The organism is Terrabacter carboxydivorans (genome assembly GCF_039532035.1).
GTDB classification, from domain to species: domain Bacteria; phylum Actinomycetota; class Actinomycetes; order Actinomycetales; family Dermatophilaceae; genus Terrabacter; species Terrabacter carboxydivorans.
On the sequence record NZ_BAAARE010000005.1, the window covers coordinates 55,426 to 113,096 of the forward strand.

Genomic DNA, 57,671 nt, shown 5'->3' on the forward strand with positions numbered 1-57,671 from the left:
ATGTCGAGCAGCAGGGCGCCGTCGGCGGCTGCTCCGGCAACGACCGCAGCGCGGTCCTGGGGCGGCAGGATGCCGAGCCCCTGGGCCTGCTCGGCCGTGACCGTCGAGGTCGTGACGCCCTCGGGCAGCTGCGTGCTCCAGTCGAGGCGACCCGTCGCCCCGTCGCCGAGCAGGCCGACGACCTTCTTGACGGGCGTGAAGCGCCAGTCCTCCTCGCGGCCGGTGGGCACCGGGAAGTCGGCGACGTCGAACGACGCCGTGCGCTCGGCCCGCGACTGGTCGGGCACGAAGGCCGCGGCGGAGTCGGTGTGGGCGCTCGCGCCGGGCAGGGTGGCGGTCGTGCTGGGGGCGGCGTCGGGCACCGTGGTCTCGCTCTGCTGGGTCTCGGGGTTGTCGGTGGTCGTGTCAGCCAGAAGGCCCATCAGCCGACGGCTCCTTCCATCTGCAGCTCGATGAGGCGGTTGAGCTCGAGGGCGTACTCCATCGGCAGCTCGCGCGCGATCGGCTCGATGAAGCCGCGCACGATCATCGCCATCGCCTCGTCCTCGGCCATGCCGCGCGACATGAGGTAGAAGAGCTGGTCCTCGGACACCTTGGAGACGGTGGCCTCGTGGCCCATCGAGACGTCGTCCTCACGGATGTCGACGTAGGGGTAGGTGTCGGAGCGGCTGATCGTGTCGACGAGCAGCGCGTCGCAGCGCACCGTCGAGGCGGAGTGCGAGGCGCCCTCGAGCACCTGCACGAGACCGCGGTAGCTCGCGCGGCCACCGCCACGGGCGACCGACTTGCTGATGATCGAGCTCTTGGTGTTGGGCGCCGCGTGGACCATCTTGGAGCCGGTGTCCTGGTGCTGGCCCTCGCCGGCGAAGGCGATCGAGAGCGTCTCGCCCTTGGCGTGCTCGCCCATGAGGAAGACGGCGGGGTACTTCATCGTCACCTTGGAGCCGATGTTGCCGTCGACCCACTCCATCGTCGCGCCGGCCTCGCAGGTCGCGCGCTTGGTGACGAGGTTGTAGACGTTGTTGGACCAGTTCTGGATCGTCGTGTAGCGCACCCGGGCGTTCTTCTTGACGATGATCTCGACGACGGCGGAGTGCAGCGAGTCCGACTTGTAGATCGGGGCCGTGCAGCCCTCGACGTAGTGCACGTAGGAGCCCTCGTCGGCGATGATCAGCGTGCGCTCGAACTGGCCCATGTTCTCGGTGTTGATGCGGAAGTAGGCCTGCAGCGGGATGTCGACGTGGACGCCCTTGGGGACGTAGATGAACGACCCGCCCGACCACACGGCGGTGTTGAGCGCGGCGAACTTGTTGTCGCCGGCGGGGATGACCGTCGCGAAGTGCTCGCGGAAGAGGTCCTCGTGCTCCTTCAGCGCCGTGTCGGTGTCGAGGAAGATGACGCCCTGGGCCTCGAGGTCCTCGCGGATCTGGTGGTAGACGACCTCGGACTCGTACTGCGCGGCGACGCCGGAGACGAGGCGCTGCTTCTCGGCCTCGGGGATGCCCAGGCGGTCGTAGGTGTTCTTGATGTCCTCGGGCAGGTCGTCCCAGGTGGCGGCCTGCTTCTCGGTGGACTTCACGAAGTACTTGATGTTCTGGAAGTCGATGCCCGTGAGGTCGGAGCCCCAGGCCGGCATGGGCTTCTTGCCGAAGAGGCTGAGGCTCTTCAGGCGCAGCTTGGTCATCCACTCGGGCTCGTTCTTGCGGGACGAGATGTCGCGCACGACGTCCTCGTTGAGCCCACGACGCGCCGTGGCACCGGCCACGTCGCTGTCGGCCCAGCCGTACTCGTAGGTGCCGATGCCCTTGAGGCCGGGGTTCAGCTCTTCGATGTGGGTGGTCATGAGGAACCTTCCTTGACGTGCGTGAGCGTGTCGGTGGTGCTCGTACGAGGCGGGGCAGCCTCCGGGTCAACACCCGGGGGCGGCATGGTCTTCCGTGGACGGGTGGCGATCCCACCGGTCGGGACGAAGGTGGTGCAGACGTGGTGGCCGCCCGCGAGGGTCGCGAGGCGCTGGACGTGGACCCCGAGCAGGCGCGAGAACGCGTCGGTCTCGGCCTCGCAGAAGGCCGGGAACTCGGAGGCGACGTGCTGGACGGGGCAGTGCCCCTGGCACAGCTGGACGCCGGTCAGGCCGCCGGCTCCGACGGGGCGGGCGGTCGCGGCGAAGCCGTCCTCGCTCAGCGCCTCGACGAGGGCCGCGGTGCGGTCGGCGGGTGCGTCGCCCGCGGCGTCGAGCCGAGCGGCATACCGCTCCTCGAGGGCCGCGACCCGGCCCCGGGCGAAGTCGCCGACGGCGGCCGGCCCCGCGTTGGCCTCGAGGTAGCGGAGCACCTCGACGGCCAGCGAGTCGTAGTCGGCCTCGAGGGCGCTGTGGCCGGCGTCGGAGACGACGTAGGCGCGTGCGGGTCGGCCGCGCCCGCGACGACCGCTCGTGGGCTCGTGGGGCACGACGGCCCCCTGCTCGACGAGGGCGTCGAGGTGGCGGCGGACCGCGGCCGGTGTCAGGTCGAGGTGGCGTCCGAGCTCGGCGGCGGTGATCGGACCGTCGGCCGAGACCATGTGGAGCACCCGCGAGCGCGTGCGCGACTCGAGCGGCGAGACGTGCTGGACGTCCTCGCCGTCCTTCGTCTCACGCGGTGCGTGCTCTCCGATAAACACCACACCATTGTGACGTAAATGGGCGCCGCACTCCAGTTAGGAGAGCCTTAGCCGCAGCGGCCTCCGTCGAGGCCGTCCCCGTCGAGGTCGTCGCCGTCGTCCCCGTCCTCGTCTCCGTCGTCGTCATCGAGGTCTGGCGGCATGATGACGGACGGCAGCCGGGTGCGCGGCGGTGCGACGGCGTCCTCGCCGAACCAGCGCCGGCGCAGTGGGGCGGTGAGCCAGCCCAGTGGCGAGGTCAGCACGTAGCCGTAGGCGAGCGCCATGCCCGTCGCCCCCGGGAACAGCACGAGGCCCAGGACGATGACGATGCCGAGCGGCACCGTGATGCGCAGGTGCCGGGGCGAGAGCAGGTCACGAAAGGACCGGAAGCGGAACGAGGAGGCCATCAGCGCGGCCGGCACCACGCCCGCGGCCACCGGCACGAGCGGTGCCCAGTCGTAGAGCGGGTCGCCGATGGCGAGCACCGTGGAGATGACGACGCCCGCGGCCCCGGGGCTCGCCAGCCCGACGAAGTAGCGCTTGTCGGCGAGCGGGTCGATGGTGACGTTGAAGCGGGCGAGGCGGTAGGCGGCGCAGGCGAGCCAGAACATGGCGCCGGCCCAGGCCCACACGGGGTAGGCGGGCAGGGCCCACGTGTAGACGAGCACGGCCGGCGCGATGCCGAACGAGATGAGGTCGGCGAGCGAGTCGAACTGCAGGCCGAACGGCGTGATCGCCCCGACGGCACGGGCGACCGCCCCGTCGCAGATGTCGAGCACGATCGAGATGGCGACGAGGACCGCCGCCGCGCGGAAGTGTCCCTGGAACGACAGCAGCACCGAGGAGAAGCCGCACAGCATGTTGCCGAGCGTGAAGAGGCTGGGGAGCGTGGCGCGCGCCCGGACCCTCGGGTTGAGCCGGTCGAGCGGGATGACGCGGGCGCCGGTCGCCGACACGAGGCGGATGCGACGACTGACTCTGTCCCGACGGCGGGGGCGCTCGTCGTGGCCCGGTTCGCCGTTCACGACGGGTCCGCTGCCGGGAAGCGACCCAGCACCGTCTCTCCGCCGATGGCGCGCTTGCCCTTGCTGACCTCGAGCTGGACCTCCGGCGGCACGAAGACGTCCATGCGTGACCCGAACTTCATCAGTCCCATCCGGGCGCCCGTCGCGACCTCGTCACCGGGCTCGATGCGGGTCACGATGCGGCGGGCGAGCTGACCGACGAGCTGTCGGTAGACGACCCGGCGCGGACGTCCGTCGACGACCCGCTCGACGATGATCTCGCTGCGCTCGTTCTTCGTGGCGCTCTCGGCGCGGTAGGCCGCGAGGAAGCGTCCGGGCGTGTGGGTGACGTCGATGACGCGGCCGCCGTAGGGCGAGCGGTTCATGTGCACGTCGAGCAGCGAGAGGAAGATGCTGACCTGCTGCCACTCGCCGGGTGGGGCGATCCCTGCCTGCGGCGGACCGACGTGCATGACGATGCCGTCCGCCGGGGCGAGCACGACGTCGGGGTCGGTGACCGGCGTGTGGTCCGGCGTGCGGTCGGGGTCGCGGAAGAACAGGGTCACCCCCGCCGTCAGCAGTCCGAAGGCGGCGGTCGTGCGCGGTCGGCGGGCCAGCGCGGCGACCACCGTCGGCGCGGCGGCCAGGGCGGTGAACGGCTTGGCTGCTGGGTCGATCTTCACGGGTGGGGCTCTCCGTCAGGGTCGGGCGGATGCGTGGGGCGTTGACCCCCGAGCCTAGACTCATGAGTCATGACCTCCGCGGTGACACTGTCCGACCTCCGCCGCACTTTCGGTCAGGTCGCCGCCCTCGACGGGTTGACGTGGAGCGCGCCCGAGGGCCGCATCACGGCGGTGCTCGGACCCAACGGTGCGGGCAAGACGACGGCCATCGAGTGCGCCGTGGGCCTCGGCCGCCCCGACAGCGGTGCGGTGCGCGTGCTGGGGGCCGACCCGTGGCAGGCGGGAGCCGACCACCGGGCGCGCGTCGGGGTCATGCTCCAGTCCGGCGGTCTGCCCAACGGCACCAAGCCGCTGCGCCTGCTCCACCACCTGTCCCGGCTCTACGCCGACCCGGTCGACGTCGACGCGGTGGCCCGCCGCCTCGGTGTCACCGACTTCGCCTCGACGACGGTCCGACGCCTCTCGGGCGGCCAGAAGCAGCGGCTGGCCCTCGCTGCGGCGCTGCTGGGTCGTCCCGAGGTCCTCTTCCTCGACGAGCCCGCCGCGGGGCTGGACCCCCACGGTCGCCTCGACGTCTGGGACCTCGTCGCCGAGCAGCGCGACGCCGGCACCACCGTCGTCGTGACCACCCACTCCTTCGAGGAGGCCGAGCGGCTCGCCGACCACCTCGTCATCATGAACGCCGGACGCACCGTCGCGGAGGGCACGCCCGACTCGGTGACGGGCGGTCGTTCCCTCGAGGACGTCTACTTCAGCCTGACCCGCAAGGGAGCCGCGTGAGCACCCCGACCACGCCCATGACCTCGACGCACGCGGGCGCCGCGTCCCCGCGCCGCCGCGTCCTCGCCCAGACGTCCTTCGAGGTCGGCAGCCTGCTGCGCAACGGCGAGCAGCTGCTCGTCTCCCTCGTCCTGCCCGCGCTGGCGCTCGTCGGCTTGAGCCTGACCAGCTCGCCGTCCCTGGGCCCGGGGACCCGCATCGACGTCGCGACGGCCGGGGTCATCGCGCTCTGCGTCATCTCGGCCGCGTTCACCGCGCAGGCCATCTCGACCGGCTTCGACCGTCGCTACGCGGTGCTGCGCTACCTCGGGGTCACCCCGCTCGGTCGTGGAGGCCTCGTGGCCGCGAAGGTGCTCGCCACGCTCGCCGTCGAGGTCGTGCAGGTCGCCGTCATCGCGGTCCTCGGGCTCGTCCTCGGCTGGCGGCCCGAGGCCTCCGGCATCGCGTATGCCGTGCTCTTCGTCGTCGTGGGCACGTGGGCGTTCGTGGCGCTGGCTCTCCTGCTCGCCGGCACCCTGCGGGCCGAGGCGGTGCTCGCCGTCGCCAACCTCGTCTGGGTGCTGCTCCTCGGGCTCGGTGGCGTCATCGTGCCCCGCACGGAGCTGCCCGCCGGCGTCTCGCACGTCGCCGCCCTGCTGCCCTCGGCGGGCCTCGCCGACGGGCTGCGCTCGGCCCTGGTCGACGGCCGGCTGAACCTGCTGGCCCTCGTCGTCGTCCTCGCGTGGGGACTGGTGGCCACGGTCCTCGCGGCGCGTCTCTTCCGATTCGACGACTGAACGCACGACACTGGCCGGACCGCACGACACCCGAACGGCCTGGAGGCGACGTGTTCGACTACATCTTCGGACTGCCGATGCACGCGCTCGTCATCCACGCGGTCGTCGTGCTCGTGCCGCTGTCGGCCCTGTCAGCGGTCGCCTACGTCCTGCGCCCCGCCTGGCGGCGCGTGCTCCGCTGGCCGACGGCCGCCGGCGCGGTCGTCTCGGGGGTCTCGGCCTTCGTGGCCGCCGAGAGCGGCGAGGCCCTGCAGCGCCGGGTGACCCGGGTGCGGGCCGGCTCGGTCGACCTCGCGATGCTGAACGACCACGTCGAGTGGGGTGACCGGGCCAAGCTGCTGTGCGTGCTGTTCATGGTGCTCACCCTCGTCGCGCTGTGGTTCGCGCGGCCCCCGGAGGAGGAGTCGCCCCGGGGCCACGCCTTCGACGTCCTCGTCGGGACGCTCGTCGTGCTGTCGGCCCTGGCTGCGGTCGTCACGGTGGTGCTCGCGGGCCACGCCGGGTCGGCGGTGGTCTGGAAGGGCCTCGCCTGACAGCCGCGCAGTCCGCCGCGAGCCCCGCCGCCCCGAGCCCGGCCGTGGGCTGAACAGGCGGTGCGGGAGCACCGCGGCGGGCGGCATACCCTTGCTGCGTGTCCTCCACGTCAACCGTGACCGACGTCGACCGCTCGACCGGCACCAGCCGGCTCGCGCGCGCCGCCGGTCGGCTCCCCTCCGTCCCGTCGTCCTGGGTGCGGCCGCTCCTGCTGGCCAACCTCGTCGGCGAGGTCGGCATCGTGGTCACCGGCGGCATCGTCCGACTCACCGGGAGCGGCCTCGGGTGCAGCACCTGGCCGGAGTGCCAGCCGGGCTCGTTCACGCCGGTGCGGACCCCGGCCAGCGGCTACCACGACCTCGTCGAGTTCGGGAACCGCATGCTCACCTACGTGGTCGCCGTCCTCGCGCTCGCGTCCCTGTGGGTCGTGCTGACCCACTGGCCCCGCCGTCGGCGCCTGCATCGCGTCGCCGGCGGCGTGCTGGCCGGCATCCCCGCCCAGGCGGTCCTCGGCGGCATCACCGTCCTCACCGGGCTCAACCCGTGGACCGTCATGTCGCACTTCCTCCTCTCCATGGTGCTCGTCGCACTGTCGGCGGCCCTGGTGCGCGGAGCCCACGACGAGGTCTCCGGGCCCGGCGAGCTCGTCGTGCACCCGCTCGCCCGCACCCTGGCGCTCGCCACCAGCGCGGTCGGCGCCGTCGTGCTGCTCCTCGGGGTCGTCGTCACCGGGTCGGGGCCGCACTCCGGCGACGCGGACCGGCCAGCACGCACCGGCTTCGACCCCCGGTTCGTCTCGTGGATGCACGCCGACGCCGTCATGCTCTTCTGCGGCCTCGTCATCGCGACGCTCGTGGCCGTTCGCATCAGCTCCCAGAGCGACGAGGCCCGCCGCGCCTGGACCATGGTGCTCGTCGTGACCCTCGCGCAGGGCCTCGTCGGCTACGTCCAGTACTTCACCGGGCTGCCGGAGCTCCTCGTGCTCGTGCACATGCTCGGCGCGAGCCTGCTCGTCGTCGCGCTCACCTTCGGCGTCCTCTCGACGCGCCGGCACCCGGTCTGAGCCCACGCTCGGCGCCCGGCGGGGCCCGCCGGGCCCACCCGCTCCCGCCCCGGCCCACCGATGAGGGGTCGGTCGGGACGGCCGTCACCGGATCGCAAGGACTTTCGCGGGTCGGCATCCACGTCGCTGCCTAGGCTGGCAGCGTGCCCACCGTCCTCGTCGTCGACGACGACCCCACCCTGCGCGAGGTCGTGGCCGGCTACCTGTCCCGCGCCGGCCTCGACGTCGTCGAGGCCCAGGACGGGCTCACGGCGCTGGTGCTGGCCCGGGACCGCTCCCCCGACCTCGTCGTGCTCGACCTGACCCTCCCGGGGCTCGACGGGCTCGAGGTGTTCCGGCGGCTGCGCTCGGAGCGCGGCGACCTGCCGGTCGTCATGCTGACGGCCCGCGGGGAGGAGTCCGATCGCGTGCTGGGGCTCGAGCTCGGGGCCGACGACTACGTGACAAAGCCGTTCAGCAGCCGTGAGCTCGTGCTGCGCATCCAGTCGATCCTGCGCCGGGCCGCCCCCATCACGGCGCCCGGCAGCCCGACGTTCGTCGACGCCGACCTCACGGTCGACACGAGGCGCCACCAGGCCTGGATGGGCGGCCGCCCCCTCGCCCTCACCAGCCGCGAGTTCGACCTGCTCGCCCACCTCATGGCGCACCCCGGCACCGCGTTCTCGCGGCGCGAGCTGATGCAACAGGTGTGGGGCTGGGAGTACGGCGACGAGTCCACCGTGACCGTGCACGTGCGCCGCCTGCGAGAGAAGGTCGAGACCGACCCGGCCCGACCCGTCCGGCTCCAGACGGTCTGGGGCGTCGGCTACCGCTGGGACGGCGCCACCGCGACGGCGGCGCCGTGATCGCCGAGGCCGCCCTGCTCGCCGCGGTCGCGGCGGTCGCCGTCGGTGCCGTGGGGGCCCTCGTCGTGCGCGCCCTCGCGGTGCGCTCGCTCGTCGCGGCCGCGGTCGTCGCGCCGGTCGTCGTCATCCTCAGCGTCGCCGTGGGGGTCGTCGTCACGGCGCGCGCCATGTTCATCAGCGACCACGACCAGGCGGTGACCTTGGTCGTGACGGCGACGTCGCTGCCCATCGCCGCCGTCTTCGGCTGGCTCATCGCCCGGCGCGTGCAGGAGCTGATGCGTGCCTCGGCCCAGGAGGCGGCCCAGCGCGACCGCGACCGCCAGGTCGAGCAGAGCCGTCGCGAGCTCGTCGCATGGGTCTCGCACGACCTGCGCACCCCGCTCGCCGGCATCCGTGCCATGGCCGAGGCGCTCGAGGACGGGCACGCCCCGGCCGACGGGTCCTACCCGGCGCGCATCAGGTCCGAGGCGGACCGCATGTCCGACATGGTCGGCGGGCTGCTCGCCCTCTCCCGACTGCAGTCGGGCACCCTGCGCCTCGACCGTGCCCCCGTCGACATCGGCGACCTCGTCTCGGACGCGGTGGCGTCCGCCCGGGTGCTCGCCGACCGGCGTGGGGTGCAGGTGACCGGGTCGGCGCCACCGCGGGCGGTCACGGCGTCCGCCGACGTCGGCGAGCTCTCGCGCGCCCTGTCCAACCTCGTGACCAACGCCCTGACGCACACCCCGGCCGGAGGCACCGTCGACATCTCGCTCACCGCCGGGCGGACGCACTCCGGACGTGACGACGTCGCCGCCGGCACGGGGCGCTCCGAGGTCGACGGGCCCGGCCCTCGGCACGAGAACGGCGAAGACGGCGGGGACGACGAGAGCGACCGGGTCGCCCGGGTCACGGTGGCCGACGCCTGCGGCGGCATCCCCGAGGACGAGCTCGACCGCCTCTTCGAGCCGGGGTGGCGGGGCACGCGCGCACGAACGCCCGCGGCCGGCGTCGGAGCCGGTCTGGGCCTGGCCGTCGCCCGGGGCATCGCCCGCGCCCACGGCGGCGACGTCACGGTCGCCAACACCGGACCGGGCTGCCGGTTCGAGCTCACCCTCCCCCTCCTCGAGGCCGGCCCCGACCACCGTCCCTAGGCTGGGGTGGTGACCGACCAGCCGACGCTCCGGGACGGCGACCTCGTGCTCCGGCCGTGGACGCTCGACGACAGCGACGCCACCAGGGCGCTGCACGACCGCGAGATCGCCCACTGGTTCGACTTCCCCGCGGTCGCGCCGTCCGCCCAGGAGCACCGCGCCTGGATCGAGGACACCCGCACGGAGTGGTCCGCCCGCACCAAGGTCACCTTCCTCGTGCAGTGGCGCGGAGAACCCGCCGGCACCGTCGACGTCCGGGTGCAGGACCCCGGGGTCGGCGTGCTGTCCTGGGCCGTCTACGCGCCCTACCGCGGCCGCGGCCTCGCGTGGCGGGCCGTGCGCCTGCTCGTCGAGTGGGCCTTCGACGCCCTGGGCCTGGAGCGCGTCGAGGCGCACGTCAACCCCGACAACCGCCCGTCCGTGCGCACCGCCCTCAGGGCCGGGCTGCGCCGCGAGGGACGGCTGCGCGGCAACGCGAGCCTCGGCGGGGTGAGGCAGGACACCCTCGTGCTCGGCCGTCGTCGCGACGACGCCCACCCGGACACCCGCGAGGGGTTCACGGCGATGCTGGACTCGACCCTGCCGACCAAGCGCGCGATCGCCCAGGGGGTGCTCCGGGCCGGCTCGGCCGGCGCGAGCCAGGTGCTGCTCTGTGAGCTGGTCTACAAGCGCGAGTGGGACCTGCCCGGAGGCGTCGTCGACCCTCACGAGTCACCGGCCGCCTGCGTCGTCCGCGAGGTCCGGGAGGAGCTCGACCTCGTCGTCACAGCGGGTCCGCTGCTCGCGGTGAACTGGCTGCCGGCCCTGCACGGCTGGGGCGACGCCACGGTCTTCGTCTTCGACCTCGGCACCGTCGACGCGCGGCTCATCGAGCGGGCGCACCTGCAGCAGCGCGAGATCCGCGGCGTCCACTGGACCGGTCCGGACGACTGGGCGGGTCGGGTCGCCCCCTACAACGAGCGGCTCCTGCGGGCGCTGGAGTCCCGACGCGGCGACGGCGCGACGATCTACCTCGAGGACGGCACGCCAGTCACCTGACGCGCCACACGGCATACGTCAGCGGTGGGCCGAGGCGCCCCGCAGGACCGGCGGACGCTACGGCCTGCTCAGGAGAAGAACGGGAGCGGCAGGTGCCAGATGGGGTCGAGCGCGACACCCACGAAGAGCACCGTGAGGTACGTGATCGAGAAGTGGAAGAGGCGCATCGGCTTGAGCACGTCCTCGGCCACACCCGCACGCGCCTTGGCAAGGAGGCGGTGGGCCTCGGTGAGGAACAGCCCACCCGCGACGACCGCGGCCACGGTGTAGACCCAGCCGACGTGCTGCACGGGAACGAGCGCCAGCGACGTGAGCACCATGGCCCACGAGTAGGCGACGATCTGTCGCGCGACGACGACGAAGCGCTCGACGACGGGCAGCATCGGCACGTGGGCCGTGGCGTAGTCGTCCTTGTAGCGCAGCGACAGCGGCCAGTAGTGCGGCGGCGTCCAGAAGAAGATGACGAGGAAGAGGATGAACGCCGACCAGCTCAGCGAGCCGGTCACGGCGGACCATCCGATGAGCACCGGCATGCAGCCCGCGGCCCCGCCCCACACGATGTTCTGGGCCGTGCGGCGCTTGAGGAGCAGCGTGTAGCCGAAGACGTAGAAGAGCAGGGCGCCGAGGGCGAGCCAGGCGCTCAGCCAGTTGACCAGCAGGCCCAGCCAGACCGTCGAGACGACGGCGAGCGCGATCCCGAAGACGAGCGCGCCGTTCGGGCTCACCGTGCCCGTCACGAGGGGACGGCGGCTCGTGCGGTGCATGACCGCGTCGATGTCGCGGTCGATGTAGCAGTTGAGGGTGTTGGCCGCTCCCGCGGAGAGGGTGCCGCCGACGACCGTCGCGACGACGAGCCAGAGGTTCGGCACGCCCTGGTCGGCGAGGAACATCACCGGGATCGTCGTGATGAGGAGCAGCTCGATGATCCGCGGCTTCATCAGCGAGACGTACTGTCCGACGAGGAACTTCACCCCGCTGCCGTCGGGACCGTGCAGCGCCGAGAGGTCGGCGCGGGGGTCCACCGTTGTCACGAAGATCCTCACCGCTGGTACGTCGCTCCGACCCGTGGGGTACGTGAGCATTGCGTCGCAAGTCTAGACCGTCGACGACGACGGCCGGCACCACACCCTGCACCACACCCTGCATCGCACCCGCTCTGCACGGACTACGCCCCGGCACCTCGCCGGGAGCTCCCGGTGGCCCGACGAGGAACCCACCGGCGCGCGGGCCGTACCGAGCGCCGGGCGAGGTGTCGTCCCTCACATCGCGGGGACTAGGCTCGTGGCCGTACGTGATCAACCCCTTGTTGAAGGAGACCCGTTCCGTGCCCACTGCTGCGTCCAGCGCCGCCACCCAGGCGAAGAAGCCCACCCGATCCGGCAGCTCGCCGACGGCGAAGACGAAGGGCCTGCTGGCACAGCGCGACCCGGGTCTGCCACTCCCCCAGGCGAAGAAGGCCGGCTGGAGCGACCTCGACGTCCGCGCGGTCGACACGACCCGCCTGCTCGCCGCCGACGCCGTCCAGAAGGTCGGCAACGGCCACCCCGGCACCGCGATGTCCCTGGCCCCGCTCGCCTACCTGCTCTACCAGAACGTCATGACGCACGACCCGTCCGACCCGGCGTGGCTCGGTCGTGACCGCTTCGTGCTCTCCTGCGGGCACTCGAGCCTGACCCAGTACATCCAGCTCTACCTCAGCGGCTACGGACTCTCGCTCGACGACCTCAAGTCACTGCGCACGTGGGGCTCGCTGACCCCCGGCCACCCCGAGGTCCACCACACCCCCGGCGTCGAGATCACGACCGGTCCGCTCGGCTCCGGTCTCGCCTCCGCCGTCGGCATGGCCATGGCGCAGCGGCGCCAGCGCGGGCTCTTCGACCCCGACGCCAAGCCCGGCACGAGCCCCTTCGACCACCACGTCTACGTCATCGCCTCCGACGGCGACATGCAGGAGGGCGTCTCCCACGAGGCCTGCGCCCTGGCCGGCCACCAGGAGCTCGGCAACCTCACCGTCGTCTACGACGCCAACCAGATCTCGATCGAGGACGACACCGACATCGCCTTCAGCGAGGACGTGGGCGCCCGCTTCGAGGCCTACGGCTGGCACGTCGCCCGAGTCGACTGGCGCCAGGACGCCGACGGCGCCACCTACGTCGAGGACGTCGACGCGCTGCTCGCCGCCATCCGCTCCGGTGACAAGGTCACCGACAAGCCGACCCTCGTCGTGCTCCACACCATCATCGCCTGGCCCGCCCCGACCAAGCAGAACACCGGCAAGTCCCACGGCTCCGCCCTCGGTGACGCCGAGATCGGTGCCACCAAGGAGCTGCTCGGCTTCGACCCGAAGAAGACCTTCACCGTCGAGCCAGCCGTCCTCAAGCACGCCCGCGACGTCGTCAAGCGTGGCAAGGCCGCCCACCGCGAGTGGGACAAGGCATACAAGGCCTGGCGCAAGGCCAACCCCGACCGCGCCGACCTGCTCGACCGCATCCTCGCCGGCAAGGCCCCGGCCGGTCTGGCCAAGGCGCTCCCGACGTTCCCCGCCGACGAGAAGGGCGTCGCGACGCGCGCCGCCTCCGGCAAGGTCCTCACGGCCCTCGCCGACGTCATGCCGGAGCTGTGGGGCGGCTCGGCCGACCTCGCCGAGTCCAACAACACCACCATGGAGGGCCAGCCCTCCTTCATCCCCAAGGGCAAGCAGACGCGCGAGTGGAAGGGCGGCCCGTTCGGCCGGACCCTGCACTTCGGCATCCGCGAGAACGGCATGGGCATGATCCTCAACGGGATCGCGCTCGAGGGCCTGACCCGTCCCTACGGCGGCACCTTCCTCGTCTTCTCCGACTACATGCGCCCCGCCGTCCGACTGGCCGCCATCCAGCAGGCCCCCGTGACCTACGTCTGGACGCACGACTCCATCGGCCTCGGCGAGGACGGCCCGACGCACCAGCCCATCGAGCACCTCGCCGCCCTGCGGGCGATCCCGGGGCTCGACGTCGTCCGTCCCGCGGACGCCAACGAGACGGCCGCCGCCTGGGCGCAGATCCTCACCAACAGCGACGGGCCCGCGGCACTCTGCCTCACGCGCCAGCCGGTCCCCACGTGGGACCGGAAGAAGTACGGCAAGACGAGCGGTGTCGCCAAGGGCGCCTACGTCCTCGTCGAGGAGTCCCGCCCCGGCGACCCCGACGTCGTCCTCGTCGCCACGGGCTCCGAGGTGCAGCTCGCGGTCCAGGCCGCCGAGCGGCTCGAGAAGTCCCGCATCGCAACGCGCGTCGTGTCGATGCCCTGCCGGGAATGGTTCGAGAAGCAGAGCCGTTCCTACCAGGACAAGGTTCTGCCGCCGGCAGTCCGGGCCCGCGTCAGCGTCGAGGCGGGGATCTCGATGGGCTGGCACGACGTCGTGGGCGACGCCGGGCGCATCGTCAGCATCGAGCACTTCGGCGCCTCTGCCGACCAGGCCACCCTGTACCGCGAGTTCGGCATCACGGCCGACGCGGTCGTCAAGGCCGCGAAGGACTCGATCAAGGCCGCCAAGGGCTCCACCAAGAAGGCACCGGGCGTCACCGAGACCAACCCGGCCCGGGCCGCCCAGAGCGCCTCCACCGACGTCATGGGCGCCGACGCGCAGACCGGCAGCGGCAACGCCGCCCACGCAGCCGCCGCCTCCGCCACGAGCAAGGGGAAGTGACCAGCATGACCAACCCGAACACCCAGGCCCTGTCCGACGCCGGAGTCTCCATCTGGCTCGACGACCTCTCCCGCGAGCTCATCGAGACCGGGAAGATCTCGGACCTCATCACCGAGCGCAACGTCGTCGGCCTGACGTCCAACCCGTCGATCTTCCAGGCCGCCCTGTCCAAGGGCGAGCGCTACAACGACGACCTCGCCGCACTGACCAAGGACGGCAAGGACGTCGACGAGGTCGTGCACGAGCTCACGACGTCCGACGTCCGCAACGCCTGCGACCTCTTCCTCCCGCTCTACGAGTCGACCAAGGGCGTCGACGGCCGGGTCTCCATCGAGGTCGACCCGCGACTCGCGCACGACACCGACAAGACGGTCGAGCAGGCCACGTCGCTGTATGCCGTCGTCGACCGCCCGAACGTGCTCATCAAGATCCCCGCCACCAAGGCCGGCCTGCCGGCCATCACGGCGACGATCGCCCAGGGCATCAGCGTCAACGTGACCCTGATCTTCTCGCTCGAGCGCTACCGCGCCGTCATGAACGCCTACCTCGAGGGCCTCGAGAAGGCCCACGCCGACGGGCACGACCTCTCGAAGATCCACTCGGTCGCGTCGTTCTTCGTCTCCCGCGTCGACACCGAGATCGACAAGCGGCTCGACGCCATCGGCACCGACGAGGCCCGCGGCCTCAAGGGCAAGGCCGGCCTGGCCAACGCGCGCCTGGCCTACCAGGCGTTCGAGGAGGTCTTCGCGACGCCTCGCTGGGGCACGCTCGCCGAGGCCGGCGCCAACCTGCAGCGCCCGCTGTGGGCCTCCACCGGCGTCAAGGACCCGGCCTACCCCGACACGATGTACGTCACCGAGCTCGTCGCCGCCGACGTCGTCAACACGATGCCCGGCAAGACGCTCGAGGCGACGGCCGACCACGGCGACATCCACGGGGACACCGTCACCGGCGGCTACGAGCTGGCGAGCAACCTGCTCGACGACCTCGAGCGCGTCGGCGTCTCCTACACCGAGGTCGTCGACCTGCTCGAGACCGAGGGCGTCGACAAGTTCGAGAAGGCATGGGGCGAGCTGCTGGAGGGCGTCACCGCGGAGATGGAGAAGGTGACGGCATGAGCTCGTTGTCCGTCAGCGCATCGGGAGCAGCGGCGGACGCGATCGGGAGGCACGTGCCGACCCTCGTCGACGACGCCGTCGCCAGCCGCCTCTTCGCCAAGGACGCCACCCTGTGGGGTCCCGACGCGGAGTCGGAGTCGCGGATCCGCCTGTCCTGGGTCGGTCTCCCCCGCTCGTCGCGACCCCTCGTCGGTGAGATCGCCGCCCTGCGCGACTCGTTCGCCGAGCAGGGACTCACCCATGTCGTCCTGTGCGGCATGGGCGGTTCCTCGCTCGCGCCAGAGGTCATCTGCGCGACCGCCGGCAAGCCGCTCGTCGTGCTCGACTCGTCGGAGCCCGACTACGTGCGCCGGGCCGTCGAGGACGACCTCGCGCACACCGTCGTCGTCGTCTCGAGCAAGTCCGGCTCCACCGTCGAGACCGACTCGCAGCGCCGCGCCTACGAGAAGGCGTTCTCCGACGCGGGCATCGACCCTGCGTCGCGCATCGTCGTGGTCACCGACCCCGACAGCCCGCTCGACAAGGAGTCCCGCGCCAAGGGCTACCGCGTCGTCAACGCCGACCCCGAGGTGGGCGGACGCTACTCGGCCCTGACCGCCTTCGGGCTGGTGCCGAGCGGTCTGGCCGGAGTCGACGTCGAGGCCCTGCTCGACGAGGCCGAGTCCGTGGCCGACCTGCTCGCCGCCGACGACGACGCCAACCCGGGGCTGCGCCTCGGCGCCGCGATGGGCGGCACCGAGCCGCTGCGCGACAAGCTCGTCCTCGTCGACGACGGCTCCGGCATCGTCGGTTTCGCCGACTGGGCCGAGCAGCTCATCGCCGAGTCCACCGGCAAGAACGGCACCGGCGTGCTGCCCGTCGTCACGGGCGGCGACACGGACCCCGAGGTCGCCTCTCCCGCAGGCGACGTGACCGTGGCCCGTCTCGTGGCGGCCGACAGCGAGTCGGAGCCGGCCACGGACGCCGCCTCCGAGGTCCGCGTCGGAGGCGCCCTGGGTGCCCAGCTGCTGCTGTGGGAGGTCGCGACCGCCGTCGCCGGTCGCCTGCTCGGCATCAACCCCTTCGACCAGCCCGACGTCGAGAGCGCCAAGAAGGCCGCTCGGGCCCTCCTCGACCAGGGCACCGGCGCCACCTCCGAGCCTGCCGCCGTCGACTGCGCCGTCGAGATCCGCGCCCTCGGCGGCTCCGGCGAGTGGCTCGGCGGCGCCACGAGCGTGGCCGCCGCGCTCGACGCCCTCTTCGGTCAGCTCGACCCCGAGCACGGCTACGTCGCCGTCATGGCCTACCTCGACCGGCTGGCGGACGCCGACCTCGCCGAGTGCCGCGTGCCGATCGCCCGCCGCACCGGCCGCCCGACGACGTTCGGCTGGGGTCCGCGCTTCCTGCACTCGACGGGACAGTTCCACAAGGGCGGACCGGGCGTGGGTGTCTACGTCCAGGTGACCACGGCCCCCAAGGAGGACCTCGCCGTCCCCGGCCGCGAGTTCACCTTCGGTGACTTCATCGCCTCCCAGGCCGGCGGCGACGCCGCGGTCCTCGCCGACCACGGTCGTCCCGTGCTCCAGCTCCATCTCACCGACCACGACGCAGGTCTCGCGCAGCTGCGCGAGGTCCTGCTGGCAGGAGGACCTGCATGAGTCCGGCGCGCATCTCGCACGGGCACAACCCCCTCCGCACCGCGGAGGACAAGCGCATCCCGCGCATCGCGGGACCCTGCGGCCTCGTGCTGTTCGGGGTGACGGGCGACCTGGCCCGCAAGAAGCTCATGCCGGCGATCTACGACCTCGCCAACCGCGGTCTGCTGCCGCCGGGCTTCTCGCTCGTCGGCTTCGCCCGACGGGACTGGGCGGCCCAGGACTTCGGTCAGGTCGTCCACGACGCCGTCAAGCAGCACGCGCGCACCCCGTTCAGCGAGGACGTGTGGCGCAACCTCTCCGAGGGCTTCCGCTTCGTGCCCGGCACCTTCGACGACCCCGCCGCCTTCGACCTGCTCGCCAAGACGGTCGAGGAGCTCGACCAGGACCGCGGCACCGGCGGCAACCACGCCTTCTACCTCTCGATCCCGCCCGGCTTCTTCGCCACCGTGTGCGAGCAGCTCGAGCGCTGCGGCCTGACGACGGCCGAGGGCGACAGCTGGCGCCGCGTCATCATCGAGAAGCCCTTCGGCCACGACCTCAAGAGCGCCCAGCAGCTCAACGAGATCGTCGAGGGCGTCTTCCCGGCCGACTCCGTCTTCCGGATCGACCACTACCTCGGCAAGGAGACGGTCCAGAACCTCCTGGCCCTGCGCTTCGCCAACCAGCTCTTCGAACCGGTCTGGAACGCCAACTACGTCGACCACGTGCAGATCACCATGGCCGAGGACATCGGCATCGCGGGACGGGCCGGCTACTACGACGGCATCGGCGCGGCCCGCGACGTCATCCAGAACCACCTGCTCCAGCTGCTCGCGCTGACGGCGATGGAGGAGCCGGTCTCCTTCGACGCCAAGGACCTTCGGGCCGAGAAGGAGAAGGTGCTCTCGGCCGTCCGCCTCCCCGCTGACCTCGACAAGGGCGCTGCGCGCGGACAGTATGCCGGCGGCTGGCAGGGCGCCGAGGAGGTCGTCGGCTACCTCGAGGAGGACGGCGTCGACCCGAAGTCGGTCACCGAGACGTTCGCCGCCGTCACCCTCGAGGTCGACACCCGCCGCTGGGCGGGCGTCCCCTTCTACCTGCGCACCGGCAAGCGGCTCGGCAAGCGGGTCACCGAGATCGCCGTCGTCTTCAAGCGCGCCCCGCACCTCCCGTTCGAGCACACCGCCACCGAGGAGCTCGGCCAGAACGCCATCGTCATCCGCGTCCAGCCCGACGAGGGCATCACGCTGCGGTTCGGCTCCAAGGTGCCCGGCGCCCAGATGGAGGTCCGCGACGTCACGATGGACTTCGGCTACGGCTCGTCGTTCACCGAGGCCTCGCCCGAGGCGTACGAGCGCCTCATCCTCGACGTGCTGCTCGGCGACCCGCCGCTCTTCCCGCGGCACGAGGAGGTCGAGTCCTCCTGGCGCATCCTCGACCCGCTCATGAGGCACTGGGCCAAGTCCGGCAAGCCGGAGCCCTACCCGGCCGGCACGTGGGGTCCGCCCTCGGCCGACCGCATGCTCGAACGCGACGGACGTACGTGGAGGATGCCGTGATCCGGGACCTGACCGACACCACGACCACGGGGATCAGCAAGACCCTGGTCCGCCTGCGCAACGAGGTCGGCGCGCTCGCCCTCGGGCGCGTGCTGACCCTCGTCGTCGTCGTCGAGGACACCGACGCGGGCAACGCCATCGAGGTCGCCAACCAGGCGAGCCGGCAGCACCCGTGCCGCATCATCGTCGTCATCTCCGGCGACCGGCGCGGCAAGAACCGCCTCGACGCCCAGATCCGCCTCGGCGGTGACGCGGGCGCGAGCGAGATCGTCGTCCTGCGGCTCTACGGCGCCCTCGCCAACCACGGCCCCAGCGTGGTCGTGCCGCTGCTGCTGCCCGACTCCCCCATCGTCGCCTGGTGGCCCGGCGAGGCCCCGGCCGACGTCGGCAAGGACCCCATCGGTGCGATGGCCCAGCGCCGCATCACCGACGTGGCCGAGCACCGCAACCCGCGGCTCATGCTCAAGAAGCGAGCGGCGAACTACGCGCCCGGCGACACCGACCTCGCCTGGACGCGGATCACGCGGTGGCGCGGGCTGCTCGCAGCCGCACTCGACCAGCCCCCCTACGAGCCGATCACCGGCGCCGTCGTCAGCGGCGCCCCTGACTCGCCGTCGTCCGACCTGCTGGCCGCTTGGCTCTCGCGCCGCCTGCGCGTGCCGGTGCACCGGGTCTCGACGCCACGAGGGTCGGGCATCGGCTCGGTGCGCCTCGAGCGCAAGAGCGGGCCGATCGACCTCGTGCGGCCGGGCGACGTCGTGGCGACCCTGTCCCAGACCGGCCAGCCGGACCGCCGCATCAGCCTCCCCCGACGTGAGCTGCCGGAGTGCCTCGCCGACGAGCTGCGCCGTCTCGACCCCGACGACGCCTACGAGGATGCCCTGCTGCACGGTCTGGGCGCCCTCCAGCCGGTGCGCCTGACGGCAGCAGCGGCGGCCAAGGCCGGCAAGGCTCCCGACCCCGCCGAGTCCCGGCGCCTGGCCGCGCGACTCGGGCGCGACGAGTCGGCCCAGGAGGCGAGTGCCATGATCTCGGCGCCTCCGGCTCCCGAGCACGCCGAGACCGAGGAGGTGCGCGCAGCCACGGCCCGCAAGCTCGCGGGCAAGCGCACCCCGCGCGAGAAGCAGGCGGCCAAGGATCGCAAGAAGAGCGCCGCGACCGCCTCGGCCGCAGGCAGCACGTCGACGACGTCCAGTGCGTCATCGGCGTCTTCCACGTCATCGGGGTCGTCCTCGTCGTCGAAGAAGGCCGGCACGTCGCGTCGCGCGCCCGCGCGCAAGAGCTCGCCGTCGGCGGCCAAGGCGTCCACGAGCAGGCGCTCAGCGAGCAAGGCGACGGCCGGCAAGACGTCGACAGCGTCCACGGCGTCCACGGCGTCCTCGACGGCCAAGAAGGCTGCGACGACGAAGGTCGCCGCGACGAAGACCGCCGCCAAGAAGACCGCGACGCGCACGACGGCAGGCACCCGCAAGGCCGCGGCCAAGAAGGCCACGACGAGCGGGACGGCGTCGCAGGGCGGCACGGGCAGCGGGACGGCCTCCTCGTGACCGCTGCCCCACGGGTCGTCGTCCACCCGGACAAGCAGGCTCTCGCCGACGCGGCCGCGGCACGGCTGGTGACCGCGCTCGTCGACGCCCAGACCCGCAACCCGGAGGCCCAGGTGGCCCTGACCGGCGGCTCCATGGGCTCGGCCATCATCGCCTCGGTCCTCGCGACCCCGGGCCGTGCAGCCGTCGACTGGTCACGGGTCCGCGTCTGGTGGGGTGACGAGCGCTACCTGCCCGCCGGCGACCCGGACCGCAACGACACCCAGAACGACGCGGCCGGCCTCAGCGAGCTGGGACTGGACCCGGCCAAGGTGCACCGGGTGCCGGGACCGGACGAGTCCGAGAGCGCCGAGGCCAGCGCCGAGACCTACGCGCGGTCCATCCGCGAGCACGGTCAGAAGGCCTGGGACGTGGTGCTCTTCGGCGTCGGGCCCGACGGCCACGTGGCGTCGCTCTTCCCGCACCACCCGGCTCAGCGGCTGTCGGACGCCATCGCCGTCGCCGTGCACGACTCCCCCAAGCCGCCCCCGGACCGCGTGAGCCTCACGTTCGAGTGCTTCGAGCGCAGCCACGAGGTGTGGTTCCTCGTGGCCGGCGGCGACAAGGCCGACGCCGTGGCCGCAGCCCTCGCGCCGGACGCCGACCGCTGGGACGTGCCTGCTGCCGGGCCGAGGGGTGAGGACGCCACGCTGTGGCTCCTCGACGCGGACGCAGCCGCCCGCGTGCGCTGAGCTCGGTCACGCAGGCGCGCCGGACGGCATACGTCCACCGCACGCACGAGACGACGAAGGGCCCGGGAGGATCTCCCGGGCCCTTCGTCGTGGGCTCGCCCGCAGCGGCGGACGACCCGTCAGGTCACTGGATAAGGCCGCGCTCGCGCAGCGTGCTCAGGGCCTCGTCGAGGATCGCGGCGCCGTCGGCGTCGCTGCGACGCTCCTTCACGTAGGCCAGGTGCGTCTTGTAGGGCTCGACCTTCGGCGGTGCCGGAGGGTTCTCCTTGTCCTGGCCGGCCGGGAAACCGCAGCGCGGGCAGTCCCACGTCTCGGGAAGCACCATGCCGGGCTCCTCGGCGAAGCTGGGCCGCGTCTCGTGCCCGTTGGAGCACCAGTAGGAGATGTGCACGCGAGGGGCGGAGTCGCCGCGCTCGGCCTCGCCCATCGGGCCGGCGCCGACCCGGCTCCCACGAATGGCGTTACCGCCTGCCATCTACTCGTCCTCTCAGCTCACGAAGCGGGCCAGCAGGCCCAGACCGATGATGGATGCCGCCCAGACGGAGGCCACGGCCACCGTGAAGCGGTCGAGGTTGCGCTCGGCGACCGACGACCCTCCGAGGGAGGTGGACATGCCGCCGCCGAACATGTCGGACAGGCCGCCACCCTTGCCCTTGTGCAGCAGGATGAACAGCGTCAGGACCATGCTGGACAGCACCAGCAGGACCTGCAGCACGATGCGAACCGCATCCACGTGGTCACTCCAAATCGTCGGGGTCCCGGGGGTCGAGGAGGCCGGTCGGCCCCTCCCCCACATAGTTCCGGGGCTCGGGCAAGGATACCTGCCCGAGTGCCCAACGGCCGAACGGACCTCTCCGGTCCGTCCGGCCGCCGGGGACTGCTCAGGACGTCGCGAGGTGGTCGCGGTAGCGACAGATCGACGCGAACTCGGCGGGGTCGATGGACGCCCCACCGACGAGGGCGCCGTCGACGTCCTCCTGCGCCATGATCGCGGCGACGTTGTTCGCCTTGACGCTGCCGCCGTAGAGCACGCGCACGCCGTCGGCGACGTCGCCGCTGTAGAGCTCGGCGAGCAGGGTGCGAATGGCCGCGCAGACCTCCTGCGCGTCGTCGGGGGTCGCGACCTCGCCGGTGCCGATGGCCCAGATGGGCTCGTAGGCGATGACGATCGACGCGGCCTGCTCCTTGGTGACGCCGTCGAGGTTCTCGCGCAGCTGCGCGACGACGTGCTCGACCTGTCGGCCCTCCTTGCGCACGTCGAGGCCCTCGCCGCAGCACAGGATCGGCGTCAGGCCGTGGGCGTATGCCGCCTTGACCTTAGCGCCCACGACGGCGTCGGTCTCCGCGTGGCCTTCACGGCGCTCGCTGTGCCCGACGGCGACGTAGGTGCAGCCGAGCTTGGCGAGGAAGGAGCCGGAGATGTCACCGGTGTAGGCGCCGGAAGCGTGCGGAGACAGGTCCTGCGCGCCGTACCTGAGGTCGAGCTTGTCGCCCTCGACGAGGGTCTGCACCGAGCGGAGGTCGGTGAACGGCGGGAGCACGGCGACCTCGACGGCCGCGTGGTCGTGCTTGGCGTCGCGCAGGGTCCAGTCGAGCTTCTGCACGAGGTGCGTCGCCTGCAGGTGGTCGAGGTTCATCTTCCAGTTGCCGGCCATGAGCGGGACGCGCCCCACCGGCCTGGTGTCCTTGGCCATCAGGCGTCACCCTCCTCGAGCACGGTCAGACCGGGCAGCTCCTTGCCCTCGAGGTACTCGAGGCTCGCGCCACCACCGGTGGAGATGTGGCCGAACTGCTCGTCCTGGAAGCCGAGCTGGCGGACTGCTGCTGCCGAGTCGCCGCCACCGACGACGGTGAGGGCGCCTCGGGCGGTGATGTCGACGAGCGCCTCGGCGAGGGCCTTCGTGCCGGCGGCGTACGGCTCCATCTCGAACGCACCCATGGGGCCGTTCCAGAAGACGGTGCGGCAGTCGGCCAGCTTGTCGGCGAAGAGCGCGCTCGACTCGGGACCGATGTCGAGGCCCATCCGGTCGGCCGGGATCGCGTCGACGGCGACGACCTCGTGGTCGGCGTCGGCGCTGAACGCGTCGGCCGCGACGACGTCGACGGGCAGGACGATCTCGACGCCCTCCTTCTCGGCCCGCTCCAGGTAGCCCTTGACGGTGTCGATCTGGTCGGACTCGAGCAGGCTCTTGCCGACCTCGTGGCCCTGGGCCGCGAGGAAGGTGAAGACCATGCCGCCGCCGATGAGCAGGCGGTCGGCCGTGCCGAGCAGGTTGCCGATGACGCCGAGCTTGTCGGACACCTTGGCACCGCCGAGCACGACGGCATACGGGCGCTCGGGGTCCTTGGTGAGGCGTCGGAGCACGTCGACCTCGGTCGAGACGAGGTCGCCCGTGGCGTGGGGCAGGAGGCGCGCGACGTCGTAGACGGACGCCTGCTTGCGGTGCACGACGCCGAAGCCGTCGGAGACGAAGACGTCTGCGAGAGAAGCGAGCTCACCGGCGAACCCGGCACGCTCCTCGTCGGTCTTGGCGGTCTCGCCGGCGTTGAAGCGGAGGTTCTCCAGGAGCAGCACCTGGCCGTCCTCGAGGGCCGCGGCCTTGGCCTTGGCGTCGTCACCGACGGTGTCGTCGGCGAAGACGACGTCGGAACCGAGCACCTCGCCGAGGCGCTTCGCGACGGGGGCGAGGGAGTACTTCGCCTCAGGGGCGCCCTTGGGGCGGCCGAGGTGGGCGCAGACGATGACGCGGGCGCCGGCGTCGGCCAGTCCCTTGATCGTCGGCGCCGAGGCGCGGATGCGCCCGTCGTCGGTGATGGTGGTGCCGTCGAGCGGCACGTTGAGGTCGGACCGGACGAGGACGCGCTTGCCGCGCAGGTCCCCGAGGTCGCTGGTGGTCTTCACGCGGGATGCCTCTTCGTCAGTTGGTGGTGCAGCCGGGCATGGAGGCGGCCACCGCCCCGAGGTGCTCGCAGGAGCACCCGGGGGCGGTGGCCGGGAGGCTCAGAGGGACTTGCCGACGAGCGCGACGAGGTCGACGAGGCGGTTGGAGTAGCCCCACTCGTTGTCGTACCAGCCGACGACCTTGACCTGGTTGCCGATGACCTTGGTGAGGCCGGCGTCGAAGATGCACGAGGCCGGGTCGGTCTCGATGTCCTTGGAGACGATCTCGTCCTCGGTGTAGACGAGGAAGCCCTTGAGGGGGCCCTCGGCAGCGGCCTTCACCGCGGCGTTGACCTCCTCGACCGTGGTCTCACGGCCGGCCTCGAACGTCAGGTCGGTCGCCGAGCCCGTGGGCACCGGGACGCGCAGGGCGTAGCCGTCGAGCTTGCCCTTGAGCTCCGGCAGGACGAGGGAGACGGCCTTGGCGGCGCCGGTCGTCGTCGGGACGATGTTGAGGGCGGCGGCGCGCGCACGACGCAGGTCCTTGTGCGGCGCGTCCTGCAGGTTCTGGTCCTGCGTGTAGGCGTGGATCGTCGTCATGAGGCCCTTGACGATGCCGAACTCGTCGTTGAGGGCCTTGGCCATCGGGGCGAGGCAGTTCGTCGTGCACGAGGCGTTGGAGATGACCGTGTGCTTCTCGGCGTCGTAGAGGTCGTGGTTGACGCCCATGACGATGGTGATGTCCTCGTTCTTGGCCGGGGCCGAGATGATGACCTTCTTGGCGCCACCGTCGATGTGCGCCTTGGCCTTCTGCGCGTCGGTGAAGAAGCCCGTGGACTCGACGATGACGTCGGCGCCGACACCGGCCCAGTCGATCGCGGCGGGGTCGCGCTCCTCGAAGACGCGGATGGACTTGCCGTCCACGATGATCGACGTGTCGTCGTAGGAGACCTCACCGGGGAAGCGACCCAGGATCGAGTCGTACTTGAGCAGGTGGGCGAGGGTCTTGTTGTCCATGAGGTCGTTGGTGGCCACGACCTCGATGTCGGCTCCGGACGCCACGATGGCGCGGAAGAAGTTGCGGCCGATGCGGCCAAAGCCGTTGATACCAACGCGAACGGTCACTGCTGTGCACCTCTTCGGTGAGACTGTTTCGGACGGAAAAGCCAGACCTCGGGCCGCCCCGTTGCGACCGTGATCACATCCACCCTAGTGCGTCGCCACGAGCGGCGAGGTGGGAGTCTCAGGGCTTGGTGAGCACGCGCTCAGCACGCTACTGGCCCTCGGGAGCGACGTGCGGGCTGCTCAGCTCTCCAGCATGTCGGCCGTGAGGTTGGCGTCGGTGCCGGCGACGCCGAGCTCCTCGGCCCGCTTGTCGGCCATGGCCAGCAGCCGGCGGATGCGGCCGGCGACGGCGTCCTTGGTCATCGGCGGCTTGGCCAGCTGACCGAGCTCCTCGAGGCTGGCCTGCTTGTGCTCGAGGCGCAGCACCCCGGCCTCGCGCAGGTGGTCAGGGATGTCCTCGCCGAGCAGCTCCATCGCCCTCTCCACGCGAGCCCCGGCGGCGACGGCGGCGCGTGCGGAGCGCCGCAGGTTGGCGTCGTCGAAGTTGGCGAGCCGGTTGGCCGTCGCGCGGACCTCGCGGCGCATCCGGCGCTCCTCCCACGCCATGACGGCGTCGTGCGCGCCGAGGCGGGTCAGCATGGCGCCGATGGCGTCGCCGTCGCGGATGACGACGCGGTCGACGCCGCGGACCTCACGGGCCTTGGACTGGATGCCGAGCCGGCGAGCCGCCCCGACGAGGGCGAGAGCGGCCTCGGGACCAGGACACGTCACCTCGAGCGCCGACGAGCGGCCGGGCTCGGTGAGCGACCCGTGCGCGAGGAAGGCGCCCCGCCAGGCCGCCTCGGAGTCGCACGTCGCCGCGCTGACGACCTTGGGCGGGAGTCCACGGACCGGCCGGCCGCGGGTATCGATGAGCCCGGTCTGGCGGGCCAGGGTCGCGCCGTCCTCGACGACGCGGACGACGTAGCGCGAGCCACGGCGCAGCCCACCGGCGGCCAGGACGAGCATGTCGCTCTTGTGCCCGTAGACCTCGGCGATGTTGCGGCGCAACCGGCGCGCGGCGTTCGCGGTGTCGAGCTCGGCCTCGACGACGATCTGGCCACCGATGATGTGCAGGCCGCCGGCGAAGCGGAGCATCGTGGACACCTCGGCCTTGCGACAGCAGGGCTTGGTCACCTCGAGGCGCGAGAGCTCGTCCTTCACCTTTGCTGTCATGGCCATGGGCGACATCCTGCCACCCTGATCAAGCACCTTCGCGCGGCGGGGCCGGTCGGTTCGGTCGCGCCGGTGTGCTCAGGAGATGACGTCGCGCAGCGCGGCGGCGAGCCGTAGCGGGTCGTGCACGCCCGGCTCACCCCGGGCGGCCACCGGCGCGACGACGAGCTCGGCTCCGAGCTCGGCCGCAGCGGCCCGCAGCGACGCGTCGTCGGGGACGACGCTGGGGTCGGCAAGCACGACGTCGAGACGGGTGTCGGGGGCGTTGGCGGCGAAGGAGGCGAGGTGGTCCTCCGCACGGAAGTCGCGGGTCTCGCCCATGTGCACCTCGAGGTTGAGGTTGAGCAGGCGCTTGGCCGGCGTCGTGACGAGCGCGTCGGCGAGGGCCGGCACGAGCAGGTGCGGCATGACCGAGGTGAACCAGGAGCCGGGTCCGAGCATGACCCAGTCGGCCTCGCGCACGGCCGCGAGGGCCTCCTCGCAGGGCTCCGGGCACGTCGGGACGATGCCGATCGAGGAGACGATGCCCGGCGACGACGCGACGCGGTGCTGCCCACGGACCTCGACCGTCTGCTCGGGATGGGCCGGGTCGTGCCCGCGGATCTCGGCGACGATCTCGAGCGGCTCCGCGGCCATCGGCAGGACCCTGCCGCGCGCCCCGAGGAGCCGGCCGACGAGGTCGAGGCCCTGCACGGTGTCGCCGAGCAGCTCCCAGATGGAGACGATCATGAGGTTGCCGAGGGCATGGCCCTTGAGGTCGCCGGTGCCGTCGAAGCGGTGCTGCAGCACGTCGCGCCAGGTGTGCCCCCAGTCGCTGTCGTCGCACAGGGCCGACAGCGCCATGCGTAGGTCGCCCGGCGGGAGCACGTCGAACTCCTCTCGCAGCCGTCCGCTCGACCCGCCGTCGTCGGCGACCGTCACCACGGCGGTGACGTTGTCGGTGAGCAGGCGCAGGGCCGTGAGGGCGGCCGCGAGCCCGTGCCCTCCCCCGAGGGCGACGATCCGGCGCTGGTGCGCCGAGCCGAGGGCCAGGCGTGCCGGCGTCGAGGCCGGGATCCCGGTCACTCGCGACCCAGGTCTCGGTGGACGACGAAGGTGTCGACGCGGTCGCGCCCGCCGAGCCGCTCGCTCAGGGCCTCGGCGATGGCCACCGACCGGTGCTTGCCGCCGGTGCAGCCGACGGCGACGGTGACGTAGCGACGGCCCTCGCGGACGTAGCCGTCGATCATCGTGTCGAGCAGGCTCCCGGCGCGCTCGAGGAACTCGTCGGCGCCCTCCTGCCGCATGACGAACTCGCTGACGGGAGTGTCGCGCCCGGTCAGCGACCGCAGCTCGGGGACCCAGTACGGGTTGGGCAGGAACCGCATGTCGAAGACGACGTCGGCGTCGAGCGGCAGGCCGTACTTGAAGCCGAAGGACATGACGGCGATGCGCAGCTGCACCTTGCGGTCACCCGCGAAGAGGGAGCTGAGCTTGGCGCTCAGCTGGTGCACGTTGAGGCCGGAGCTGTCGATGACGACGTCGGCGGACGAGCGCAGGTCGAGGAGCAGCTCCCGCTCGCGCTGGATGCCGTCGAGCAGCCTCCCGTCGCCCTGCAGGGGGTGCGGCCGACGCACGCTCTCGAAGCGCCGCACGAGGGCCTCGTCCGTCGCGTCGAGGAAGACGAGGCTCGGGCGCTCGCCGCGCTCACGGGCCGCCCCGATGGCCCCCTCGAGCTGGGCGAACCAGCCCCTCGAGCGCACGTCGACGACGACGGCCACCTGCTGGAGGTGCTCCTCGGGGTGCTGGGCCCGGGCCTCGTCGCGCAGCTCCGCCAGGTGCGTCAGCAGCTGCGGCGGCAGGTTGTCGACGACGAGCCACCCGAGGTCCTCGAGGACGTTGGCGGTCGTGCTGCGTCCGGCCCCGCTCATGCCGGTGACGATGACGATCGGCGCGTCGGCGAGGGGCGTCTGTGGTGTTCGCCTGCTGTCGGCGGTCATTCGAGCACTTCTCCCGTCGTGAGGTTCACGGCTGGCTGCTGCGGTGTCCCCTCAGCCAAGTGGCTGACCACGGCAGAAGCAAGTGACCGGCCGAAGCCGGGTAGGGCCATGATGTCCGTTACGTCCGCTGCCCGAAGGCGTTTCACCGAACCGAAGTGCTTCAGCAGCACCTTCTGCCGGCTCGCGCCGAGACCGGGTATGCCGTCGAGCTGGGAGGTCGTCATGGCCTTGGACCGGCGCTGGCGGTGGAACGTGATGGCGAACCGGTGGGCCTCGTCGCGCAGCCGCTGGAGCAGGTAGAGGCCCTCGCTCGTGCGCGGCAGGATGACGGGGTGGTCGTCCCGCGGGAGCCACACCTCCTCGAGGCGCTTGGCGAGGCCGACGAGGGCGACCTCCTCGATGCCGAGCTCGTCGAGGACCGCCTGGGCGGCGTTCACCTGCGGCAGGCCGCCGTCGACGACGACGAGGCTGGGCGGGTAGGCGAAGCGCCTCGGCCGGCCGGTCTCCGGGTCGATGGGACCCGAGGCCGGTGCGTCGTCGTCGCCGTTCGCGGGCGCCGGCACCTCGCCGCCAGGCCGCGCGCCGTCGCCGACGACTCCGGTGGACAGGTCGAGGTCGCCGGTCCCCTCGGCGTCCTCGAGGTAGCGGCGGAACCGCCGGGTCAGCACCTCGCGCATCGCCGCGGTGTCGTCGACGGTGACGGGCTCGTCGCCCTCCTCGCCGGTCGTGGCGCCCCGGACGATGAAGCGGCGGTACTCGCTCTTGCGGGCCAGGCCGTCCTCGAAGACCACCATCGAGGCGACGACGTTGGTGCCCTGCACGTGGCTGACGTCGTAGCACTCGATGCGCAGCGGAGCGTCGTCGAGACCGAGGTAGTCCTGCAGCTCCTGAAGGGCCTTGCTGCGCAGCGTGAGGTCACCGGCGCGGGCGACCTTGTGGCGGGCGAGTGACTGGTCGGCGTTGCGCCGCACGGTCTCCATGAGGGTGCGCTTGTCACCCCGCTGGGGCACCCGGACGCTGACGGCCGACCCACGCACCGAGGAGAGCCACTCGGTGACGGCCTCGACGTCCACCGGCAGGGTGGGCACGAGGACCTCGCGCGGGACGGTCTCGCGCTCGGCGTCGCCGTAGACCTGGAGCAGCAGGTGCTCGACGAGGGTCGGGACGTCCTCGCTCTCCTTCTCGACGACCCACCCGCGCTGGCCGCGGATGCGACCGCCGCGCACGTGGAAGACCTGGACCGCGGCCTCGAGGTCGTCGTCGGCGAGGGCGAAGACGTCGGCGTCGGTGGCGTCACCGAGCACGACGGTCTGCTTCTCCAGCGCCTTGGTCAGGGCCCCGATGTCGTCGCGCAGGCGCGCGGCCTGCTCGAAGTCGAGCTCGGCAGCGGCCTCCTTCATGCGGGTCTCGAGGCGCTTGGCGAAGCGCGTCGTGTTGCCGGCCATGAAGTCGCAGAAGTCCTCGGCGATGGCCCGGTGCTCGTCGGGGGTGACGCGACCCACGCACGGTGCGGAGCACTTGTCGATGTAGCCGAGCAGGCAGGGGCGCCCGCTCGCGGTGGCGCGCTTGAACACGCCGGCGGAGCAGGTGCGGATGGGGAAGACGCGCAGGAGCAGGTCGAGCGTCTCGCGGATGGCCCAGGCGTGGCCGTAGGGACCGAAGTAGCGGGTGCCCTTGCGTTTGGCCCCGCGCATCACCTGCGCCCGCGGGAACTCCTCGCCCATCGTGACCGCGAGGAACGGGTAGGACTTGTCGTCGCGGTACTTGACGTTGAAGCGCGGGTCGAACTCCTTGATCCAGGAGTACTCCAGCTGGAGGGCCTCGACCTCGGTGCGCACGACCGTCCACTCGACGGAGGCCGCGGTGGTGACCATCGTCGCGGTGCGCGGGTGCAGCGCCGTGATGTCCTGGAAGTAGGACGACAGGCGGGGGCGCAGCGACTTGGCCTTGCCGACGTAGATGACGCGGCCGTGGGAGTCGCGAAAGCGGTAGACCCCCGGGTCGGTCGGGATCTCCCCCGGCTTCGGTCGGTAGGTCGTCGGGTCCGCCACGGTCCCACCCTATGTCGGCCCACCGACGCCGCCGAACCCGGCGGCGGGCGGTCAGCTGACGGTGAAGCTGCTGCCGGTGACAGTGATCTTCTTGGGGGTCAGGCCGGTCGGCGCGGGACCCGAGACGCGGTCGCCGGTGGCGGCGTCGAAGTGGCTCTGGTGGCACGGGCAGATGATCTGGCCGCCCTCGACGGAGTCGACGGTGCAGCCCTGGTGGGGGCAGATCGCGTCGAACGCCTTGAACGTGCCCGCCGTCGGCTGGGTGACGACGGTCTGGCTGTCGGGGAAGACCTTGCCGCCGCCGACGGGGATGTCGGCGGTGGGCGTGCCGCCGCCCGACCCCCCGGCAGCCCCCGACGAGCCCGAGGACGCCGAGGACGCCGAGGACCCTGCGGACCCGGCACCGCCGCCCGAGGTGCTGCTCGGCACTGGCGGGCTGCTGCACGCCGCCAGGGCGCCCGCGCCGACGACGGCCACTCCTGCGACACCGGCGGCCTTGAGCAGTCCGCGCCGGTCGGTGAGCAGGGCGACGCGCTCGTCGAGCGCGGGGGTGCCGGCCGGGACGCGCGCGCTGCTCGTCGGCTGGGTCGGGTCGGGGTGGCTGCCCTGCGTCATGCGTTCCTCTTCCGGGTCGTGGTGGAGGTTCTCGTCTTGCTCACGGTGGTGCTCGACGTGCTCTTCTTGGCAGCAGCCGTGGTGGCGCCCCCGCGGGAGCGACTGGCCGCCTTCGGAGATGCGGCGGTCTTCGTCGTCTTCACTGTGCGGGAGTTCGTTGTGCGGCCCCCGTCAGATTGCTGGGAGCGCGCAGGGCTGGTCGTCTTCTTCTTCGTGGCGCCGGCGCCGACGCTCCCACGGGTCGTCCGGGCCGTGCGCTCGAGGATCGGCTTGAGGAAGCGCCCCGTGTGGCTGGCGGCCACCTCGGCGACGTGCTCGGGCGTGCCCTCGGCGATGACCGTGCCGCCGCCGGAGCCACCCTCGGGCCCCATGTCGATGATCCAGTCGGCGTTCTTGATGACGTCGAGGTTGTGCTCGATGACGATGACGGTGTTGCCCTTGTCGACGAGTCCCTGGAGGACGTCGAGGAGCTTGCGGATGTCCTCGAAGTGCAGGCCGGTCGTCGGCTCGTCGAGGACGTAGATGGTGCGACCGGTGGACCTCTTCTGCAGCTCGCTCGCGAGCTTGACGCGCTGGGCCTCACCGCCGGAGAGGGTGGGCGCGGGCTGACCGAGCCGGACGTAGCCGAGACCGACGTCGTTGAGCGTCTTGAGGTGGCGGGCGATCGCCGGGACCGCCTCGAAGAACGTGGCGGCCTCCTCGATCGGCATGTCGAGCACGTCGGCGATGGTCTTGCCCTTGAAGTGCACCTCGAGCGTCTCGCGGTTGTAGCGGGCGCCGTGGCACACCTCGCACGGGACGTAGACGTCGGGCAGGAAGTTCATCTCGATCTTGATCGTGCCGTCGCCGGAGCACGCGTCGCAGCGGCCACCCTTGACGTTGAAGGAGAACCGGCCCGGCAGGTAGCCGCGGACCTTGGCCTCGGTCGTCTCGGCGAACAGCTTGCGCATGTTGTCGAAGACGCCGGTGTAGGTGGCGGGGTTCGAGCGGGGCGTGCGGCCGATCGGGCTCTGGTCGACGTGGACGACCTTGTCGAGCTGGTCGAGGCCGGTGACGGTCTTGTGGCGACCCGGCACGTGGCGGGCGCCGTTGAGCTTGTTGGCGAGGACGTTGTAGAGGATGTCGTTGACGAGCGTGGACTTGCCCGAGCCGGACACGCCGGTGACCGCGACGAGGTTGCCGAGGGGGAAGTTCACCGAGACGTTCTGCAGGTTGTTCTCGCGCGCACCGCTGACGGTGATCTGGCGACCGTCGTGGCCGCGGCGGACCTCCGGCGACGGGATCTCGCGCCGGCCGGAGAGGTACATGCCGGTCAGCGAGTCGGGGTGCTCGAGCAGGCCCTTGACGGGCCCCGAGTGCACGACGTGGCCGCCGTGCTCGCCGGCGCCGGGGCCGATGTCGACGACCCAGTCGGCCGTCGCGATGGTGTCCTCGTCGTGCTCGACGACGATGAGGGTGTTGCCGAGGTCGCGCAGGCGCGTCAAGGTCTCGATGAGCCGGTGGTTGTCGCGCTGGTGCAGGCCGATCGACGGCTCGTCGAGGACGTAGAGGACGCCGACGAGGCCGGAGCCGATCTGGGTCGCGAGGCGGATGCGCTGGGCCTCGCCGCCCGAGAGCGTGCCGGCCGGCCGGTCGAGCGAGAGGTAGTCCAGACCCACGTCGAGCAGGAAGCCGAGCCGGGCGTCGATCTCCTTGATGACCCGCTCGGCGATCTGCTTCTCGCGGGCCGTGAAGTCGACCGTGTCGAGGAAGCCGGCGGCCTCACGGATGGCGAGGCCACAGACCTCGGAGATGTTCTTGCCACCGAGGAGGACGGCCAGCGACTCGGGCTTGAGGCGGGCGCCCTTGCAGACGGGGCACGGCACCTCGCGCATGAAGCCCTCGTAGCGGTCGCGGCTCCACTCGGAGTCGGTCTCGGAGTGGCGGCGCTTGATGAAGGGCACGACCCCCTCGAACCCGGTCGTGTAGGAGCGGTCGCGGCCGTAGCGGTTCTTGTACTTGACGTGGACCTTGTAGTTCTGGCCGTGCAGGAGCGCCTCCTTGGCGCGGGCCGGCAGCGCCCGGAACGGGGCGTCCATCGAGAACTTCATGTCCTCGGCGAGCGCGCCCATGACGCGCTGGAAGTACTCGGCCGAGCCGGACCCCTGGGCCCACGGCGCGATGGCGCCGTCGGCGAGCGACAGGTCGTCGTCGGGCACGACGAGCTCGGGGTCGACCTCGAGCTCGGTGCCGATGCCCGTGCACTCGGGGCACGCGCCGAAGGGCGAGTTGAACGAGAACGACCGGGGCTGGATCTCGTCCATGCCCAGCGGGTGGTTGTTGGGGCAGGCCATCTTCTCGGAGAAGCGGCGCTCGCGCTCCTTGTCCTTGGCGTCGCGGTCGACGAAGTCGATGATGACGACACCCCCGGCGAGGCCGAGGGCGGTCTCGACGGAGTCGGTGAGCCGGCGCTTGGAGCCGGAGTCGTCGCCCTTGGCCACGAGGCGGTCGACGACGACCTCGATGGTGTGCTTCTTCTGCTTCTCGAGGGTGGGCGGCTCGGTGAGCGAGACGACCTCGCCGTCGACGCGGGCGCGGGAGAAGCCCTTGGTCTGCAGCTCGGCGAAGAGGTCGACGAACTCGCCCTTGCGGCCCTGGACGACGGGCGCCAGCACCTGGAAGCGGGTGCGGTCCTCGAGCGTCAGGAGCTGGTCGACGATCTGCTGCGGGGACTGCCGCGTGACGGCCTCGCCGCAGACGGGGCAGTGCGGTCGGCCGGCGCGCGCGAAGAGCAGGCGGAGGTAGTCGTAGACCTCGGTGATGGTGCCGACCGTCGAGCGCGGGTTGCGGTTGGTCGACTTCTGGTCGATCGAGACCGCGGGCGAGAGGCCCTCGATGAAGTCGACGTCGGGCTTGTCCATCTGGCCGAGGAACTGGCGGGCGTAGGCGGACAGCGACTCGACGTAGCGACGCTGCCCCTCCGCGAAGATCGTGTCGAACGCGAGGCTCGACTTGCCCGACCCCGAGAGTCCGGTGAAGACGATGAGGCTGTCCCGGGGGAGGTCGACGGACACGTCGCGCAGGTTGTGCTCGCGCGCGCCGCGGACGACGAGGGAATGGGCGTTGCCGGTGGGCGTAGCAGTCACGCGCCTCATGCTAGGTCGGGTCACCGACAGTCCCCTCATCGGCGGCCCGACGTTGGACAGTGGCTGCGGGCTCCCGACCCGGCGGGACGGCATACTCACCCCATGAGTGAGCACGTGCCCACGCCGATCGAGGACTATGCCGTGCTCGGCGACCTCGGCACCGCCGCCCTCGTCAGCCTCCGCGGCTCGGTCGACTGGCTGTGCCTGCCCCGCTTCGACTCGCGCGCCTGCTTCTCGGCACTGCTCGGCACGCCAGAGCACGGACGGTGGCTCATCGCCCCCGCCGACCCGGACGCGGTGACGACGCGCCGCTACGTGGGCAACTCGTTCGTCCTCGAGACCACCCACGAGACCTCGACCGGCCGGGTGCGGGTCACCGACGTCATGCCCCTCGGAGACGGGCGCTCCGACCTGCTGCGCCGCATCGAAGGCGTCGAGGGCACCGTGCGGATGGTCCACGAGTGGACCGTGCGCTTCAACTACGGCCGGACGCGCCCGTGGGTGGCGCGCCACACCGACGACCGCGAGGACCACACCGACGAGATCATCACGGCCATCGCCGGGCCCGACATGCTCGTCCTGCGGGGCGCCCGGCTCCCCCACGCCCGGGACGGCCACCACGTCGACGAGTTCGACGTCGTCGCCGGCCAGACCTTCACGTTCTCGACCACGTGGTTCCGCAGCCACGACGAGATCCCGCCGCCGCTGCGGGTGCGCGCGCGGATCCGCGAGACGATCGCGCGCAGCGAGGAGTATGCCGCCCGCAGCGACTACGTCGGCCCCTACGCCGAGGCCGTGACGCGCTCGCTGCTCGTCCTGCGCGGCCTCACCCACCAGGAGACCGGCGGCATCGTGGCGGCGGCGACGACCTCCCTGCCCGAGGAGTTCGGCGGCGAGCGCAACTGGGACTACCGCTTCTGCTGGCTGCGCGACGCCGCGCTGACGCTCGAGGCGCTGCTCGGCTGCGGCTACGTCGAGGAGACGGCGCTCTGGCGCGACTGGCTCCTGCGCGCCGTGGCCGGCGACCCCGAGGACATGCAGATCATGTACCGCGTCGACGGGGGTCGTGACCTTCCCGAGCGCGTCCTCGACCACCTGCCCGGGTATGCCGGGTCGCGCCCCGTCCGCGTCGGCAACGCAGCCGTCGACCAGCGCCAGACCGACGTGCTCGGCGAGGTCCTCATCTCGCTGGACCACGCGCGCTCGAGGGGCCTCGAGGAGACCGCCGACTCGTGGCACCTCCAGCGCGCCCTGGTCAACCACCTCGCGGAGCACTGGGAGGAGGCCGACAACGGCCTCTGGGAGATCCGGGGCCCGCTGCGGCACTTCACCCACTCGCGCGCCATGGTGTGGGCGGCGTTCGACCGCGCCATCCGCGCCGTCGAGCAGCACGGGCTCGACGGTCCGGTCGAGCAGTGGCGCGAGCTGCGCGACCAGGTGCGCGACGAGGTGCTGACCAAGGGCTTCGACACCGAGCGCGGCACCTTCGTCCAGCACTACGACACCACCGAGGTCGACGCGTCGCTGCTGACGCTGTCGTCCATCGGCTTCGTCGACGGCGACGACCCGCGCATGCTCGGCACGATCGCGGCGGTCGAGGCCGACCTGGTCCGCGACGGGCTCGTCATGCGCTACCGCACCGACACCGGTGTCGACGGCCTGGCGGGCGACGAGCACCCGTTCCTCGCGTGCTCCTTCTGGCTCGTGACGGCCTACGCGAAGGCGGGTATGACGACGGAGGCCACCGAGCTGATGGACCGGCTCGTGGGCCTGACCAACGACGTCGGGCTGCTGTCCGAGGAGTACGACCCCGTCGGGAAGCGCATGGTGGGCAACTTCCCCCAGGCCTTCTCGCACCTGACGCTCGTCGGCGCCGCCCTGGCGCTGGCGAAGGCCACCGGAGAGGCGACGCATGCGACACGCTGACGTGACACCGGCCCTCGTGGCGGCCGAGACCGAACGCCTCGTCTCGACGGCGGCGTCCTTCCGCAACGATGCCGTGCTGGCGCCCTCGCTGTGCGAGGGGTGGTCCCGTGGGCACGTGCTCGCACACGTCGCCCGCAACGCCGACGCCCTCGTCCGGGTGTGCGACGTGGCCCTGACCGGGCAGGCCGACACGATGTACGACGACGTCGCCTCCCGCGACGCGGACATCGACAAGGGCGCGCGCCGCTCCGCGCACGACCACGCCACCGACATCCGTGACTCCGCGGCCCGGCTCGCCGAGCGGCTGGAGGCGCTGCGTCCGGAGCACGCCGACGTCAAGGTCGAGCGGACCCCGGGCGGCTTTCCCATCGCCGTGGGCATGGTGGCCTTCATGCGGCTGCGCGAGGTCGTCTTCCACCACGTCGACCTCGATGCCGGCTACACCTTCGCGAGCGCCCCCGCCGAGGTGGTGACCCTGTTCCTCCGCGACGCCGTCAACCGTCTCGTGCACGCCGACTCGCCCCCGTCGCTGCACCTCGTCACGACCGAGGGCGGCGAGCACGTCGTCGGCGACGGCGCGACCCGGGTGACCGGCCCCGCCGCGCAGGTGCTGCTCTGGCTGGCCCGAGGACGCTCCGACGGTGTCCGGATCGAGGGACCCGTCCCGCCCCTTCCCTTCGGAGGCTGACCGTGACCGAGCCCGACGACACCTACACCGGACACGTGAGCGCCGCCGGCCCCGCGGGCGTGCGCGAGCTGCCCGCGCTGACCATCCGCAAGCTGGAGGTCGGTGGCTTCGGCAACAACGCCTACCTGCTCACGAGCCGCGCCACCGGCGCGCAGCTGCTCATCGACGCGGCCGCCGAGCCCGACCGGCTCCTCGACCTCGTCGCCGCCGGCGGGCAGGGGCTCGAGACGGTCGTGACGACCCACAGCCACCACGACCACGTCGGCGCCCTCGCCGAGGTCGTCGCGGCGACCGGCGCGAGGACCGTGGCCGGGGCCGACGACGCGGATGCCCTGCCCGTCCCGGTCGACGTGCGCCTCCAGCACGGCGACACGGTCACCGCCGGTGACGTCACCCTCGACGTCGTGCACCTCCGTGGCCACACCCCGGGCTCGGTCGCCCTCGCCTACCGCGACCCCGCCGGGCACACGCACCTCTTCACGGGCGACAGCCTCTTCCCGGGGGGCGTCGGCAACACGAAGAACCCCGGCCAGAGCTTCGAGTCGCTCATCGAGGACGTCACGACGCGGGTGTTCGACGTCTACGACGACGACACGTGGTTCTACCCCGGTCACGGCGACGACTCGACCCTCGGCGCCGAGCGGCCGCACCTCGACGAGTGGCGCGCCCGCGGCTGGTGACCGCCCGGCCCGCGTGACGGCATACGCCCTCGGGTGACGACGTCACCGGATGAGAGTCGTCGCGTATGCCGTCACGCGGGCACCGTCGTCAGCGCGACGCCTCACCCGTGGCGTGGATCGGCAGCCGCACGCGCAGGCGCGTGTCGCCCGGTCGTGACTTGATCTCGACCGAGCCACCGTGCCGCTCGACGACGATCCGGTGGGCGATGTCGAGGCCGAGCCCCGTGCCCCGGCCGACGTCCTTGGTCGTGTAGAAGGCCTCGAACGCCCGCTGCTGCACCTCCGGGCTCATCCCGCTCCCCGTGTCACCCACCTCGACGAGGACCGCGTCGCCGTCCCGACGGGTCGTCACCGTGAGGGTCCCGACCCCGTCCATGGCGTCGACGGCGTTGTCGACGAGGTTGGTCCAGACCTGGTTGAGCTCGCCGGGCATCCCGTCGACGAGCGGCACGTCGCTCCCCCAGTCGCGCACCACCGTGACGCCGGGGCGCAGGCGCGGGCCCATGACGAGCAGGGTGCTCTCGAGCCCCTCACGGAGGTCGACCTGCTGGTGGGAGGCGCGGTCCATCTGCGAGTAGGACTTGATGCCGGCGACGAGCTCGGACACCCGACGCGTCGACTCACGGACCTCCGCGAGGAGCGAGGACACGTCGATGGTGCGAGCGACCCAGCCGAGCGAGGCCGCGAGCCCGTCGTCGGGACTCGCAGCCGCCGCCCTGGCGACCCAGGCGACGTCGGCACCCGCGGAGACGAGGGAGGCCGCGAGCTCCCAGGGGCGCGGGATCCCGGCGCGGTCCAGCCACTCACCCAGCTCCTCCTCCCGGTCGGCCGTCTCGAGCGGGTCGGGCAGCGTGGTCGGCGGCTCGAGCTCGCGCCGCAGCCCGTCGAGCTGTCCGAACTGGGCCGCGGTCACGCCGCTGGAGGCCATCTGGCGCAGCGCGTCGAGCAGGCCGTCGCAGGCCCGCTCGAGCTCGGCGGCCGAGCGGGCGGCGGCGGCCGCGGGGTTGTTGATCTCGTGGGCGAGGCCGGCCGCGAGCGTCCCGAGCGTCACGAGACCGCTGCGCTGGCGGGCCGTCGCCTCGATCGAGCGCGCCGTGCCGTAGAGCCCCGCGACGAGGTGGGCGGCGAAGGGGAACCAGTCGTTGGCCAGCTCGTGGAGCCGCTCGGCGGGGACGCGGAGCAGGCGACCCGGCGTGACACCGCGCGCGGTCGCGAGGTAGACGCCGTGCTCGTCCCACGCACGGAAGCCGCCCGCCCACCGGCCGGGCACGTCCATCCGCCCGACGACGACGTCCTCCCGACCGACGTGCCTCGAGAGGTCGAGCGTCCCGTCGACGACGACCCACCACTGGTCGGCCCGGTCACCCTCGAGCCACATCACCTCGCCAGGCACGATCGGGACCTCCGCGCCCGCGGCGAGCAGCTCCTCGAGCTGGTCGTCGCGCAGGCCGTCGAAGAGCGGCACCGTCCGGAGATCGGAGAGCTCGAGCATCACGGGTCCCGTCTGGACGGCGCTGGGCGACCGTCAGGTCGTCGCGAGGTAGCGGTGGACGAAGTAGACCGACATCGAGCCCTCGCCGACGGCGGACGCGACCCGCTTCATCGAGTCGGAGCGCACGTCGCCGGCCGCGAAGACGCCGGGCAGGCTCGTCTCGAGCGCGAACGGTGGGCGTGCGAGCGTCCACCCGTGCGCGTGCGGCCCGGTGACGAGGTCGTGCCCGGTCACGACGAAGCCGTGGTCGTCGCGCACCACCTCGGCCCCCAGCCAGTCGGTGCGCGGCGTGGCGCCGATGTAGACGAAGAGCCAGCAGGCCGCGGCCTGCGTCGTGGCGCCCGTGTGGCGGTCGGCGAGCGTCAGCCGCTCGAGGTGACCGTCGCCGTCCGCGCCCACGACCTCGGTGCGGCACAGCACCCGGATGCGCGGGTCGGCCCGGATCCGCTCGACGAGGTACTGCGACATGCCGGCCTCGAGCGACTCACCGCGGACGACGAGGGTGACGCGCTCGGCGTACCGGGCGAGGTTGAGCACGGCCTGGCCCGCGGAGTTGGCCGCCCCGACGACGTAGACCTCGTCGCCGGCGCAGGCGGCGGCCTGGCCGGCGTTGGAGCCGTACTGCACGCCCCGTCCGACGAGGGCGTCGATGCCGGGGGCCTGCAGGCGTCGGTAGGAGACGCCGGTCGCGAGCACGACGCTGCGCGCCTCGATGTCGTCGGCGCCGTCGAGGCGCACCGCACGGGCCGGTCCCCGGGCCTCCAGGGCGACGACGTCGCGCGCGAGCACCATCTCGGCGCCGAACCGCCGGGCCTGCGCGATGGCCCGTTGGGCGAGGTCGGCGCCGGACAGCCCGCGCGGGAAGCCGAGGTAGTTCTCGATGGCGGCGCTCTGGCCCGCCTGCCCACCCGGCGCGTCGTGCTCGACGATCACGGTGCTCAGCCCCTCCGACGCGGCGTACACCGCGGCGGCCAGCCCGGCCGGGCCGCCACCGACGATGCACAGGTCGTAGAGGTCCCGCTCGGCGCGGGTGCGCAGACCCAGGGCCGTGGCGACGGCGACCGGCGTCGGCGCGCGCAGCGTCTCCCCGTCCGGCACGAGCACGAGCGGCAGGTCCTCCGGCCCGGCCTGCGCGAGGTCCCGCAGCCGCGCCCCCTCCGCGTCGCGCTCGACGTCGAGCCACACGTAGGGCACGTGGTTGTTGGCGAGGAAGGTCTTGACGACCTGGCTCCCCTCGGACCACCGGTGCCCGACGACACGGACGTCGTTGCCCTGCTCGGGGTGCGCGTTGTGCCAGTCGGCGAGCAGGTCGTCGACGACGGGGTAGAGCCGGTCCTCCGGCGGGTCCCAGGGCTTGAGGAGGTAGTGGTCCAGGCCGATGTCGTTGATCGCGGAGATGGCGACGTCCGTGTCGGCATACGCCGTGAGCAGGAGCAGCTTGGCGTCCGGCACGTCGGCGCGCACCCGGGAGAGCAGCTCGATGCCGGTCATCGAGGGCATCCGCTGGTCGGAGGCGACGAGGGCCAACGGCTGGCCGCGCAGCAGCAGGCGCGCGACGAGGTCGAGGGCCTCTGCACCGGACGACGCCCGCAGGATCCGGTGCTCGGCCCCGTAGCGGGCGCGCAGATCCCGGGCGATCGCGGCGGAGACCGGCGCGTCGTCGTCCACGGTGATGATCGCGGGCCTCGCCACGGGCTCAGCGTACGAGCGGGACGGGTTGCCGCGTGGGCGAGTTCGGCAGATCGCCCGGTGGGGGTGCAGGTCGCGCCGCCGGGCATCGGGACGCATGCGACAGACCCGACAGAAGGGACCGCTGACGTGGCCACCGGGTGGTCACGGGTCGCTCGACCCCGAGCCCGCCAGGGACGCTACTGGGCGCCCTCGAGGTCGGAGCGGGGGTCGGGATCCACGTCGGGGTCGAGCTCGGCGATGAGGGACTCGAGCTCGGACCTCAGGAAGTCGAGATCGGGAGGCACGTTCGTCATGAGGATGTGGCGCCGCGGGTTGTTCGCGACGGCGAGGCCGACCCCGAGCCTGGACCGACCGTGCTTCTCGCGCCAGATGCGCTCCAGCTGCGGCCCACCGGTCCAGTCCACCGGGGCATGGAGCCAACCCTTCACGTCGACGAGGTCGCCGTCGGGGCCATGACGTCGGTTCTTGGGGGATTCGAATCCCTCGAAGGTGATTCGCGCTTCCATACCTCTGACGTTACGGCTCCGGACGCGCGCCGACCAGTACCCGGGACGGGTCCACCTCGATTCGTGAGGCACGAGACAGGTCCGCGCGACGCAGCGACGTCGCCGGCGGCGGGCCGCCGGCGCATCCCGACACCCGGGCAGCCCCGGCGCCGGTCGCGCGTGGTGCGAGGATGACGGACGTGAGCTCGCCCGTCCCCGTTGTCCCTGTCGCCCCCATCGTCCCGGCGTCCCACGTCGTCCGTGTCCCCGTGACGACCGTGTGGTCCAGTCCCGAGAGCCCGCGTGCCGTCGACCGTCCCGCCGTGGCCGACGAGCCGGACGTCGCGCAGTGGCTCGCCGCTCTCGATGCGAACGCGTCCGACGACGAGTCGGGGGACGGGCGCCTGGGCCTGCACGGACGCGTCGAGACGCAGCTGCTCGCCGGCGAGCCCGTCATCGTCACGCACACCCACGAGACCGGGGCCTCGGGGTCGTGGTCCCACGTCGTCGCCCCGTGGCAGCTCTCCCCCGAGGAGGAGCGCGGCTACCCGGGATGGGTGCCGTCGGCGCACCTGACGGCCACGCCCGACGCGGGACCCGCGCCCCTCCCGACCGCCGACCTCGGCCCGGACGCGTCGCCCCACGACGGGGCGGACCACCCTGCCGTGACCGAGGCACGGCGACACATCGGGCTGCCCTACCTCTGGTCCGGTGTGTCCCCCCACGGCTTCGACTGCTCCGGGCTCGTCCTGCACACGTGGCGCCGGATGGGGGTCGTCGTGGCGCGGGACGCCTACGCCCAGGCCGACTTCGCCACGCCCGTCGAGCTCGACGCAGTCCGGTCCGGCGACCTCTACTTCTTCGCGCGGCCCGGGCGGCGGATCCACCACGTGGGCATCGTCGTGCGTCCCGGTCGCATGGTCCACGCCTCCGAGACCGGCGGCGTGCTCGTCGAGGAGGACCTCCCCGCCGACCGCGTGGCCACGCTCGTCGCCGCCGGGCGCCTGCCGATGCCGTGAGTGTCGACCCGCGCACCGCTCCCCTGCTCGTCCTCGGAGGCGTCGTCTCCGTCCAGTTCGGTGGCGCCTTCGCCGCGACGCTCGTCCCGCGCATCGGAGCGCCCGGCTCGGTGCTGCTGCGCCTGCTCTTCGCGATGGTGATCCTGTATGCCGTCGCGAGGCCGTCCTGGCGCGGACGCAGCCGTTCCGACTGGGTGACCGTGGGGCTCTTCGGACTGGCGCTCGCGGCGATGAACACCTCGTTCTACGCCTCCCTCGCCCATCTGCCCATCGGCGTCGCGGTCACCATCGAGTTCCTCGGCCCCCTCGGCCTCGCGGCCGCGCTGAGCCGCCGGACGCGCGACGTCGTGGCCGTCGCGGCGGCCGCGGTCGGTGTCCTGCTCGTGTCGGGGTTCCTGCACACGTCGTGGGACCGGATCGACCTCGTCGGTGTCGGCTTCGCCGCGTTCGCAGGGCTGATGTGGGCGGCCTACATCGTGCTGAGCCAGCGCACCGGCAAGGCCTTCGCGGGCCTCGACGGGCTGGCCCTGGCACTCATCGTCTCGACCGTCGCGGTCGCTCCCCTGGGTCTGACGTCGGTGGACCGGTGGACACCGGGAGACGTCGGCCTGGGGCTCGGGATCGCGGTCCTGTCGTCGGTGCTGCCCTACTCCCTCGAGCTCGTCGCGCTGCGCCATCTCGCCCAGCACGTCTTCGGGATCCTGCTCAGCCTCGAACCGGTGGTGGCTGCGCTCGCCGGTCTGATCGTGCTCCACCAGGTGCTGGAGGCGAGCCAGGTGGCGGGCATGGCCCTCGTGGTGCTGGCCAGCGCCGTCGTGCTCGGGTCCCAGGCGCGTCCGGAGTCCCCGGACGCCGCGATGGGGCCGGGCTGATGGCAGCCTTGACCTCAGGTCGACTCGAAGTCCTACCGTCGCCGCATGACCTCGGGCACCATGCGCACTGACTCCCCCTCGGCCGTCCCCGACGACGGCGGCGGCATCATGTCCGGCGCCCTGCGTGCCACGACGGTGGGGGTGCTGGCCCTGGTGTCGCTGCACGCCTTCGAGGCGCTGGCCCTGACCACGGTCATGCCGACCATCGCCCGCGAACTCGACGGCGCCCCGCTCTATGCCATGGCGTTCACGGCGACGCTCGCCTCGGGCATCGTCAGCATCGTCTGGTCCGGCAACCTGGCCGACCGACGCGGTCCCCGGCCGCCGCTGCTGCTCGGGCTGGCGCTCTTCGCGACCGGGCTCGTCGTCGCGGGGCTGTCCCCCTCGATGGGCGTGCTCGTGGCGGCGCGCGTCGTGCAGGGCCTCGGTGCCGGCATGACGAGCACGGCGCTCTACGTCCTCGTGACACGCGTCTACCCGCAACGCCTGCACACGGCCATCCTCGCCGGCTTCTCGGCCGCCTGGGTCGTGCCCTCGATCGCCGGCCCGTTCGTCGCCGGCGTGATCACCCAGACCATCGGCTGGCGCTGGGTCTTCGGGCTGGCCCTCGTCGTGCTCGTCGTGGCGGCCGTGCTGCTGGGCCGCATCCTCGCCGGTCTGCGCCAGGAGGTGGTCGACGTCCCGTGGCGCTCCCGTTCCATCGCGGCCTCGGGCGCTCTCGCCGCGGCCGTGCTCGTGCTCAATGCCGCTGCCGACCGCCTCGACCCGCTCGGGGTCACGGTCGCCGTGCTCGCGCTCGTCGTCGTCGCGCTGACCCTGCTGCCCCTCACTCCGCGCGGGACGCTCCGGGCCGCCCGGGGGCTGCCGACCGACATCGCCCTGCGGGCCCTGGCCTTCGCCGCCTTCAGTGGCGCGGAGGTCTACCTGCCCCGGCTGCTGACCGAGCGCGACGGGCTGAGCCCGAGCCTCGCCGGCGTGGCCCTCACTGTGACCGGTGTGACGTGGTTCGCGGGGTCGTGGGTGCAGGGACGCTGGGACCGCCGGTTCGAGGTCGGCCGCACGGCGTCCGTGTCCCTGGGCGCGATCACGCTGTCACTGGTCGCCCTGGCCGCGGCGGTGGCCCTCGGCGCCCCCACCTGGGTCGTCATCGCGCTCTTCCCCGTCGTGGGGCTCGGCATCGGCACCCTCTACCCCCGCGTCACCGCGCAGGCTCTCGCCCGAGCCGGTGGTAGCGAGCAGGGGTTCGTCAGCTCGGCCCTGCAGATCGGCGACTCCTCCGGCGCCGCCACGGCCATCGCGCTGTCGGCCATCGCCTTCGCCGCCGCGGGCTCAGCGGTCCCGGGGGCGTATGCCGTGGTCTTCGCGCTCATGGCGGTGCCCGCCCTGCTCGGCTGGGTCGTGGCGCACCGGGTTCGTCAGCCCGGCGCCCGGATCGGGACCTAGGTCCCTGCCCTCCCGCGTCCGGACCCCGTAGGTTCACACCACGACCCGCACCTCGAGCGCCACCCTGGTCGGGACCTGACGTGACGGCCGGACGTCCCACCTCACCGACGCCGGCCGCAACCGTGTCCGTCCTTGGAGTCCGCATGTCCCAGCCGTCGAACCCGTCCGCCCTCGCCATCGAGACCGCTGCTCACGTGTCCACCATGAGCATCCGCGAGCTGATCGGTGCCCTCACCGCCATCGAGGACCGTCTGCATCATCTGCCGACGTTCGTCCCCGTGGGTGGGCGCCTCGTCACCAACCCCGAACGCCGCCTGCTGCTCGGGCGCCAGCGGCTCGTCATCGCCGGTCTCCGGAGGGGCGCGCCGCCCTGCGGCAGCCGCTGACGAGCGGCTGACCCGTCGGCGCGACCCCGTCCCGACGAGCAGGCACCGGGACGGCCACGCACCCGGCCTCAGGGCACGTCGTGGGTCGCGGCCCTCCGCGACGCGCCGTCGTCACGCGCCTCAGAACCCACCCCGGGCCGCTCGCCGGCGCCCGCCGCGGGAGCGTCGACGTCGTCCACCAGGGGTGCTTCGCCGTCGCCCACCGCGGGCACGGCGTCCGGGGTCTCCAGCCGCGCGTCACGGGAGGACTTCCAGAGGCTCGCGAGGGTGGTGACACCGAGGATGAGCACGATCGCGCCGAGCGAGACGAGGATGGGGATGTCGGGGACACCCTCGAGGGGCTGGCCACCGTTGATGAACGGCAGGTTGTTCTCGTGCAGGGCGTGCATGACGAGCTTGACGCCGATGAAGGCGAGCAGCACGGCGAGGCCGATGCTGAGGTAGACGAGCTTCTTGAGCAGGCCGCCGATGAGGAAGTAGAGCTGCCGCAGCCCCATGAGGGCGAAGATGTTGGCCGTCAGGACGAGGAACGGCTCCTTCGTCAGGCCGTAGATCGCCGGGATCGAGTCCAGCGCGAAGAGCAGGTCGGTCGTGCCGAGGGCCAGGATGACGATGAGCATCGGCGTGATGAGGCGCTTGCCGTTCTCGAGCACGGTCAGGCGGGTTCCGTTCCACTCCTTCGTGGCGGGGAAGCGCTTCTCGATCCAGACGAGGAGGCGGTTCTCGTGGTACTCGTCGTCGTCGGTCTCGCCCCCGGTGGCGAGCTTGACGGCGGTGTAGACGAGGAACGCGCCGAAGATGTAGAAGACCCAGGAGTAGGCGTTGATGACCACGGCGCCGAGCGCGATGAAGATGCCGCGCAGGATGATCGCGATGATGATGCCGATCATGAGGGCCGACTGCTGCAGCTTCTGGGGCACCTTGAAGCTGGCCATGATGAGCAGGAAGACGAAGAGGTTGTCGACCGATAGGGAGTACTCGGTCAGCCAGCCGGCGTAGAACTCGCCGGCGTACTGACCACCCCACTCGAACCAGACGAAGAGGCCGAAGAGCACGGCCGCGGCGACGTAGAAGGCCAGGTGGCGACCGGCCTCGGCCATCGACGGGACGTGTGGTCGTCGCGCGATGACGAAGACGTCGATCATGAGGAACACGGCCATCAGGCCGATCGTGAGGAACCAGCCCCACACGGGAACGTTCATGGGCACAACCTTCCGGTCACCAGATCAGTAACCGGAGGTCTCTCCCGCCCGACGTGGTGTCGGACCGACGGGACCGGGAGCGGCGGTGAGACCCACTCCGTGATGACGAGCCCGTCGTGTCGGGGATACTCCCCTCCGTGAACGCCTGAGTCTTTCACTCCACAGGTCCTGCCTCAAATCGGTCCGTTCCGTGGGCGTCCGGCGCCGGTTGGCGACCGGTCGTCAGGGCCCACGCGCCCTGCCCGCCCTCAGCGCCGGAGCGTCACCGGGTCGCCGCGCTCATCTGCCGCAGCTCCTTCTTCAGCTCGCCGATCTCGTCGCGCAGCCGGGCCGCGAGCTCGAAGTGCAGCTCTGCCGCCGCCTGGTGCATCTGGGTCGTGAGCTCCTGGATGAGACCGGCGAGGTCCGCCGCCGCCATGTCGGCCGGGCGGTTGGTCGACCCGCCCGCGGACACGCCGACGTCGGCCGCCATCGCGCCACGACCCGAGCCGCTCTTGCCGCGGGACTGCATGCGTCCCGAGCCGAGCAGCTCCTGGGTGTCGGCGTCCTCGCGCTCGAGCAGGTCGGTGATGTCGGCGATCTTCTTGCGCAGCGGCGTCGGGTCGATGCCGTGCTCGGTGTTGTAGGCGATCTGCTTCTCGCGGCGGCGGTTGGTCTCGTCGAGCGCCTGCTCCATCGAGGGCGTCATCTTGTCGGCGTACATGTGGACCTGGCCCGACACGTTTCGGGCCGCACGACCGATCGTCTGGATGAGCGACCGGGCCGAGCGGAGGAAGCCCTCCTTGTCGGCGTCGAGGATCGCGACGAGCGAGACCTCGGGCAGGTCGAGGCCCTCACGCAGCAGGTTGATTCCGACGAGGACGTCGTAGACACCCGTGCGCAGCTCGCGCAGCAGCTCGACGCGGCGCAGGGTGTCGATGTCGCTGTGGAGGTAGCGGACCCGGATGCCCTTGTCGAGGAGGTAGTCCGTGAGGTCCTCGGCCATCTTCTTGGTCAGCGTGGTGACGAGGACGCGCTCGTTGCGCATCGTGCGCTCCTGGATCTCGTGCATGAGGTCGTCGATCTGGCCCTTGGTGGGCTTGAGCACGACCTCGGGGTCGACGAGCCCGGTGGGCCGGATGATCTGCTCGACGGGCGGGCCGGACTTGGCCAGCTCGTACTCCCCCGGCGTGGCCGAGAGGTAGACGGTCTGCCCGATGCGCTCGAGGAACTCCTCCCACTTCAGTGGCCGGTTGTCCATGGCGCTGGGCAGGCGGAAGCCGTGCTCGACGAGCATCCGCTTGCGGGACATGTCGCCCTCGTACATCGCGCCGATCTGCGGCACCGTCTGGTGCGACTCGTCGAGCACGAGGAGGAAGTCCTCGGGGAAGTAGTCGATGAGGCAGTTCGGCGCAGAGCCGGACGTGCGGCCGTCGATGTGCCGGCTGTAGTTCTCGATGCCGTTGCAGAAGCCGACCTGGCGCATCATCTCGAGGTCGTACGTGGTGCGCATGCGCAGGCGCTGGGCCTCGAGCAGCTTGCCCCGCTTCTCGAAGAGGGCGAGCTGGTCCTCGAGCTCGAGCTCGATGCCGCGGATGGCGCGCTCCATGCGCTCGGGGCCGGCGACGTAGTGCGAGGCCGGGAAGACGTACATCTCCTGCTCCTCGTTGACGACCTCGCCGGTTACCGGGTGCAGGGTGTAGATGCGCTCGATCTCGTCGCCGAAGAACTCGATGCGGATCGCGAGCTCCTCGTAGACCGGGATGATCTCGACGGTGTCGCCGCGGACCCGGAAGGTGCCGCGTGTGAAGGCGAGGTCGTTGCGGGTGTACTGCATCTCGACGAAGCGGCGGAGCAGGTCGTCGCGCACGACCTCCTGGCCGACCTTGAGCCGCGCCATCCGGTCGACGTACTCCTGCGGCGTGCCGAGGCCGTAGATGCACGAGACGGACGCGACGACGATGACGTCGCGGCGGGTCAGCAGCGAGTTGGTCGCGGAGTGCCGCAGCCGCTCGACCTCGTCGTTGACCGAGCTGTCCTTCTCGATGTAGGTGTCCGTCTGCGGGATGTACGCCTCGGGCTGGTAGTAGTCGTAGTAGCTGACGAAGTACTCGACCGCGTTGTTGGGCAGCAGCTCGCGGAACTCGTTGGCGAGCTGGGCCGCGAGCGTCTTGTTGGGCGCCATGACGAGGGTCGGGCGCTGCACCTGCTCGATGAGCCAGGCCGTCGTCGCCGACTTGCCGGTGCCGGTGGCACCGAGCAGCACGGTGTCGGTCTCACCCGCCTTGACCCGCCGCGCGAGCTCGGCGATCGCCGTGGGCTGGTCACCGCTGGGGGTGTACTCGGAGATCACCTCGAAGGGTGCCACCGTGCGCTGGAGGTCGGTCGTGGGACGCATGGCTCAACCGTACGTCGCACGACCGACAGTCCCCCACCCGCTACTGCTCCCAGACGTACGCCGGGCGCAGCTCGACCGTGTCGCCGGGCCCGGCGAAGTTGACCGCCAGCTCCTCGGCGCGCTCCCGGGAGGCGACGTCGAGCAGGAAGAAGCCGGCGAGGTGCTCCTTGCTCTCGGCGTACGGCCCGTCGGTGGCCACGGTGCCGTCGGCCGACCAGCGGTAGAGCCGCGCCGACGCCGGGTCCCCGAGCGCCTCGCCGCCCTTGAGCTCGCCGCTGGCCGACAGCTCCTCGAGCATCGCGTCGAAGGCCGCGCCGCCGGCGTCCCGCTCCTCCTGCGGCCGGGCGAGCGCCTCGGCGACGAAGTCACCGGTCGGGTGACCCCAGGGCTGCGGGTTGGAGTGGATGAGGATGACGTACTTCATGGGGTGGTGTCCCTTCGGTTCGCGAGCGGCCAGTCTGCCGCCTCGCAGGGACGTCGGAGCCGTCGGCCCCGCCTCGACATCAGGGCACGCGGTGCGTCCACCCGGGCGTCGCGAACTTCTCGTCGACGAGCTGCTGGGCGGTCGCGAGCTCCCCCGGCGTGTAGTCCGACTCGGACGAGCGGTACCGGCGCGAGAAGGACGCGGCGAACGACTCGAGGATCGCGTCACGGGTCATCCCGGTCTGCGACCGCATGGGGTCGACGCGCTTGTTGGCCGACTTCGTGCCCTTGTCGCTCATCTTCTCGCGGCCGATGCGCAGCACCTCCAGCATCTTGTCGGCGTCGATGTCGTACGCCATCGTCACGTGGTGCAGCACGGCGCCCGACACGAAGCGCTTCTGCGCCGCCCCGCCGATCTTGCCCTTGTCGCTCGCGATGTCGTTGAGCGGGACGAAGTGCGCGTCGACGCCGACGTCGGCGAGGGCGCCGATGACCCACTCGTCGAGGAAGGAGTAGGAGCGCTCGAAGCTCAGGCCCTCGACGAGCGAGGTCGGCACGACGAGCGAGTACGTGATGGTGTTGCCGGGCTCCATGAACATCGCGCCGCCGCCGGAGACGCGCCGGACGACGTCGATGCCGTGCCGTCGGGCGCCGTCGGGGTCGACCTCGTTGCGCACCGACTGGAACGAGCCGATGACGACGAGGGGGCTGTCCCAGTCCCAGAACCGCAGGGTCGGGGGCCGGGTGCCCGCGGCGACCTCTCGCGCGATGACCTCGTCGAGCGCGACGTGCAGGGCCGGCGCGAGCACCTTGGCCGGGATGACGTCGAACTCGTGGTCGTCCCACCCGGTCGCCTTGCCGAGGGCGCGGCGGATCGCGATGCCGATCGACTCGGCGGTGAAGCCGATGAGCGACACGTCGTCGGCGAGGGCGTCCGTGACGGCGCCGGCCAGCTGCTCGACGCCCGCCTCGACGGGCATCCCGGTCAGGGCCGCGTTGATGTCGCCCAGGGCCTCGTCGGGCTCGAGGAAGAAGTCGCCCGACACGCTGACCTGCGCCAGCCTGCCGTCCACCTCCTCGAGGTCGACCGCCACGAGCTTGCCACCGGGGACCTTGTACTCACCACGCATGCCACCCACAACACCACGAACCGCCCGCGTATGCCGTGTGCCCCCTACCGGGGTCGCCACCCCGTGCGCTCGGCCCACGCGTTCGAGCGCTGCCACGCACCCTCGAACCACGGCTCCTTGGCCACGACGTAGTCGGAGGTCGTGTCGTGGAGGGCGAGGAGCCGACGCTTCTCGGCGGCGTACGCGTCTCGCTCGACGGGCTCGTGGCGCAGCCAGTCCCGGAAGAGGATCGCGAATCTCCACCCGGCAGAGCCGTGCTCGCGCACGTGGACGTGAACGTGGTTGCCGGGGTCGCAGCCGCCGAGGAACTGCTTGAGCCAGGCCGAGGGGTCGGCTCCCTCGGGGTGCGGCGTGTCGGAGTGGATGCCGTGGTGGAAGACGTAGCCCGCTCCGGCGAAGTCAGCGCGCACGTCGTCACGGTCGACATCGGCGAGGAGGCGCACACCGACCTGGACGTCGATGACGTCCTTGGCGAGCAGCCCGGGCACGGATGTCGACCCGACGTGCGACACCTCGGTGACGACGCCGGTCGGTGCGAGCGCCGCGGCAAGGCGGGCGACGACGCGTTCTGCGCGTGCCTCCCAGTCGGTGCGCGGCGCGACGACGCAGTCGGCTGCGAGGTGGGGACGGCGTGAGCGGGTGCCGCTCACGAGGTTGACGGCATACGGCTGCAGGCGGGTGGCCCACAGCTCGTCGACGGCGCGCTCGAGCTCGTCCGGCGACCCGGAGTTGTCGAGGACGACGTCAGCGACCGCGCGACGCTGCTCGTCGGTGGCCTGCGCGGCGACGCGGTGGCGGGCGTCCTCCTCGGGGAGGCCCCGCTGCTCGACCAGTCGCCGGACCCGCGTCTCGACGTCGGTCTCGACGACGACGGTGAGGTGCTCGTGGACCCACAGCCCGCGCTCGACGAGCAGCGGCATGTCGTAGACGGAGACCCCGTCCAGGGGCGCAGCGGCCCGCCGCTCCGCGACGCGCGAGGCGATCGCCGGCCCGGTGATGGCGTCGAGCGCGTCCAGGGCGTCGCGGTCGGGGAAGACGATCGCGGCCAGGCCAGCCCGGTCCAGCGAGCCGTCGGCGCGGATCACGCCTTCACCGAAGCGCTCCCGGATCCGCTGCAGCGTGGGCTCGCCCGGCTCGACGACCGCGCGAGCGACGGCGTCGGCGTCGACGACGTGCGCCCCCAGCTCAGCGAGCCGATGCGAGACGGTGGACTTGCCCGACCCGATCCCTCCGGTGACCCCGACGCGCAGCATCGGGCCAGCCTACGGTCCCCCTGCTTCCCCGCCGAACGCCGCGTTCGGTCTCGAACTCAGTGCTCTGCCAGTGAGTTCGGCGTCGAACGCGGCGTTCGGTCCGAAGTGGTGGGATCAGGCGAGGCGCGCGGGGAAGCCACCAGTGGCGACCGGGCCCCAGCGGGTCGGCGTGATGCGGAGCAGGGACTTGCCCTGGTCGCGCATGGCCTGACGGTACTCGTCCCAGTCCGGGTGCTCGCCCGAGATGGCGCGGAAGTAGTCGACGAGCGGCTCGACCGAGTCGGGCAGGTCGATGACCTCGCAGTCACCGTCGACCTGGACCCACGCCCCGCCGAAGTCGTCGGAGAACACGAGGACACTCACCTCCGGCCGGCGACGGGCGTTGGTCGTCTTGGCCCGCTCGGGGTAGGTGGAGATGACGATGCGGCCCTGCTCGTCGACACCACCGGTGACGGGCGAGGCCTGCGGGCGGCCGTCGGCACGCTGCGTCATGAGCACCATCGAGTGCCGCGGACGCACGAACTCGAGCATCGCGTCACGGTCGACGTCGGTGTTGGTGGCGATCTGTCGGGGCATGTCAGTCCTCCTGGTGTCCGGTGCTGGCCCGGTCGAAGATCGCGACGAGCGCCTCGGCCAGCCAGGACGCATACATCGCGTGGGTCCACCCGCAGCGTCGCACGAACCGGTCGTAGATCTCCGGGGCGGTCACGGTCCAGACGATGTCGATGAAGTGCTCGCGGTCGAGCCGCGGCAGCAGGCCGTGGGCCGCCTCGAGCGCGTTGAGCGCGTTGGTGTTGCCGACCCGGCGCTCACGGTCGATGGTCGCCACGAAGTCCTGCAGGCTGCTGTCGTTGCCGGCTCCCTGCGCGAGCAGGACACCGAGGAGCGGTCCGACGCGCTCGTAGATCGTGGCGCAGAGGGCGGCATACGCCCGCATGAACGCCTCCTGGTCGGGCGCCTGCGACATGGCGCGGAACTCCGGGCGGTCGTGCATGGCCACCGGTGCGTCGTCCCCGACGAGCAGCACGTCGTAGACCGCCTTGACCACGGCGGCCTTGCCGCCAACGGCGTTGTAGACGGTCTGGGCACTGACCCCCGCCGCGCTCGCGAGAGCGCTCACCGACATCGCGTGGTAGCCGTCGCGGAGCAGCATCTCGCTCGCCGCCCCGATGATCCGTCGCCGGGTCGCCTGGGCCGCCTCCGCCCGGGAGCTGTTGTCGTACGCCCGGTCTGTTGACATCGGAGCCCTTCGAAAGCATCATGAGTTCGCTGGAACGGCGTTCTAGCGAATGGGCGGGGCACAGGGGTCCCCGCCCAGCTGCTGCGCTCCGGCGGTGGCAGGGCCGACAACGGCGCCTGCCGACCGCACGAGTGTGCCACGAGCGCCACGGCTCCCGCCCCGGCGGGGCAGCCGGGAGGGGGAGCGAGGGGCCGGACCCACGAGGGTCCGGCCCCTCGCTACGGCCCCGTCCCGGGCGGACCGCCCCGGGCGTCCGTCGCCATGAGGACCGACACGGCCCGGTCGGGATAGTCGGTGACGAGACCGTCGACCCCGGCCAGCACCAGCGCGCGCATCCGGTCCGGCTCGTTGACGGTCCACGGCAGGACCGCGAGCCCCGCGGCGTGGGCGCGCCCGACGAAGGCCTCGTCGACGAGGTCGTGCTCGGGCGAGACCACCTGCGCCCCGACCGCCACGGCGCCCGCACACACGTCGTCGTGCGACTCCCCCACCCGGACGCTGCCGGTCCACGGGCTGCCGGCCACCCAGGTCTGGGACTCGACGAGGGCCGAGCGCAGCACGTCCGGCGCGAGCCGGGCCGAGAGCTCCAGCACCGCCCAGTCGAAGGAGTGCACGAAGCACTGCCGCTCGATCCCGGCCCCGTGGATGCTCTCGAGAACGCCCTCGAGCAGCTGGTGGCGGCTGCGGGACTCCCCCTCGTCGCGGGGGTCGACCTTTAGCTCGATGGTCCACCAGACGCCCGGGTCCCGGTCCAGGCTGTGGGCGAGGACCTCGTCGAGCGTCGAGACGCGTGCCCCCGGTGAGGCCTGCTGGTCCGGGAAGCGGCCGAGCGTCAGGGTGCCGATGTCGACCGTGCGCAGCTGCTCGAGCGTCAGGTCGCAGACCCGGGCACCGACGAGGTCCTGGCCGGAGGAGACGCACTGCGAGGGCGACAGCACCGAGTCGTGCCACACGACGACCTGGCCGTCGGCACTCAGTCGGACGTCGAGCTCGATGCCCGTCGCGCCGGCATCGAGAGCGGCGTCGAAGCTCGCCAGGGTGTGCTCGACCACGAGGCCGCGTGCGCCGCGGTGCCCCTCGACGTCGAACCGACCGGACGCCCACGGCCCCGGACGGGCCGTCATCGCAGGCCCCGGTCGTCGCGCCCCAGCGAGGGGGCCACCGTGTGGGCCACCGAGTGGACCACCGAGGGCGGCCTGCCGTGACGGGTCGAGGTCGTCCTCGGCGGGGTCACGGACTGGTGCACCCGGCCAACCTAGCCGCGCAGGTGCACCGACGGCTGCACGGGCGTGTCCGGCCACCGAGCGGCAGGTGAACTCCGGTTCCCGTCGGGACGGAGGGGCAGATCAGGGGCGCCGCTCCATCCGGCGCTCCTCGGGCTCGTCCGCCGGCCACCCGTCCGGGACTCCCGTGTCGACGAAACCCGCCCGCACGTAGGCCGCCCGAGCGCGCAGGTTGTCGCTGCGCACCATGAGGAAGGTCCGGCGGCCCTGGTCGGCAGCCCAGTCCACGACCTCGTCCATGAGCCGACGGGCGACTCCCGTGCCGCGGGCCTGCGGCGTGACCCACATCGAGATGAGCTCCACCCAGTCGTCCTCGGCCGGCTGGCCGCTGGCGACGCCGACCACCGTCGTGCCGACGTGCGCCAGGAGCGTCAGCGGCACCTGGGTCAGGCGGTCCTTCCAGCGCTGCGCCGGGGCGTCGACCCAGTCCGCGTGCCGTGAGCCGAAGGCCGCAGGCGACTCGGCCAGCGACGCGAGCCGCACCTGCCGGAAGCACTCCCAGTCGGCCGGCCCGATCCGCGTGATCTCCATCGGCCGAAACTAGCAAGGACGGCAGGGACAGCAGGCACCGCGCCCCGCACGCAGGACGCACCGCACGTCCGGAAGCACGAGAGCCCCGGACCGTGACGGTCCGGGGCTCTCGTGTGATGCGGGTGACTGGCGTCAGTTGCCCGTCAGCTTCTCGCGAAGCGCGGCGAGCGCCTCGTCCGAGGCCAGCGTGCCCTCGACCGGAGCCGGGGCGTTGCGCGGGGCGCGCTCGCCACGGTCGGCGTCGCCGGCGTCGGCGACGTCACCGGTCGCGGACGAGTAGGACGTCGCAGAGCCGGCGTTGGCCGCAGCCTCGGCGTCGGCCTTCGTCGCGGCGTCGACCTGGGCCTTGTGGGCCTCCCAGCGGGCGTGGGCGTCGGCGTACTGGCGCTCCCACTTCTCGCGCTGGGCGTCGAAGCCCTCGAGCCACTCGTTCGTCTCCGAGTCGAAGCCCTCGGGGTACTTGTAGTTGCCCTGCTCGTCGTACTCGGCAGCCATGCCGTAGAGCGTCGGGTCGAACTCCGACGCCGAGACGGCCTGGTCGTTGGCCTGCTTGAGCGACAGCGAGATGCGGCGACGCTCGAGGTCGATGTCGATGACCTTGACGAAGATCTCGTCGCCGACGTTGACGACCTGCTCCGGCAGCTCCACGTGGCGCTCGGCCAGCTCGGAGATGTGGACGAGGCCCTCGATGCCGTCCTCGACGCGCACGAACGCACCGAAGGGGACGAGCTTGGTGACCTTGCCGGGGACGACCTGGCCGATGGCGTGCGTGCGAGCGAAGTGCTGCCACGGGTCCTCCTGCGTCGCCTTCAGCGACAGGGAGACACGCTCACGGTCCATGTCGACGTCGAGCACCTCGACGGTGACCTCGGTGCCGACCTCGACGACCTCGGACGGGTGGTCGATGTGCTTCCACGACAGCTCGGAGACGTGGACGAGACCGTCGACGCCGCCGAGGTCCACGAACGCACCGAAGTTGACGATGGAGGACACGACGCCCGAACGGACCTGGCCCTTCTGGAGCTCCTTGAGGAACGTCGTGCGCACCTCGGACTGCGTCTGCTCGAGCCAGGCACGGCGCGACAGGACCACGTTGTTGCGGTTCTTGTCGAGCTCGATGATCTTGGCCTCGATCTCCTTGCCGACGTACGGCTGGAGGTCGCGGACACGGCGCATCTCGACGAGCGAGGCGGGCAGGAAGCCGCGCAGGCCGATGTCGAGGATGAGGCCACCCTTGACGACCTCGATGACGGTGCCGGTGACGACGCCGTCCTCCTCCTTGACCTTCTCGATCGTGCCCCAGGCGCGCTCGTACTGCGCACGCTTCTTGGACAGGATCAGACGGCCTTCCTTGTCCTCCTTCTGGAGGACGAGGGCCTCGACCTCGTCGCCGACCTTGACGATCTCGCCGGGGTCGACGTCGTGCTTGATGGACAGCTCGCGCGAGGGGATGACGCCCTCGGTCTTGTAGCCGATGTCGAGCAGGACCTCGTCCCGGTCGACCTTGACGATGCGACCCTCGACGATGTCGCCGTCGTTGAAGTCCTTGATGGTGGCGTCGATCGCCGCAAGGATGTCTTCCTGAGAGCCGATGTCGTTGATGGCGATCTCAGGCGCGGTCTTCTCGACCGTGTTGGCAGTCATGTAGTAGGAACTCCGATTGTGGACGGTTAGATTGGGGCCCTCGCGGCGGCGGCCGTCACGGCCTGTGCCCCGATGCCTTGTGGACAGGTTCAACATTGAGCGTGCGCACACGAATGCGCTCGGCAATCCTATCCGCGCTGTCAGCACCCGGTCAAAAGAGACGATGTATGCCGTGAGCACGCCCACCGAGGCCACCCGACGTCCCGCTCCCCCGGCCGAGACGGCCACGGCCAACCGCACGTGGTGGGACCACGAGGCCGTCTCCTACTACGTCGAGCACGGCTCGTTCCTCGGGGACACCGACTTCGTCTGGGGGCCCGAGCGCCTCCGCGAGGAGGACGCCCGCCTGCTCGGTGACCCGGCGGGTCGGCGCGTCCTGGAGATCGGGGCGGGCTCCGGCCAGTGCTCGCGCTGGCTCGCCGCGCACGGTGCGACGGTCGTGGCCACCGACATCTCGGCCGGCATGGTCGCGACCGGCGTCGCCGTCAACGCGGCCCTCGAGCCGGCGACCGCCGTCGACCCCACCGTCGACCCCACCGGAGGGCGCACCCAGGACCCCGCCGACGACGCCAGCCAAGACCCGGCTCAAGACCTTGCTCGTGACCCGGCAGCACCCACGGTCCGCGTCCCGTTCGCCCAGTGCGACGGGCGGGCCCTGCCCTTCGCCGACGCGTCCTTCGACACGGTGTTCACGGCATACGGCGTCGTGCCCTTCGTCGGCGACTCCGACGTCGTCATGAGGGAGGCGGCGCGCGTGCTGCGTCCCGGCGGCCGCTTCGTCTTCTCGACGACCCACCCGGTGCGGTGGGCCTTCCCCGACGACCCGGGCGCCGACGGCCTCACGGCGCGCCACTCCTACTTCGACCGCACGCCCTACGTCGAGCAGGACGAGTCGGGCCGGGCGACCTACGTCGAGCACCACCGCACGATGGGCGACCGGGTGCGCGAGATCGCGGCGGCCGGCCTCGTGCTCGTCGACCTCGTCGAGCCGGAGTGGCCCGAGGGTCACGACCAGCCCTGGGGCGGGTGGTCGCCGCTGCGCGGACGGGTCATCCCCGGCACGGCGATCTTCGTCTGCGACAAGACCGCCCGCTGACCGGCGACATCACGCGCGAGAGGCCACGAACCGGGTCCGGTCCGTGGCCTCTCGGGAGTGGCGCTCAGAGCAGGCGTCGCCTCAGCAGCACGCTCCCACCGGCGAGCCCGAAGACACCGACGGCGGCAGCAGCCCGGCCGAAGTTCGCCGAGCCCTCCCCGTCGACACCCGCGAGCTCGTAGGAGTAGGCCGTCGCGCCCATCGCACCGACGGGTGCTCCGTAGGCCATGCCCTCGGCCTTGGCTCGACGGGCCCCGACCTCGATGAGGGCGTACTTCTCGCCGTAGTCCGCAGCCGTGGCCTTGCCGGCCTCGACGAGCTTCTTCGTGCCCTCGTCCGACAGGCGCTGGGCCCCGTCCTTGAGGGCGGGAGCGCCCGCCGCGGCATCGGTGAGACCGGCGGCCAGCTTGCTCGTGCCGCCGGCCGCGTCCGCGAGGCCGGAGGAGAGCTGACCCGCGCCGGCCTGGAGCTTGCCCGCACCGTCGTCGAGCTGACCCGCACCCGTGGCGAGCTGGCCGACACCGGCGTCGAGCTGACCGGCGCCCGTGGCGAGGTCACCCGACCCAGACGCGAGCTTCGAGGCCCCGGCACCGAGCGCCTTGGCACCCGTCGCGACCTGCGACGTGCCGCCGTGCACCCGGTCGGCTCCGACGGTGAGCTGGTCGATGGCGTCGAGCAGGTCGAGGCCGCCGAGGCCCAGCAGGTCCACTCCGCTCTGGAGGTCGTTGACCCCGCCGCGCAGCGTCAGGTCGCCCGCGTGGTCCTTGGGCGTGCCGATGCCGCCCTGCACCTTGGTGACGACGCCGTCGACGAGCTGGGAGACTCCCCCGTCGACGAGGTCGACGCCCTCGAGCAGCCCGGGCACCTTCGGGTCGCAGACGCCCACGAGCGTGGTGTTGCTCAGGCCGCACTCGACCTTGACGAGGCCGTAGGCGGCGTCGCTGAGCTTGCCCTTGAGCAGACCGAGGCCGCCCGAGACCTGGCCGAGGCCGCCGGAGACCTGGCCGAGGCCGCCGGACACCTGGCCGAGCCCGGTCGAGACGGCGTCCAGCCCGCCGGAGACCTGGCCCAGGCCGGTGGAGGCGGCAGTCGTCTTGCCACGGAGGTCGGTCAGGCCGAG

The 57,671-nt window shown here is 71.9% G+C and carries 52 protein-coding genes (2 of these 52 only partly in view); 21 read left to right on the top strand and 31 right to left on the bottom strand.

Going from position 1 to position 57,671, the window contains the following annotated elements:
- The 5 genes from sufD to ABD297_RS06790 form a co-directional block, all read right to left on the bottom strand.
- Nucleotides 1-422, bottom strand: the start of a protein-coding gene (gene sufD, locus ABD297_RS06770) for a Fe-S cluster assembly protein SufD (RefSeq protein WP_425581140.1). The gene continues 877 nt to the left of window position 1, outside the view; 422 of the gene's 1,299 nt are visible here — the first part of the coding sequence; it begins with the start codon at nt 420-422; its stop codon lies off the left edge, out of view.
- Nucleotides 422-1,843 (bottom strand): Fe-S cluster assembly protein SufB, encoded by a 1,422-nt coding sequence (gene sufB / locus ABD297_RS06775; RefSeq protein WP_344254078.1) that lies wholly within the window; start codon nt 1,841-1,843, stop codon nt 422-424. The genes sufD and sufB overlap by 1 nt, the downstream gene beginning before the upstream one ends.
- Nucleotides 1,840-2,664, bottom strand: coding sequence for a helix-turn-helix transcriptional regulator (locus ABD297_RS06780; protein ID WP_425581141.1), 825 nt, complete (start codon nt 2,662-2,664; stop codon nt 1,840-1,842). Before ABD297_RS06780 ends, sufB begins: the two co-directional genes overlap by 4 nt.
- Before the next feature lie 44 nt (nt 2,665-2,708).
- Nucleotides 2,709-3,599: a CDP-alcohol phosphatidyltransferase family protein gene (locus ABD297_RS06785; protein ID WP_344254080.1), complete on the bottom strand. Its 891-nt coding sequence runs from the start codon at nt 3,597-3,599 to the stop codon at nt 2,709-2,711.
- Between the two features lie 65 nt (nt 3,600-3,664).
- Nucleotides 3,665-4,330 carry a phosphatidylserine decarboxylase gene (locus tag ABD297_RS06790; protein WP_344254081.1) on the bottom strand — a complete coding sequence of 222 codons (666 nt, stop codon included), beginning with the start codon at nt 4,328-4,330 and terminating at the stop codon, nt 3,665-3,667.
- A gap of 69 nt (nt 4,331-4,399) precedes the next feature.
- Here ABD297_RS06790 and ABD297_RS06795 point away from each other — a divergent pair, with 69 nt between their 5' ends.
- From ABD297_RS06795 to ABD297_RS06825, 7 genes are all read left to right on the top strand, one after another.
- Complete coding sequence (locus ABD297_RS06795; RefSeq protein WP_344254083.1) at nt 4,400-5,110, top strand: ABC transporter ATP-binding protein; 711 nt, start codon at nt 4,400-4,402, stop codon at nt 5,108-5,110.
- Nucleotides 5,107-5,886 (top strand): ABC transporter permease, encoded by a 780-nt coding sequence (locus ABD297_RS06800; RefSeq protein WP_344254085.1) that lies wholly within the window; start codon nt 5,107-5,109, stop codon nt 5,884-5,886. The genes ABD297_RS06795 and ABD297_RS06800 overlap by 4 nt, the downstream gene beginning before the upstream one ends.
- A gap of 50 nt (nt 5,887-5,936) precedes the next feature.
- Nucleotides 5,937-6,419, top strand: a complete 483-nt coding sequence (locus tag ABD297_RS06805) for a DUF2231 domain-containing protein (RefSeq protein WP_344254086.1) — start codon at nt 5,937-5,939, stop codon at nt 6,417-6,419.
- A 98-nt stretch (nt 6,420-6,517) separates the two neighbouring features.
- Nucleotides 6,518-7,483, top strand: a complete 966-nt coding sequence (locus ABD297_RS06810; protein ID WP_344254087.1) for a COX15/CtaA family protein — start codon at nt 6,518-6,520, stop codon at nt 7,481-7,483.
- A gap of 143 nt (nt 7,484-7,626) precedes the next feature.
- Complete coding sequence (locus tag ABD297_RS06815) at nt 7,627-8,328, top strand: response regulator transcription factor (protein ID WP_344254088.1); 702 nt, start codon at nt 7,627-7,629, stop codon at nt 8,326-8,328.
- A complete protein-coding gene (locus tag ABD297_RS06820) occupies nt 8,325-9,461 on the top strand; it encodes a sensor histidine kinase (protein ID WP_344254089.1) in 1,137 nt (378 codons plus the stop codon). The genes ABD297_RS06815 and ABD297_RS06820 overlap by 4 nt, the downstream gene beginning before the upstream one ends.
- Before the next feature lie 9 nt (nt 9,462-9,470).
- On the top strand, nt 9,471-10,499 hold the full coding sequence (locus tag ABD297_RS06825) for an NUDIX hydrolase (RefSeq protein WP_344254090.1): 1,029 nt from the start codon (nt 9,471-9,473) through the stop codon (nt 10,497-10,499).
- A gap of 68 nt (nt 10,500-10,567) precedes the next feature.
- Here the strand turns inward: ABD297_RS06825 and ABD297_RS06830 are convergent, their stop codons facing one another.
- Nucleotides 10,568-11,542, bottom strand: coding sequence for a heme o synthase (locus ABD297_RS06830; protein ID WP_425581142.1), 975 nt, complete (start codon nt 11,540-11,542; stop codon nt 10,568-10,570).
- A gap of 281 nt (nt 11,543-11,823) precedes the next feature.
- Here ABD297_RS06830 and tkt point away from each other — a divergent pair, with 281 nt between their 5' ends.
- Genes tkt through pgl form a run of 6 tightly spaced genes read left to right on the top strand, consistent with a single transcriptional unit; the run spans nt 11,824 to nt 20,758 of the window.
- Nucleotides 11,824-14,187 carry a transketolase gene (gene tkt, locus ABD297_RS06835; protein ID WP_344254092.1) on the top strand — a complete coding sequence of 788 codons (2,364 nt, stop codon included), beginning with the start codon at nt 11,824-11,826 and terminating at the stop codon, nt 14,185-14,187.
- 5 nt (nt 14,188-14,192) lie between these two features.
- A complete protein-coding gene (gene tal / locus ABD297_RS06840) occupies nt 14,193-15,305 on the top strand; it encodes a transaldolase (RefSeq protein ID WP_344254093.1) in 1,113 nt (370 codons plus the stop codon).
- The gene (locus ABD297_RS06845; RefSeq protein WP_344254094.1) at nt 15,302-16,942 is read left to right on the top strand and encodes a glucose-6-phosphate isomerase; all 1,641 of its coding nucleotides are present in this window, start codon (nt 15,302-15,304) and stop codon (nt 16,940-16,942) included. The genes tal and ABD297_RS06845 overlap by 4 nt, the downstream gene beginning before the upstream one ends.
- Nucleotides 16,939-18,480 (top strand): glucose-6-phosphate dehydrogenase, encoded by a 1,542-nt coding sequence (zwf, locus tag ABD297_RS06850; protein WP_344254095.1) that lies wholly within the window; start codon nt 16,939-16,941, stop codon nt 18,478-18,480. The genes ABD297_RS06845 and zwf overlap by 4 nt, the downstream gene beginning before the upstream one ends.
- A complete protein-coding gene (locus tag ABD297_RS06855) occupies nt 18,477-20,027 on the top strand; it encodes a glucose-6-phosphate dehydrogenase assembly protein OpcA (RefSeq protein ID WP_344254096.1) in 1,551 nt (516 codons plus the stop codon). Before zwf ends, ABD297_RS06855 begins: the two co-directional genes overlap by 4 nt.
- Nucleotides 20,024-20,758, top strand: coding sequence for a 6-phosphogluconolactonase (gene pgl, locus ABD297_RS06860; RefSeq protein WP_344254097.1), 735 nt, complete (start codon nt 20,024-20,026; stop codon nt 20,756-20,758). The genes ABD297_RS06855 and pgl overlap by 4 nt, the downstream gene beginning before the upstream one ends.
- 124 nt (nt 20,759-20,882) lie before the next feature.
- Here the strand turns inward: pgl and ABD297_RS06865 are convergent, their stop codons facing one another.
- From ABD297_RS06865 to uvrA, 11 genes are all read right to left on the bottom strand, one after another.
- Nucleotides 20,883-21,233, bottom strand: a complete 351-nt coding sequence (locus ABD297_RS06865) for an RNA polymerase-binding protein RbpA (RefSeq protein WP_142178143.1) — start codon at nt 21,231-21,233, stop codon at nt 20,883-20,885.
- 12 nt (nt 21,234-21,245) lie between these two features.
- Nucleotides 21,246-21,491 carry a preprotein translocase subunit SecG gene (gene secG / locus ABD297_RS06870; protein ID WP_030202140.1) on the bottom strand — a complete coding sequence of 82 codons (246 nt, stop codon included), beginning with the start codon at nt 21,489-21,491 and terminating at the stop codon, nt 21,246-21,248.
- Nucleotides 21,492-21,639: 148 nt separating this feature from the next.
- Nucleotides 21,640-22,452 (bottom strand): triose-phosphate isomerase, encoded by an 813-nt coding sequence (tpiA, locus tag ABD297_RS06875; protein ID WP_344254098.1) that lies wholly within the window; start codon nt 22,450-22,452, stop codon nt 21,640-21,642.
- A complete protein-coding gene (locus ABD297_RS06880; protein WP_344254099.1) occupies nt 22,452-23,660 on the bottom strand; it encodes a phosphoglycerate kinase in 1,209 nt (402 codons plus the stop codon). The genes tpiA and ABD297_RS06880 overlap by 1 nt, the downstream gene beginning before the upstream one ends.
- 99 nt (nt 23,661-23,759) lie before the next feature.
- Nucleotides 23,760-24,764: a type I glyceraldehyde-3-phosphate dehydrogenase gene (gene gap, locus ABD297_RS06885; protein WP_344254100.1), complete on the bottom strand. Its 1,005-nt coding sequence runs from the start codon at nt 24,762-24,764 to the stop codon at nt 23,760-23,762.
- 180 nt (nt 24,765-24,944) lie between these two features.
- A complete protein-coding gene (gene whiA / locus ABD297_RS06890) occupies nt 24,945-25,925 on the bottom strand; it encodes a DNA-binding protein WhiA (RefSeq protein ID WP_147067695.1) in 981 nt (326 codons plus the stop codon).
- 72 nt (nt 25,926-25,997) lie between these two features.
- Entirely contained in the window at nt 25,998-26,975 is a 978-nt protein-coding gene (locus ABD297_RS06895; protein WP_344254250.1) for a gluconeogenesis factor YvcK family protein, read from the bottom strand.
- 5 nt (nt 26,976-26,980) lie between these two features.
- Nucleotides 26,981-27,898: an RNase adapter RapZ gene (gene rapZ / locus ABD297_RS06900; protein ID WP_344254101.1), complete on the bottom strand. Its 918-nt coding sequence runs from the start codon at nt 27,896-27,898 to the stop codon at nt 26,981-26,983.
- A complete protein-coding gene (gene uvrC, locus ABD297_RS06905; RefSeq protein WP_344254102.1) occupies nt 27,895-29,949 on the bottom strand; it encodes an excinuclease ABC subunit UvrC in 2,055 nt (684 codons plus the stop codon). Before uvrC ends, rapZ begins: the two co-directional genes overlap by 4 nt.
- Nucleotides 29,950-30,000: 51 nt before the next feature.
- On the bottom strand, nt 30,001-30,564 hold the full coding sequence (locus tag ABD297_RS06910; RefSeq protein ID WP_344254103.1) for a Rieske (2Fe-2S) protein: 564 nt from the start codon (nt 30,562-30,564) through the stop codon (nt 30,001-30,003).
- Nucleotides 30,561-33,698: an excinuclease ABC subunit UvrA gene (gene uvrA, locus ABD297_RS06915; protein WP_344254104.1), complete on the bottom strand. Its 3,138-nt coding sequence runs from the start codon at nt 33,696-33,698 to the stop codon at nt 30,561-30,563. The genes ABD297_RS06910 and uvrA overlap by 4 nt, the downstream gene beginning before the upstream one ends.
- A 93-nt stretch (nt 33,699-33,791) precedes the next feature.
- On the opposite strand from uvrA, the gene ABD297_RS06920 reads away from it, so the two are divergent.
- The 3 genes from ABD297_RS06920 to ABD297_RS06930 are packed head-to-tail and all read left to right on the top strand — an operon-like array spanning nt 33,792 to nt 36,983.
- Nucleotides 33,792-35,615, top strand: a complete 1,824-nt coding sequence (locus ABD297_RS06920; protein ID WP_344254106.1) for a glycoside hydrolase family 15 protein — start codon at nt 33,792-33,794, stop codon at nt 35,613-35,615.
- Complete coding sequence (locus ABD297_RS06925; protein ID WP_344254107.1) at nt 35,602-36,303, top strand: maleylpyruvate isomerase family mycothiol-dependent enzyme; 702 nt, start codon at nt 35,602-35,604, stop codon at nt 36,301-36,303. Before ABD297_RS06920 ends, ABD297_RS06925 begins: the two co-directional genes overlap by 14 nt.
- Nucleotides 36,300-36,983 (top strand): MBL fold metallo-hydrolase, encoded by a 684-nt coding sequence (locus tag ABD297_RS06930; protein ID WP_344254251.1) that lies wholly within the window; start codon nt 36,300-36,302, stop codon nt 36,981-36,983. Before ABD297_RS06925 ends, ABD297_RS06930 begins: the two co-directional genes overlap by 4 nt.
- An 88-nt stretch (nt 36,984-37,071) precedes the next feature.
- On the opposite strand, the gene ABD297_RS06935 is transcribed toward ABD297_RS06930, so the two are convergent.
- From ABD297_RS06935 to ABD297_RS06945, 3 genes are all read right to left on the bottom strand, one after another.
- On the bottom strand, nt 37,072-38,475 hold the full coding sequence (locus tag ABD297_RS06935; protein ID WP_344254252.1) for a sensor histidine kinase: 1,404 nt from the start codon (nt 38,473-38,475) through the stop codon (nt 37,072-37,074).
- A gap of 33 nt (nt 38,476-38,508) precedes the next feature.
- Nucleotides 38,509-40,167, bottom strand: a complete 1,659-nt coding sequence (locus ABD297_RS06940) for an NAD(P)/FAD-dependent oxidoreductase (RefSeq protein ID WP_344254109.1) — start codon at nt 40,165-40,167, stop codon at nt 38,509-38,511.
- Between the two features lie 176 nt (nt 40,168-40,343).
- Entirely contained in the window at nt 40,344-40,673 is a 330-nt protein-coding gene (locus ABD297_RS06945; RefSeq protein WP_344254110.1) for a hypothetical protein, read from the bottom strand.
- A gap of 179 nt (nt 40,674-40,852) precedes the next feature.
- On the opposite strand from ABD297_RS06945, the gene ABD297_RS06950 reads away from it, so the two are divergent.
- The 4 genes from ABD297_RS06950 (at nt 40,853) to ABD297_RS06965 (ending at nt 44,372) form a co-directional block, all read left to right on the top strand.
- Nucleotides 40,853-41,671, top strand: coding sequence for a C40 family peptidase (locus ABD297_RS06950; RefSeq protein ID WP_344254111.1), 819 nt, complete (start codon nt 40,853-40,855; stop codon nt 41,669-41,671).
- A complete protein-coding gene (locus ABD297_RS06955; RefSeq protein ID WP_344254112.1) occupies nt 41,668-42,543 on the top strand; it encodes an EamA family transporter in 876 nt (291 codons plus the stop codon). Before ABD297_RS06950 ends, ABD297_RS06955 begins: the two co-directional genes overlap by 4 nt.
- Nucleotides 42,544-42,588: 45 nt before the next feature.
- Nucleotides 42,589-43,986, top strand: a complete 1,398-nt coding sequence (locus tag ABD297_RS06960; protein WP_344254113.1) for an MFS transporter — start codon at nt 42,589-42,591, stop codon at nt 43,984-43,986.
- A 143-nt stretch (nt 43,987-44,129) separates the two neighbouring features.
- Nucleotides 44,130-44,372 (top strand): hypothetical protein, encoded by a 243-nt coding sequence (locus tag ABD297_RS06965; RefSeq protein ID WP_344254114.1) that lies wholly within the window; start codon nt 44,130-44,132, stop codon nt 44,370-44,372.
- A gap of 68 nt (nt 44,373-44,440) precedes the next feature.
- On the opposite strand, the gene ABD297_RS06970 is transcribed toward ABD297_RS06965, so the two are convergent.
- From ABD297_RS06970 to rpsA, 10 genes are all read right to left on the bottom strand, one after another.
- Nucleotides 44,441-45,574 (bottom strand): TerC family protein, encoded by a 1,134-nt coding sequence (locus tag ABD297_RS06970; protein ID WP_344254115.1) that lies wholly within the window; start codon nt 45,572-45,574, stop codon nt 44,441-44,443.
- A gap of 262 nt (nt 45,575-45,836) precedes the next feature.
- Nucleotides 45,837-47,951: an excinuclease ABC subunit UvrB gene (uvrB, locus tag ABD297_RS06975; protein ID WP_344254116.1), complete on the bottom strand. Its 2,115-nt coding sequence runs from the start codon at nt 47,949-47,951 to the stop codon at nt 45,837-45,839.
- Nucleotides 47,952-47,991: 40 nt separating this feature from the next.
- Nucleotides 47,992-48,375, bottom strand: coding sequence for a YciI family protein (locus tag ABD297_RS06980; RefSeq protein WP_344254117.1), 384 nt, complete (start codon nt 48,373-48,375; stop codon nt 47,992-47,994).
- A 79-nt stretch (nt 48,376-48,454) separates the two neighbouring features.
- The gene (lplAB, locus tag ABD297_RS06985; RefSeq protein WP_344254118.1) at nt 48,455-49,504 is read right to left on the bottom strand and encodes a lipoate-protein ligase LplAB; all 1,050 of its coding nucleotides are present in this window, start codon (nt 49,502-49,504) and stop codon (nt 48,455-48,457) included.
- Between the two features lie 44 nt (nt 49,505-49,548).
- Nucleotides 49,549-50,757, bottom strand: a complete 1,209-nt coding sequence (gene coaE, locus ABD297_RS06990) for a dephospho-CoA kinase (RefSeq protein WP_344254119.1) — start codon at nt 50,755-50,757, stop codon at nt 49,549-49,551.
- Between the two features lie 114 nt (nt 50,758-50,871).
- Complete coding sequence (locus ABD297_RS06995) at nt 50,872-51,333, bottom strand: PPOX class F420-dependent oxidoreductase (protein WP_344254120.1); 462 nt, start codon at nt 51,331-51,333, stop codon at nt 50,872-50,874.
- Between the two features lies 1 nt (nt 51,334).
- On the bottom strand, nt 51,335-51,997 hold the full coding sequence (locus tag ABD297_RS07000; protein WP_344254121.1) for a TetR/AcrR family transcriptional regulator: 663 nt from the start codon (nt 51,995-51,997) through the stop codon (nt 51,335-51,337).
- 218 nt (nt 51,998-52,215) lie between these two features.
- Nucleotides 52,216-53,121 (bottom strand): glycerophosphodiester phosphodiesterase family protein, encoded by a 906-nt coding sequence (locus ABD297_RS07005; RefSeq protein ID WP_344254122.1) that lies wholly within the window; start codon nt 53,119-53,121, stop codon nt 52,216-52,218.
- A gap of 222 nt (nt 53,122-53,343) precedes the next feature.
- Complete coding sequence (locus tag ABD297_RS07010) at nt 53,344-53,811, bottom strand: GNAT family N-acetyltransferase (protein ID WP_344254123.1); 468 nt, start codon at nt 53,809-53,811, stop codon at nt 53,344-53,346.
- Between the two features lie 132 nt (nt 53,812-53,943).
- Nucleotides 53,944-55,455, bottom strand: a complete 1,512-nt coding sequence (gene rpsA, locus ABD297_RS07015; RefSeq protein WP_344254124.1) for a 30S ribosomal protein S1 — start codon at nt 55,453-55,455, stop codon at nt 53,944-53,946.
- A gap of 172 nt (nt 55,456-55,627) precedes the next feature.
- On the opposite strand from rpsA, the gene ABD297_RS07020 reads away from it, so the two are divergent.
- Entirely contained in the window at nt 55,628-56,551 is a 924-nt protein-coding gene (locus ABD297_RS07020) for a class I SAM-dependent methyltransferase (protein ID WP_344254125.1), read from the top strand.
- 64 nt (nt 56,552-56,615) lie between these two features.
- Here the strand turns inward: ABD297_RS07020 and ABD297_RS07025 are convergent, their stop codons facing one another.
- On the bottom strand, nt 56,616-57,671 hold the 3' portion of the coding sequence (locus ABD297_RS07025) for a hypothetical protein (RefSeq protein WP_344254126.1). 1,677 nt of this gene lie beyond the right edge of the window; 1,056 of the gene's 2,733 nt are visible here — the last part of the coding sequence; the start codon falls outside the window, past its right edge — the gene reads right to left on this strand; its stop codon occupies nt 56,616-56,618.

Coding starts and splice junctions, on each gene's coding strand:
- sufB (WP_344254078.1), bottom strand. CDS start 1,843: ATGACCACCCACATCGAAGAGCTGAACCCCGGCCTCAAGGGCATCGGC.
- ABD297_RS06795 (WP_344254083.1), top strand. CDS start 4,400: ATGACCTCCGCGGTGACACTGTCCGACCTCCGCCGCACTTTCGGTCAG.
- tal (WP_344254093.1), top strand. CDS start 14,193: ATGACCAACCCGAACACCCAGGCCCTGTCCGACGCCGGAGTCTCCATC.
- ABD297_RS06845 (WP_344254094.1), top strand. CDS start 15,302: ATGAGCTCGTTGTCCGTCAGCGCATCGGGAGCAGCGGCGGACGCGATC.
- zwf (WP_344254095.1), top strand. CDS start 16,939: ATGAGTCCGGCGCGCATCTCGCACGGGCACAACCCCCTCCGCACCGCG.
- ABD297_RS06865 (WP_142178143.1), bottom strand. CDS start 21,233: ATGGCAGGCGGTAACGCCATTCGTGGGAGCCGGGTCGGCGCCGGCCCG.
- tpiA (WP_344254098.1), bottom strand. CDS start 22,452: ATGGCCAAGGACACCAGGCCGGTGGGGCGCGTCCCGCTCATGGCCGGC.
- whiA (WP_147067695.1), bottom strand. CDS start 25,925: ATGGCCATGACAGCAAAGGTGAAGGACGAGCTCTCGCGCCTCGAGGTG.
- rapZ (WP_344254101.1), bottom strand. CDS start 27,898: ATGACCGCCGACAGCAGGCGAACACCACAGACGCCCCTCGCCGACGCG.
- ABD297_RS06910 (WP_344254103.1), bottom strand. CDS start 30,564: ATGACGCAGGGCAGCCACCCCGACCCGACCCAGCCGACGAGCAGCGCG.
- uvrA (WP_344254104.1), bottom strand. CDS start 33,698: ATGAGGCGCGTGACTGCTACGCCCACCGGCAACGCCCATTCCCTCGTC.
- ABD297_RS06920 (WP_344254106.1), top strand. CDS start 33,792: ATGAGTGAGCACGTGCCCACGCCGATCGAGGACTATGCCGTGCTCGGC.
- ABD297_RS06925 (WP_344254107.1), top strand. CDS start 35,602: ATGCGACACGCTGACGTGACACCGGCCCTCGTGGCGGCCGAGACCGAA.
- ABD297_RS06935 (WP_344254252.1), bottom strand. CDS start 38,475: ATGCTCGAGCTCTCCGATCTCCGGACGGTGCCGCTCTTCGACGGCCTG.
- ABD297_RS06945 (WP_344254110.1), bottom strand. CDS start 40,673: ATGGAAGCGCGAATCACCTTCGAGGGATTCGAATCCCCCAAGAACCGA.
- ABD297_RS06960 (WP_344254113.1), top strand. CDS start 42,589: ATGACCTCGGGCACCATGCGCACTGACTCCCCCTCGGCCGTCCCCGAC.
- ABD297_RS06965 (WP_344254114.1), top strand. CDS start 44,130: ATGTCCCAGCCGTCGAACCCGTCCGCCCTCGCCATCGAGACCGCTGCT.
- ABD297_RS06970 (WP_344254115.1), bottom strand. CDS start 45,574: ATGAACGTTCCCGTGTGGGGCTGGTTCCTCACGATCGGCCTGATGGCC.
- uvrB (WP_344254116.1), bottom strand. CDS start 47,951: ATGCGTCCCACGACCGACCTCCAGCGCACGGTGGCACCCTTCGAGGTG.
- ABD297_RS06980 (WP_344254117.1), bottom strand. CDS start 48,375: ATGAAGTACGTCATCCTCATCCACTCCAACCCGCAGCCCTGGGGTCAC.
- lplAB (WP_344254118.1), bottom strand. CDS start 49,504: ATGCGTGGTGAGTACAAGGTCCCCGGTGGCAAGCTCGTGGCGGTCGAC.
- coaE (WP_344254119.1), bottom strand. CDS start 50,757: ATGCTGCGCGTCGGGGTCACCGGAGGGATCGGGTCGGGCAAGTCCACC.
- ABD297_RS06995 (WP_344254120.1), bottom strand. CDS start 51,333: ATGCCCCGACAGATCGCCACCAACACCGACGTCGACCGTGACGCGATG.
- ABD297_RS07000 (WP_344254121.1), bottom strand. CDS start 51,997: ATGTCAACAGACCGGGCGTACGACAACAGCTCCCGGGCGGAGGCGGCC.
- ABD297_RS07005 (WP_344254122.1), bottom strand. CDS start 53,121: ATGACGGCCCGTCCGGGGCCGTGGGCGTCCGGTCGGTTCGACGTCGAG.
- ABD297_RS07010 (WP_344254123.1), bottom strand. CDS start 53,811: ATGGAGATCACGCGGATCGGGCCGGCCGACTGGGAGTGCTTCCGGCAG.
- rpsA (WP_344254124.1), bottom strand. CDS start 55,455: ATGACTGCCAACACGGTCGAGAAGACCGCGCCTGAGATCGCCATCAAC.